This is a genomic window from Mesorhizobium sp. M1409 (genome assembly GCF_040317535.1).
GTDB lineage: Bacteria > Pseudomonadota > Alphaproteobacteria > Rhizobiales > Rhizobiaceae > Mesorhizobium.
This window is the reverse complement of the sequence record NZ_JAMYKV010000039.1, coordinates 1-57,671: the sequence shown is the minus strand read 5'-3', so window position 1 is coordinate 57,671 and position 57,671 is coordinate 1. Positions and strand designations below refer to the sequence as shown.

The following is a 57,671-nucleotide window of genomic DNA, read 5'->3' as shown; positions in this document are numbered from 1 at the left end:
GCTCGGCGACAGGCATTCCGAAGGGCGGCAAGGCCTCTTTGGAGCAGTTCCTCGGCGAACTGGAAAAGAACGCAAGGCCCGACCAGCGCGCGGCGATCGAGCAGTTCCGGACGGAATTCGGCCCATCGATCGTCGATGGCGGCTTCATGCGCCAGAACGTTGCCGATGGCGTGCTGACCTTCCTCTCCTCGCAAGTGGGCAGCCGCCGAAACGGCCCGATTCAGATAAGGGACGAGCACGGTCAATCCGTGACCGCCACCCGATATGGACCGCTGCCAAAGAGCGCGGAGAATGTCTATGTGCCGCCAGCCGACGGACAACCAGCGCGCGGCGACGAAACGGAACTGATGCACAAATCGCATATTCTGTTCCGCGATCCGGAGACCGGAGAGGCATACGTCCTGCCATGGGTGCGCGGCGCCTCCGAGGACCATGTGCCGGGCAGTCAGGGAAGGCCGGAAGGCGAGACCGTGCCGCCGGCGGCAACGCCAGCCAGGAAGGCAATCGAGGCGGCGCCTCCAACGACCTATTCGCTGCAACAGGTCCGCAACATGCGCCAGCCCGAGAAATGGCAGGCCGGCGAGATCTATACGCGCGAACTCAATGGGTCGCCTGGAGAAGTGCATTTCCCGGTCGATGCCAACCCGGGCGGGGCGCACCCCGTCTCAGGCGTGGGTGGGCGGTATGTGGATTCGCCCGTCTTCAAGAGCGACGACGTGATCGAAGCGATCGAGGTCAAGACCTATCATCGCTGGACGACGATCAACGGTGTCGCGCAGATGCGCGAAGTACCACTCACGCCGAAACTGCAGGAGCAGATCAACAAGGATGTGGCGCTGCGGAACGAGAACCCGGGTTATCAGCCGCGCTGGGTTTTCCTCGATGCGCCGCCTTCCGCGGACTTGCAGCGGGCGCTCGACGATGCGGGAATTGTCGGCAACATCTTCGGACACAACAAGCCCGCCACGGCAGCACCGCAACCCCAATCCGCAACGGCCGGAACCGGTTCGGGCCGAACCATGCAGCTCAAGGACGAGAGCGGCAAGGTGATCACCGCGACAATGTTGGGCACCGAGCCGAGGGGCCCGCAACAGGTTTATGTGCCGCCTTCCGACCGGCCTCGCGCGCCGGCCGATGCACCGGAGTTGGCGGACAAGACGCACATACTGGTGTACGACCCCGACACCGGCGAAGCCGTCGTGCTGCCATGGATACGCGGTGCTTCCGGCGGCCACGCGCTCACCCGAGATGGCGTCAGGGCGACGCCGCTTGACCAGGTGCCGGATCTCGTCATGGGCAATTTCCAGCCGAACCAGATTCCCTGGCTCAAGCGTGAGCAGGTGGCCGAACTGACGGAACAGCAGTTCCGCGACTTGGATCAGGCCGGCTTGCTGCCTTCTCTGACCAGGAGCCAACTGCGGGGTATCCCGAAGGCAAAGATAGGCCAGGTCAACATCGCGGGCCTCGACGGGAAACAGATTCCTTGGCTGACCGAGGGCCACATCCGGAACATGACCGGCCAGCAGTTCCAAGATCTCGGCAAAGCCGGTTTGACGCCTCAACTGACGAAGCCACAGTTGCAGGCGATCAAAGGAGACTTGGTCGAGTTCGTCGACGTGTCGAAGTTGGAAGCGCGCCAGGTTCCTTGGTTCAAGCCCGGCCAGGTCGCGAAGTTCACGTCACAGCAATTCAAGGACGTGGGCGAGGCCGGATTGCTGAAGAACCTAACCGAGCGCCAGGTTCAGGCGATCCCCGAAACCATGGTCGGTTCCGTGGACGTGGCGAAGCTCGATCCCAAGCAGGTGCCGTGGCTGACCGAGAAGCAGATCCCGGTGTTGACCCGCGATCAATGGGGCGCCTTCACGATCCACCACACCGAAGCGCTGACCCAGCCGCAAATCGAAGCGGTGACACCAAAACAGTTCGAGGAAATGAGCCCCGGCCAGTTCCGCAAGTTCACGCTTGAGCAGTTCGAGTGGATGAGCGGGGATCACATGAACGGCCTCTCCGTGCTGCAACTGACGACCTATCGGGCAACCCATAAAAAGGCGATGACGCCGGAGCAAGCGAGCAGCGTCGATCTGGCGCTGAGCCATGCCAGGATACGGGAAAACGCTCAGGCGCTCGCCACCTTTGGCGGCATGTCGACCACCTCCTACATGCTGTGGACTTCGTTGCCGCCAACTTGGACCGCCACCGCAAGTGGGGTGGCATTTGGCGTGCGAGGCTTCGTTTTCGGCGCGCAGGCGCTCTTCCCCAACGCAACCGCGGGTCACAAGCCGTTCGGGCGATTCCTCAACGCGCTCGGCGGAGCCACATTCATAGCCGCGGCGCCAGGTGCCGCGACCGGGATGATCCAGGGTAAGGATCTTGTCGTCAACAGCACGTTTACGCTCGGCAACATCGTCTATGGCACGAAGTCGATGCTGCAGTCGTTCACAGGCAGACCGGTGATCCGAAACCTGGCCGAACATCTGGCTGGACCAGGATATGTGCTTGGCTGCGCCGTCTATACGCTGCATTCCTGGCCGGCGCCGATCGCAACAGTCGCCGGCACCATGTTCACGTTCGGCTGCGCGGAATTCTGGGCGTCGGCCATAAGGACGGACCGAATGAATAGCCGTTCGGTACCGCGGACCGATGCCGATATCGCGGCGGCGGAAAAGTCCGACAAAAGATGGACCGCATGGGATCGGTGGACCCTGGGCATCACCTTCGGCGTTGGAATGCTTCTCTTCTCGCTGGACTCCCTGCTCGCGGAGCCTTGGGAGGGCGCGAAGACGGCCCCTCCACCCGATCCGAAAAAACCGGATGGCGATGCCTCGTCCCAGCGACCCGATGATCCTTCGGATGTTCCAGGTGGGACGCAAACCCTGCCAGAGACCTTTCCGCAACTTGTCGTGCAAGCGGATGACGGCCTGAATTTGCGGACCCAGCCCGACGGGCATTCGGCCGTGGCGACGGTTCTGCAACCCGGCACATTCGTCGAACAGACCGCGAAGCCTTCGACCGATCCTTCGGGAGAAGCCTGGATACCCGTCGAAGGTTTCGGACCGGACGGCGAAATGCATAGCGGCTGGGTCTCCGGCGACTATGTCGAGGTTCACCCCAAGGGCAGCAGCAATTCCGAGGGCCGCACGAATCCAACACTGGAGAAGAATGGCTATCAGTGGGTCGACGTCAAGAACGGCGACTCTATCCGCCTGATCGCCAGGACCCATTCAGCGGATGTGGCGGAGACGGTGGTGCTCAACATGGATCATATCCTGAGTCCGGACATGATTTTCTCAGGCGACCGCATCTACCTGCCGGTCACGTCGGTCGGCTGAGGAACTGCCGGCCCAATCTAGCGCCCGTCAGCAGGCTGCGCCTTGCCGCTTCTCGCGGCATAGGCGTGCGCGACGCAGGCAGCCAGCTTCGCCGCCCGCTCCGCTATCGCATTGGATGGTTCGGAAGAATAGGAGGCGGTAAACTGCAGGTCGGACGGGTGCCATTCGCAGTCGACAATGCGCAGTGTGCCGCTTGCGGTATAGTCCCGGACGACTTCCTCGGGGAGCGAGGCTATCCCGATACCGTTGAGAGTCATCTTGATGGAGGCCGCCAGCGAATTGGCCGGAAAGATACGCGGCGTCTCTTCCAGTTCACTGGTGAGCTTGCGGTAAAGTTCGCTGTAGGGTCTGGTGGTGCGCGCGTAGCTGATGATCGGAAACTGCATCAGATCATTCAGCGTCAGCTTGCTTCGGTTGGCCAATTTCAATCGCGGCGAACAGACCCAGACGAGCGGAAAGGATGGCAGCTCGATGTTCTCGATGCTGTACTCTAGAATCGGGCCCATCAGCACTGCAAGATCGAGCCTGTGGGACATGAGTTCGTTGCGAAGGGTCGTCGTCGCATCAACGACGATATCCGTATCGACGAGCGGGTAGTTTGCTTGCAATTCCTTCAGGAAATCCGGAAGCCAGGTGTGCACGATGGATTCGGCAACCCCGAGCCGAAGCACCCCTGCCGTCTCTGAGAGAGAGTTGGCCGCGAGTTGCAGCCGTTCCGCTACGCGCAGGACCCGTTGAGCAGGTGGCAGCAGCCTTTGTCCCTCGGCGGTCAGCCTGACGGTGCTGCTATGCCGTTCGAACAGCTTGGCGCCCAGCGCTTCTTCCAGGCCGGCAATTCGGGTGGATACCGCCGGCTGCGTCGTGTTCAGGCGTTCCGCTGCCTTTCGAAAGCTTCCGAAAGTGGCGACCAGGAGAAAGGTTTCGAGCTGCTTGATGTTGAAAGGGATCACGATTCAATGCCGGACAATAATCTGAGCTCCAATCTTTACGCGGTCATATAGATCGATAACGTCTTCATTGGTCATGCGGATGCATCCGGAGGAGTTGGCCTGTCCGACGGTCCATGGCTGGTTGGTGCCGTGGACGCGATAAAGCGTATTTCCGATATACAGGGCGCGGGCGCCAGGCAGCATTCCTTCGTCTGACGTCTGGTCAGGAGCAGAAGGGGAGACCAGCACATTTCTCGCCTGATCGTAAGTCCAGCTTCTAGGGTCATAAGCGCTGTTTGATTGGGGCCTGCGCCGCCATGGCGGCAACCAGCGTGGCAGCAACAAAGGCTGCCGCAGCCAGTCTCCGGCTGAGACGTGGGCCGGACAGCATACTGCCTCCCGCTATGCTGGCGGAAACGAACACGTTCGCGAGCAGGGCCCTGTTTGCCACCACCGACACCTCTCTGCATCCAGGCGTTGAACAGTGGATCACACATGGGTCCCGCCTGATTCCAGCGCGCACCATATCGCTTTGTTTGTGGTTCGCAACATTTGGCACAGAAAGTTAATGCGTAGTCCAAATGGACTTCCAATTTTCCAGTGTGCGCGATAGAGTGAGACCGGCGGGCAAACCATGAAGCGAGCGACGCGGGCAACACTCGTGGGTCGCTTGCAATAGGACCAAAATTGACGGGACGCGGTATCTGCCATGCGGATCGGTTGTCGGGAGCCAGGGCTGCCTTTGTCGCCTGCGGCCTGGCGATGGTTCTGGCGTTCGGCCTTGCCTCGCAGCGCGCGTATGCCGCCGAACCGCGCTGGCCTCCTGGCCCCTACAAATACATCACGGTCGACCAGTCAGTGGCAGACGCGCTGGTCGAGCTTGGCCGCAACATGCGGGTGCCGATGCGTGTAAGCAAGCTTGTAAAGGGGCGCCTGAGTGCCGGCATGCCTGTTGGAACGGCCCACGAGTTTCTGGAAGAGATTTGCAATCGGTATGGGCTGGTCTGGCATTTCGACGGCATTGTCATGAACGTGGCAACCGAAGCCGAAATCCAGACGGAAATGATCCGGCTTGATGCCAACACGGCTGCCGGCGCCGAAGATCGGCTTTCGCGGCTGGGCGTCATCGATCCGAGGTTTCCGGTAAAGGTTTCGAAACAAGACGATGTCGTCTCGGTATCGGGGCCGCCCTCCTACATCGAACTGGTCAGGAAAACGCTCGGGGTTCCCGCGGCAACGGGCACGAAGCCGGAGCCGGGCAAGGTTGTTTCGGTCCGCGTTTTCCGCGGCAGGCAGGTGGAGGCGTATGATGTCCCCTCCGCCAACAAGAACTAGGAAAACAGGAGAGCAGGTTCATGCAAATCGCGCCGATTGGAGCCCTGGAAGCTACACTTGCAAACTTGACCACCAGCATAAGCGCGCAACAGCAGATCACCGCCGGCGCTGCGGCGCAGCCTGGCAACCGAATGGTCGGTGCCAAGCAGGAAAAGCACGACGCCGCGAAGCTCAACACGCCTGAGCGCAGCGATGTCGCCACACGGTCTGGTCAGCAGGTGGCACAGGCATCGTCCGGCGCCAATCCAGCAATGGCCGGCCAATCCTCCAAACCGGAAAGGACCGAGCCCATCGTCGAGCGCCAACTCTTCGACTATCTGGCCGAGGCCGAGAAGGCAGGAGGCGGGGCGTTCACGGATCCGTCGGCGCTGTTCGGTTCGGCCGTTCGGTCGCTGGACGGAATCATGCAACAGGTCCAGAAAGCACTCGGCCAGGCGAACGCTCCCGCGAACGCCGAGACAGCCGCCACGCAGGATGCTGCCGGCAAGCCAGCGCCGTCCGGCAAGGAAGCCGAGAATTCCCCGGCAAAGAATGCCGAGCAACTTCTCGAACGGTCCATTTCGGTGATGTGGGCAGCCGCCAATCTCGAGGTCGTGACGAGCAGCGTGACGGCCGTCACGTCGTCCACCAGCACGCTGATCAAACAACAGTAAATGCCGCGGAGTGTTTCGTGCCGACGCTAACCTTGCCGTGGCGGTCAACGCTATTGAATCGATACGGCGCCCGTTGGCGCGTCGCGCTCGTTGTCATGGGTATGCTCGTACTGCAAGCGTGCTCTGTGGAGCTCTATTCCAACCTCAGCCAGCGGCAGGCCAATGAGATCGTGGCTACGCTGGTGCGCCACGGGATTCCGGCGCAACGCGAGACCGGCAAGGACGGCAAGATGACGGTTTCCGTAGAGAAGGGCCGCTTCGCCGAGGCCATGGCGATTCTCGACGAAAGCGGCTTGCCCAAACAGGAATTCCAAACGCTCGGCGAGGTGTTCAAGAGAGGTGGGATTGTATCCTCGCCGGCGGAAGAGCGGGCGACGATGATCTATGGCCTGAGCCAGGAACTGTCGCAGACCATCTCGGATATCGACGGCGTGCTTTCCGCGCGTGTTCATCTCGTCTTGCCCGAAAACGATCCGCTGAGACAGCAGCTGGTGCCGTCGTCCGCCTCCGTCTTCATCCGCCATCGCGCATCGGTTCCGATGAATGAGCTGATTCCGCAGGTCAAGATGCTGGTGGCCAAGGGTGTCGCCGGACTGACCTATGACAATGTCTCCGTCACCCTCATTCCGGTGACCGCGACGGCCCCCGAACAGGGAACCGGCGAGGCGGGCCTCACGAGCTTCCTCGGCCTCTGGATGCATCCGGACAGCGTTGCCGCCGCGATGGGGCTGTTTTACGGCATGGCGGCGGCCATATTCGCGCTGGCTGCCCGCCTGGCCTATCTGCAGTGGTGCCGACAGCCAGGCGTCTATGCGCTCGATGCTTCGACAATGCCCGTGAAGAAGACATGACCGAGACCCGCTCGACGCAAACCGCCAGCCCGGAGTGGCAGGCATTCGTGTCCAACCCCGCATCCTATGTCGATGCGGCAAGGCTCGCGGAATGCCTTGACGGTACGATCGGCGAGGCTGCGTGCGAGCGCATGCTGCAATCGCAACGCCTGCATGAACGATTGTCGGAGCTTCTGGTCGAGCGTCATAGGCTGTCTTCAGCAGTCGAAGAGCTTGCCGACGAGGTCGATCGAGCGATCGCTCTGTCCTCTGGCGAGGAGTTGGAGGAACTTGCGCTTCGCGCCGGCGCGATCTACTGGGCCGGCAGTCTAGCCGCTGTCATTGTTGGACGCGAAGCGGCCGCGTGGCAGGCAGCGCTTGGCGCGGATCTCTGCGCTTTCGCGGTCGCCAACCGCGATCTGGCTGGTCCGATGCAGCGGTTGGAGCCCCTGGAAGACATCTACTGTCGCGTCTATGCCGACGGCCTGCGTTGCCTTGGCGCCTGGTGTCAGGCGATGCCTGGCGACACGAGCATGCGGGTGCGCCTCAAGTTGGTGCCGCACGAGCTTGTCGACCAGGCGGTAGCCGGACCCTTTGCCGAGACCGGTCCCGCGATTGTTCGACGAGCGATGAGCTAGACGCGATGGTCGAACTAGGCAAAGCGACCGATGCCGTGCCGAGGCGCCCTTACGCCCGGATCCTGCGTGCCGCCGAGGTGCGCGCGCTGCAGGATGGGCATGCCGTTCTCGACGAAGCAAGGCGCGATGCGCAGCAGTTGCGTGACGCCGCGCGGCGAGCCTATGCGGCTGAATATGCACAGGGCTATGAAGACGGCAAGGCGCAAGGCGATGCGGACGCCACGCGGTTGATGAGCGAGACAGCGGTCAAGGTGGATCGCTATTTTGGCGGGCTGGAAGCCGAAGTCATCAGCCTGGCCCTCGATGTCGTCAGGCGAATGCTTGGAGAATTCGACGTCAGCACGCTTGTCGCGAAGGCCGCAAGTCAGGCTGTGACTGAAATTCGCCGCGCCAAATATCTGAAAGTCCGCGTTCATCCCGCTTCCGTGGACAGGGTTCGCGATGAGCTGGACGCGGTCTTGCGCGAGGGTGATCTGGGCATGACGGTCGAGATTGACGCGGATGACGCATTGGCAACCGGCGCCTGCGTCGTTTCGACTGACTTTGCCGTCGTCGATGCGAGCATCGACGCGCAGCTCCAAGCCATGGCTGCCGCGATTGCGTCAAAGGCGGAGGTTCCATGACACAGCCCGCTGTCGATATCGAAAGCCGTCTGGCGTCTATCATTCCGAACCTGCGTTCCGCCCTCCGCGACGATGCAAGCCGGCCGAGGAAGGGGCGTGTTAAGCGGGTCACCGGCACGGTTATCCATGCAACCATGGAGGAGGCCCGGATCGGCGAGATATGCGAACTGGTCGATCCCAGGACCGGCAAGACGACCAGGGCGGAAGTCGTCGGCCTCATGGACGAAATGGCGATCCTTGTTCCGCTTGGCGATCTGACCGGTCTTTCAAGCCTGACCGAGGTGGTTGCGACCGGAAAGGACCAGCGCGTGCCCGTCGGACCCGGCCTGCTTGGTCGGGTCATCAGCGCGCTCGGCGAGCCACTGGATGGCAAACCGCTTTCGCCGGACGGCATTACCGGCAGCTATCCGGTCAACGCCTATCCGCCATCCCCGCTCGAGCGCAGCTTGATTTCCGAGCCGATCCAGCTTGGAATCCGCGCCCTCGACGGGCTGCTCACCTGCGCGCGTGGGCAGCGCGTCGGCATCTTCGGTGAACCTGGCGTCGGCAAGTCGATCCTGCTTTCCGACATTGTCAGCGGCACCGATGCCGATGTTGCCGTGGTCGCCCTTGTCGGCGAGCGCGGACGTGAAGTGCGCGAGTTCCTCGAACATCAACTTGGACCGGAAGGGCGGCAGCGGGCAATCGTCGTCGTTGCGACATCCGACCGGCCTGCCATCGAGCGCGTCAAGGCCGCCTATGTGGCGACCAGCATTGCCGAATATTTTCGGGACCAGGGCAAGCATGTGCTGCTTGCGATGGACAACATCACGCGGTTTGCCCGAGCGCAGCGCGAGATTGGCCTGGCCTCGGGCGAGACACCGACGCGTCGCGGTTTTCCGTCTTCGCTGTTCGCGGTCTTGCCGCGCCTGCTCGAGCGCTCGGGCCCCGGCCGCGTCGGTTCCATCACGAGCCTCTACAGCGTTCTCCTGGAAGGCGACGGCACACTGGATCCTGTCGCCGAGGAAATTCAGGCGCTGCTCGATGGCCACGTCTTCCTGTCGAACGAACTCGCGCAGCGGAACCACTTCCCGGCCATCGACGTCTTGCGCAGCCGAAGCCGTCTCATGGACGCGGTTGTACCGCCGGCACATCGGTCCGACGCCAGCCACCTGCGTGAGCTGCTTGCCCGCTACGCCGACATCGAACTTCTCCTGCGGGTCGGTGAATACGAAAAGGGCAGCGATGCCGTGGCGGACGAGGCAGTGGCGAAGATCGATGTCATCAAAGCCTTTCTGCGTCAGGCGTCCGCCACACACGAGAGCATCGAGAAGACACGCCAACTCATGCGGGAAATCGTCGATGAAAGACCGTGACATGATCGCTCGATTGCGCGACCTCAGACGCCGCCGGGAAGAACGCGCGAAGGAAGGCGTGATCAGAAGGCACGCCGCCGCGCACCGGGCCACCAGGGAAGCTCAGGAGGCGGCCGCCGCCGTCACGCAGCACCTCCAGCGCACGGTTGACGCCGAAGATGCGGCGTTCGGTTCGCTTGTCGGACAACCGGTAAAGGCCGCCAGCCTGCATCGGCTCCAGGGACGGTTCGAAATCGCCGCCAGAAAAACCGCGCAGCTGCGTGAAAACGAGAAGATGGCCGGCGTCGCCGAGGAGCGTCGGAAAGTGGAATTGTCGGCAGCGCGCAACGATCATCGTGCGAGCGTGAAGGCGGTGGCGAAGCTGGATGGACTGCTGGAGCATCTGACCAAACGCAGCGCGCGTCGTCGCCTGGCTCTTTCCGAGCTTGTCGAGGAGGAGGAACGCGGTCCGCGGCACTTGCCCGCGGAACGATAGCCCAATCCGTGATCGTGGATATGGATGTGGACATGGAAGTGTGATGCCTCAAGCCTTGGCGTCGGCAAAAACGAAAGCGCTGGGAAAACCGAAGAAACGCACTGCCGGACTGCCGGTCGTGGGCGAACGGCTGACGCTCGAATCCGTCCCGGCCGTGGACGTCGGGGCATTGAACGCCTTTTACCGCCGTCGCGCTCCCGCGCAGATCACCATCGCGGGGAAGGCAATGACGATCGCTGCGGTCTGGCCGGCGGCGAACCCCGCGGATCAGCGGCTGTGCACGATTGCGTTCACCGTCGCAGGCAAGGTCGCCAAATTGCGCCTGCCGCTTTCTGTGGTCGAACGAGCCTTCGCCAAGGCGGACGAGTTGGTCGACATGAAACGACTGGCGCCCATGCACGCCGCACTGCTGCTGGAATCCGCATTCGAAGAAGACCTCGAAAGGATCGAGGGCAAGCTGGGTGAGAGGATCGCGCTCACCTCGGTCGAACGAAGAGATACGGTCTCGGAGCAAATCTCGCTCGCTTTTGTCATGGCCGGCAACGACGGGACGATAGACTGCGTGCTGAACACGACGGACGCCGGCCTGGCGGTGCGGATCGGCCGCCTTCTCGACGAGATCGGCAAAACGAGGCCGCCGATTCCGGCCGAATTCCCGCTGTCGGTCTGCCTTCGGCGTGGCGCGCTGACGATCACCCTTGGCGAGCTTCAAAGCCTGCAGCCTGGCGATGTGGTGCTTTTCAGGGATGCGGAGGAAGAACGCATGGCGGCACTCATCATTGCCGAGCGCCTTTATGCGCCGGTGACCTTGACTGCCGATGGGCCGCAATTGCTTGCCGCGCCGACTGCAATCGCCGGATCGAATTGGGAGTGGACCATGAACCAGAACACGCCGCCGCCAGCCGGCCAGACATTGGAAGAGTCGACTCTGGACGAGTTGCCGGTCGCGCTTGCCTTCGAGATCGGCCGCATGGCGATGCCTCTTGGGGACGTAAGACAGCTTGCGCCCGGCGCTGTCGTTGCACTCACCGATGTAACCGAGGAGGCCGTCGACATCATCGCCAACGGCAAGCGTGTCGGTCGTGGCGAGATCGTGCGGATTGGGGAAAACCTGGGCGTGCGGATCGTCCGTATGTTCGACAATGCTTGAGAATTCGCCCAACCTGCTTGGGATTCTGATCGCTGTCGGCTTCGTCGGATTGCTGCCGCTGGCAGTCGTCACGATGACGGGCTTCCTGAAAATTTCGGTGGTGCTGTTTCTCGTCCGCAATGCGCTTGGCGTCCAGCAGATGCCGCCCAATCTGGTGCTTTACGGCATAGCGCTCGTGCTCACGGTCTACGTCACCACGCCGATGCTGAGCGAGATGTCGGGCCGGCTTCAGGACGGGCAGGTTCAGTTCCAGACGACGGACGACCTCGCCAGGGCGGCGCAACTGGTCAGAGAACCATTGCAGCGGCATCTCATGAAATTCACCCAGCCGCAAGAGCGGCAGTTCTTTCTTGACGGCACCACTCGCCTGTGGCCGGAACAAGCGCGGCAGAACCTCAAGGACGACGATCTCTCGATCCTTGTTCCAGCCTTTGTCGCATCCGAGCTTACCCGTGCCTTCGAGATCGGCTTCCTGCTTTATCTCCCTTTCCTCATCATCGATATCGTTGTCGCGAATGTCCTGATGACGCTCGGCATGATCATGGTCTCGCCGGTTCTCATCTCGATCCCGCTGAAACTGTTCCTTTTCGTCGCGATTGATGGCTGGTCGCGGCTGATGCATGGCCTCATCCTGAGTTATGTCTGACGCCGCTGGGGGATTTGCATGAACAATGACTTCATCCTGGCGAAGGTCCAGAGCGCGCTTCTGACGGTGCTGCTCGCGTCCAGTCCGGCGATTATCGCGGCGCTTGCCGTCGGCATCCTTGTCGGCCTTGCCCAGGCCCTGACGCAGATTCAGGACCAGTCGCTGCCGCAGACGATCAAGCTCGTCGTGATCCTGCTGGTCATCATCGTCTTCGGTCCGCTGCTTGGCCAGCAGATCGCGGAGCAGGCCTCGACGGCGCTGGACGAATTCCCCGTCGTCACGCGCTGAGGCGGTCGGATGCCGGTCGAACCAATCTTCGCATCTGTCAAGGAGCTGCAGTTCTATCTTCTGGCCGGCGCTTTCGCGCTCGCACGCCTGACCGGTTTCATGCTTCTGATGCCGCTCTTTTCGCGTGTGCCGCTATCCGGGCTTCTGCGCAACGGCGTGGCTCTCGCGCTGGCGGTTCCGGTCTTCCCGATGATCGTGACCAAGCTGACGACCACCGATATCGCGACAACGATGATCGTCCTGTACATTCTCAAGGAGGTCGTTGTCGGGGTGACGCTCGGGCTGGCAATGGGCATACCGTTCTGGGCGGCGGAAGCCGCTGGCGATATCCTGGACCTGCAGCGCGGTTCCACGATGGGGACCCTGATCGACCCGATGATGACCCATGAGACGAGTGCCACCGGCACTTTGCTGGCCATCATCATGATTACGATCTATCTGGCGGCCGGGGGCTTGCAGCTTTCCCTGACCAGCCTCTACGACAGCTACGGCCTCTGGCCTATCGACCAACTCCTGCCTGTGTTCAGCAAGGATGCCGCTGGGATATTTCTCAGTCTGCTCACCCGCATCCTGGTGATGGCACTGACCCTTGTGTTCCCGGTCGTCATCAGCATGCTCTTGTCCGACATTGTTCTGGCTTTTCTGGCGCGCGCCTCGCCGCACCTGAATGTTTTTGCCCTGTCGCTGGTCGTCAAGACGCTGGTGTTCAGCCTTGTCCTAGTCCTCTACGCGGCTTTCCTGCTCTTCTATATGAACCGGGACCTCGGCTTCCTACACGAAGCAGGCCGACAGATGGAAGCAATCGGCTGCCGCAGCTGTCAATGAGTACAAAAACTCCATGAGCAGATCCTAATAATAACAGCAGCCTCCATTGGTCGACCAATAAATACAATTTATCGACGAGGGAAGATTCTGATAATTTGACAAGCGGGCAACGCGTCGATGATCTTACGCGCTCTCGACGTGTCTCTGAACATACATATGCCCGGAAGCCATGGCTCGCCAGACCACTTCATTGTTCTATGACAATTTGCGACTGGTCGATGCAGATAGGCTGCGCAAACTGGTTAGAATGGGCGCTTATGAAGGATATACGGGAGGGCTTGCGCGCGGTAAGCTGCAGGCCAATATTGTGATTGTGCCCCGCAGTTTTGCCGGGGATTTCCATCGGTTTTGCGTCCGCAATCCGAAACCCTGTCCTTTGGTGGGCGTCACCCGTGCCGGCAGCCCTTTGCTCCCAGCCTTGGGCGATATCGATATTCGCACCGATGCACCCCAGTATAACATCTATTGCTTCGGGGAGATGATCCGTCGGAAAACCGACATCATCGACCTGTGGCGGGATGATTTCGCCGCTTTTGCGCTCGGCAGTTCGCTTACCGTCGAGGCGGCACTTGCCAAAAAGGGAGTGAAGCTCCGTCGCATCGGCTTCGGAAGGACTTCCCCCAAGTTTAGAACCAGGATCGAGACGTTCCAGGTCGGACCGTTTGGTGGCGAAATGGTCGTCTCCATGCGCCCGATAAGACATTGCGACGTCGATAAGATTCGCGCCCTGACGGCAGGTTTTCCGCATGCGCACGGCTCCCCTATCCATGTCGGGGAGCCGGCGACCATCGGGATACGAGATTTGATGGCTCCCGACTGGGGCGATGCGGTCGAAATCCGGGACGGGGAGGTCCCTGTATTCTGGGCCAGCAGCCTGACCGCTCAAGACGCTCTTGCGCGTGCCGAACTCGCGATCTCGATCACGGTGTCGCCGGGCCATATGCTGATCACCGACGTGGATGCACAAGCCGGTGCGCGTCTCGGAGCCAGCTTGGCGCATACGGGCGTGCAAATGGGCGGGTTTTGGACTCGCGACGATGCTCTAGACCCACAATGACTAAATATTTGCAACGAAGAGCGGCCGCAATTGGAGCGGTGACGGTACTTTTCGAGACGGTTTGGACGCGCTATCGAACGCCACAAGGTGGAAAAATCGCTGATTGGTCTCGATAGTCGGTAGGCGTTAGCGTAGTCCGGAGCGCTACGGCGTATTTTTCCGCACAAAAGACAACGATTTTCGGCATCTCGTTCACTACCGATTCTGCATCATCAACTGAAGTCTTCGATTGCGTAAGTCCGATACGTTCGGCAGTCTGCTCGTCTGGGCAGGATTTCAAAGCAATCTGAAGTTGTTGGCTCAATCTGTGGGCGATCGGCCAATTGATCTCGAACCAAATGGCGCCTGTCGTCTCAGGGCGCGGTGGCGTCCGAAACCAGAGCGGCGTGCCGAGGGACTGGAACGGCGGCCGGATTCCGCTCTGTCCTGGGCAGGGACCAGCCGCCTGTCGGCGGTGCGCGTCGCGAAATCTTCCATTCGACCCTGGCTAGGCGTGGGGTGGGAGTTGGGACCCGCTAGCCTTTGCCCGCAGCCAGTCCGAGACGCGATAGTACCGTAACATCGCGGCGGGAGCGAACGACATGAAGAAGGGTGCCCGCCGGAGTGGTTCGAGCTTCAGCGACAGGTCTTTTTCAGGGACGCCCTTCGCCCATTCGCCGAGTATGCCGCCGAGCATGCTTCCGGTCGGCACGCCGCGACCGGACAGTCCTGTCAGTGCGACGACGCCCGGCGCGAGCTCATAGAATCGTGGGATGGTGCGCTGCTGCATATCCAGTTCGCCGAACCAGAAATATTCCCATCTCAACTCGCTGCTGAGCTGCGGATGGAGCCAGCGCAGCCGATCAGACATGAGGCGGTGTGTGAACGCCATGTCCCTTCCGCGACGGCCCATCGGGAACATCGAGGCGACGATGCGTCCCTCGGCATTGTACTTGTAGACAAAGATGTCGCCGCGGCCGTCATGCATCGTCGTGTTGCGCGGCAGGATGGTTTGGCGTTCGCTGGCCGTCAGCGGCTGGCTAGCGGCGACGAACACACTCTGGATCTTGTAAGTCTGGTCGAGGCCGGGCCATCCGTCGACGGTGTAGGCGCCAGTCGCAAAGATGACCTTATCGGCGACAACGGTTCCTTCGCCGGCGTGCACTGCCCAGGCACCATCCTGCCGCACGACGTCGCGGACCGGCGATCCCGTGTGGATTGCGCCACCTTCCTGCATGACGGCACCGGCCAGGCCTCTTGCGTATCTCAATGGATTGAGGTGACCAGCCTCGGAATGAAACCAGCCGCCATGATATCGCGGGCCGCCGGTGATTTCCTCGGTCGCCTGTCTGTCGAGCACCCGCGTCTTGGCGCCGACGGCATTATACTGCTGCGCCTTTACCTCGAGCTTGGCGATGGCGCCTGGCGTCAGCGCGCCCATGACGTAGCCATTCTGCTGCCATTCGCAATCGATGCCGTAACGCTCGATCATCCCTGCGACTTGTCCGTTGGCTCCTGTCTGCCGGGCGATCAGCCTTTCCGCCCACGGCTCGCCCAGCATGGCACGCAGTTCGGGCAGGCTGTAATGGGTGAAGGTTGGCGTACAGTGGCCGGCATTGCGCCCCGAGCCGCCGAACTCGATCTCCTGGGCTTCGAGCAGAACGACGTCAATGCCGTCACGGGCGAGATCGAGTGCGGTGGTCAACCCGGTGTATCCGCCGCCGATGATGCAGACGTCCGCCCGCCTGCGTCCTTGCAGTGGGCTGGTCTCTGGCAGCGGCGGCGCGGTCGCATACCAGAGCGAGACTTCAAACGGTGAAAACCTTGCCATTCCGGGCGGCTTCACAGCATGTCGCTTCGTGCGTCGAGCGCATCGCGCAACCCGTCGCCGATGAAGTTGAAACTGGTGACTGCCAGGGTGATGGCGGCACCGGGAACGATTGCCAACCACGGCGCGCTGTCGAGATACTGCTGGGCGCCGTTCAGCATGTTGCCCCAACTCGGCAGCGGAGGCTGGATGCCGTAGCCGAGGAAGCTGACATAGGCTTCCAGAAGGATGGCGCGGGCAACGGTAAGCGTGGCCGCGACGATGATCGGGCCGATCGCATTGGGCAGCAGTTCGCGAAACATGATGTGGCTGTTGCTGAGCCCGAGCATGCGGGCGGCGACCACGAAGTCGCGTTCGCGCAGCGATCGCACTTCCGCCTCGACGATGCGCGCGATTTCCATCCAGCTCGTTGCCGCGATGATCAGAGTGATCATGATCGGGCTCGGCTTGATGAAGGCCGCCATCGCCAGCAGTAGGAAGATGTTGGGAAAGGACAGCATCGCGTCGACGAAACGCATCAGCACCGTGCCGATGCGGCCGCCGAAGAAGCCGGCAGCGATCCCGAGCACGGTTCCAAAGACCGTGCTGATGACCATCGCAGCGAAGCCGACCAGGAGCGAAATGCGTCCGGCCATGAAGAGGCGCGCCGCGATGTCGCGGCCGAGCGGATCGGTGCCGAAGAAATGATAGCCCGTGAACGGCGGCGAGAACCGGCCACGCAGATCGATGTAGAGATCGTCAAAGGGCAGCAGCAAGGGGCCGAGGACGCAGGCCAGCACCAGAACGACGATCATCACCAGGCCGAACATCGCCAGTCGGTGACGGGCAAATCGGCGCACGGAGCGGCTTTGCCACCAGCGGTGCCTGGCGTGGGTGGGGATGAGGAAATCCGACTGGGTCATCTCTTCGTCCTCAGCTCAATCGAATGCGCGGATCGACGAATGCGACGGTGAGGTCCGCGGCCAGATTGCCGACCAGGACAAGAACCGCGGACATCATCAGCAGACCCATCACGACGGGGTAGTCGCTGTAACCGAGGCTATCGAGGAACAGCCGTCCCATGCCGGGCCAGGTAAAGACTGTTTCCGTCACCAGCGCCCCACCCAGTATTGTTGGCAGTTGCAGCCCCAGCAGGGTGATCATCGGCAGCAGGGCGTTTCCGAGGATGTGGCGGATCAATACGCGCCGGGAACTCAGCCCCTTGGCCCGGGCCGTTCGGACAAAATCCTGACTGATGACGTCGAGCGTGGCGGTGCGCATGTAGCGGCTCCACACGGCGACATTGACCAGCGCAAGAACGATGCTCGGCATGATGAGATGGATCGCGTAGTCGCCGAGCGAGCCATTGCCGATCGTGTACATGTTGCCGGCCGGCAGCCATCTGAGCCGCAGCGAGAATATGTAGATCGCGATCAACCCAAACCAGAAGGTCGGGATCGACAATGCCACCATCGCGCCGACCGTCGCTGCGTAGTCGAAGATCGAGTATCGTCTAAGCGCGCCCAGGACACCTATCCACGTGCCCACAAAGATGGCGATCGCGGTCGATACGCCCATCAGCAGCAATGTCGCGACAAGGTGCTCCCAGATGATATCAAGCACGGGCCTGCCGTCCCGGTAGGAATGACCCCAGTCACCGCGAAGCAGGTGGCTCAGCCAGTCGAGGTACTGGATGGGAAGAGGGCGATTGAGTCCCATTTGCGTGGCGATCCGGTCAAGATCGGCCTGCGTCATTCCTGGCGTGAGAGTGAATTGCGAGAGCGGTCCGCCCGGAGCCAGGTTCAGGACGGCAAAGCCGATCACCGAGACCAGCAGGAGCAGGACGAGACTTTGCCAGAAGCGTCCCAGCAGATAGCGAAGCATGCCGGTTGTCTCCGTTTTGGTGTCCGTCGGATACAGTCGCGCCAGAGGCGCCTTGTCGGCTATGCAGGCCGAGCCGGTCATCACCGGCCCGGCCTCGTTTGCGCGGGCTATGCCCATTGCCAGGTGGCCACGTCCCAGGAGTCGATGCGTACATTGATGTTCGGCTCGACGCCTTCGACACCGGACTTGTGTCCGCGCACCGTCGCGTATTGGAACATCGGCAGGAATGGCAGGTCGTTGCGTACGGTCTCCTGGATCTTCAGGTAGGCTTGCTTGCGTTTCTCCGGCACGAATTCGACACCGCCAGATCCGAGCAGCTTGTCTACCTCCGGGCTGGCATACTGCCAGGTGTTCTGGCCGGCGCCACCCTTGGCCGGAATCGACTTCGAGCTGAGATAGTCCGACGTGTCGGGATCGGAGCCCGTCAGGAAGTTAATGCCGACGACGACGGAATCGAATTCCGACTTCATCCAGTAGTCGCCCCACATCACGGCTGGCGGCAGGTTGGAGATCATCACCTCGACGCCGATGTCGCGATACGATTGCTGGATGAACTGCTGCGCCTGTTCGCGGATGTGATTGCCCGCCGTGGTCGAGTTCTTGAACGAGAGGCGGACACCGTCCTTGACGCGGATGCCGTCCGCTCCGGGGACCCACCCCGCGTCGTCCAGCAGTTTCTTTGCCTTGTCCACGTCGTATTCCTGCTTCGGCAAATCCGGATTGTAGTAGAAGGACTGCTGCGGCATGTAGGTTTCGGTCGGGGCCGGCAGCCCGTAGTAGAGGGCGTCGATGATCGTTTTCTTGTCCAGCGCATGATACAGCGCCTGGCGAACGGCGAGTTCCTTGAACTGCGGGCGCTCCATGTTGAAGCTGAGCGACTCGACCGTGGCGGCGGGAATGACGGCGACCGACGTTCCGCCCAATGCCTTGGCTTCCTCATAGTGGTCGGCTGTGATCCACTGTAGTCCGATGACGTCGATATCACCGGTCTTGAACTGGGTGTAGAGAACGGTCAGATCCGGAATGTACTTGTAGATCAGGCTCTTCAGGTAGGGGCCGTCGGCGAAGTAGTCGGTGTTGGCGGCCAGTTCGATATGGTCGCCGGCCATGCGTTCCACCCATTTGAACGGGCCAGTGCCGATCGGGGCATTGTTGAACGGCGCGGTGTTCTTGTCCTCCGCCGCACCGAGCACATGTTTGGGAACGATGAAGGTCGCGGCCAGGATCGACGGGTAGGGCGCGTAAGGCTCCTTCATCTTCCACTTGATCTCGGTTGGCGAGACGACAGTCAGGTCCTGGACAAGTTCGTGGCCGGCGCGTCGCCAGCTGCGAAACTTCGGGTCGACCAGCAGTTCGAGCGTGAACTTAACGTCCTCGGCGGTGAACGGCTGTCCGTCATGCCACTTCACGTCGTCGCGCAGCTTGACGTGCCACTCGAGCCCGTCGGCCGAGATGCCGCCGTTTTCGACGGTAGGCACCTCCTTGGCGAGCGCGGGGAAGAAATTGCCCTTGGGATCGACACCAAACAGCGGATCGAAGACGCTGAAGTGAATGCCCTCGTCGACCTCGATATGGGGCAAATGCGGGTTGAAGACGGTGGGCTCCTGGGAAAACCCGACGATCACCTGTCCCTTGGGTTCGCTCGGCGGGGTTGCCGCAAAGGCCCTGCCTGCTCCCGTCAGGTTGGGCATGGTGAGGCCGGCGGCACCGGCGATTGCCATTCCAAGCGCCTGACGACGCGTCGGTCGAAAGATTATGCTGCTGCTCTTGTCTGACATTGGAGGCTCCTTTTCATAGTGTTCCACTTTCGCTGCGTCACGCTCTCTTGTCGGAGCGCTTATAATCCAGTGATCGGCGCGACCTTCGATCCGTCCGAGAACCGCGACCACCGGAAGTCCTTGGGATCGACGATCGGCGGCCGTCCGGTGACGATATCGGCCATCAGCCTGCCTGCCGCGGGGCCGATGCCGAAACCATGGCCCGAGAAACCGGTCGCCACATGGAAGCCGGGAACGCTGTCGACGGCCGAAATGACGGGAATGGCGTCGGGCGTGACGTCGATATAGCCGGCCCAGCGCTGCGCCACCTGTGCCTTTTCCAGAACCGGAAATGCTATGCGGGCATTTGCAAGGACGCGCTCCGAGCTTTTCTTGGAAGGCTTTGGATCGAGCACGCGGCAGTATTCGAAGGGGCTCGCCTCATCCATCGCCCAGCGGGTCGGCATCCTTGCCTCGTCTAGGAAACGACCGCCCAGGCGGAATTGCAGCGATCGCCACTCTGTCTTCCAGGCCGGAAGAAAATCGCGCGCATAGCGAAAGGAGTTCGGCACGATGTCGACGACATTGCTCATGCTGGAGGCGACGGTGTAGCCACCGTCCTGGCGCTTGCGTATGGCGAAGTTGTTTGCCCACACGGCCTGGTCCGGCCCGTTCTCGACCGGCGTCGTGCGAAGAACCGTGTTCATGACCTTCAACTGCGGCAGGTTGAGACCAAGCGTTCCGCAAAACAGGTTCGACCAGACCCCTCCGGCAAGGACGACCGCCTTGCAGGCAATGAAGCCGCGTTCGGTCACGACGCCCGAGACGGCGCCGTTCGTCGTCTCCACGCCGCGCACGGCGCATTCCGTCAGTATGGCGGCGCCGCGGTCGCGTGCGGCTTCGGCAATTGCAGGCGCGGCCTTCTGGGGCTCGGCGCGACCGTCGGCGGGCGTGTAGAGCGCCCCTTTGACGTCGAGATTGGAGCCGGGGAGGAGGTCACGCAGTTCACCCGCGCCGATCATTCGCGACTCGAACTGATAGCCTTCGAGATGGCGTCCCCAGCGCTCGTGCTGTTCGTATTCCTTGTCGTCCGCGCATGTGAACACAATTCCGGCCCGGGCATAGCCAGTGTCTCGTCCGGTCCGTTCGGAGAGCCTCGCCCATATGCGCAAGGCCTCCGCCATCAGCGGAACCTCGCGTGGATCCCGCCGGGAAATGCGAACCCAGCCCCAGTTGCGGCTGGACTGTTCCTGTCCGATCTCGCCCTTCTCGCACAGGGCGACCCGCAAGCCTGTCTCGGCCAGTTCAAGTGCCGTCGCGGTGCCGATGATGCCGCCGCCGACGACGACACAGTCGACCTCCTTTGGCAGCTCGGTATCTCCATGGACGGGGACGACGAACGGTCCGGGCATGCTCAGTAGGACTCCTCGAGCTGGCAATTGATGGAAAATTCCGCGACGCTCGCATGATCGGGCAGATCGAGAAGCAAGCCGATGATCCGTGCGAGGTCGTCCGGATCGGTCATCAGCGCATCGGAGCGATCGGTGACGCCGCGGGCCATGTCGGTGGCGACGAAACCGGGACAGACGGCCGTGGCCCGAATTCCGAGGTCCCACCCCGCCTGCCGGATGCCGTGGGACAGCGCGACTGCGGCAAATTTGGAGATCGAGTAGGAGCCCGCGGTCACGGACTTGACCCGCTTGCCAGACAATGAGGCCAGTATGATCACCCGGCCCGCGGGGCTCGCCGCAAGCGACGCCCATGACGCGCGCACCAGACGGCGCGGAGCCTTGACGTTGATCTCGAACATCAGATCGAGATCCGCGTCGTCGATGTCGATGACCGACTTCGGAATCATGATGCCGGCGCTGGCGACAACCGCGTCGATCCGGTTGAAGGCATCAATGGTGCCGTCGACCCACGTCTGTTCACTGCCGGCTTCCGCGGCATCGTACGGGAACAGGCGGACGCGTTCGCTATCGGCCCAGTCGGGCTGCACCGATTCGCGCATGCCCAGCGACAATGTCCAGCCCGTCTCGAACAGGTGCCGGGCGCAAGCCGCACCGATGCCGCGGCTGGCACCGGACACGAGTGCCACACGCTGGCCGGTTCGGATTCCTGCGGGTTTCCTCATTGGTCGAGTCCCGCGGTGCGGCGGTAGACACGCCGCAATATGTCCAGCAGACGCTTCTGGTCTTTCTCGGGCACATCGGCGAAGAAATCGCTGGATTGCTTGGTGGCGATCTTGCGCACCTTGCGGGCGAGGTCTGCCCCCTTTTGGGTGATGTGGAGCTCCTGTGCGCGTCCATCGTCCGGTGCAGCCTGACGCGTGATCAGTTCGTGATCGATCATCTGGTCGACCAGCCTGCCCATGGCGGAGCGATCGCGCATGATGAGCTGCGCGATGACCGAGGGCCGTATTCCTGGATGGCTGTCGACAAGGAGCAGTGTGGTGATCTTGCCCGTTCCCCGGGCAACATCGAGACCTTCCAGCCGGTCATCAAGATCGCGTGAAAGCGCTATGTTGATGCTGCGGATATAGAAGCTCAACGTGTCTTCGAGGACATCCAGCCCGACCGTCTCGACAGGATAAGGCGGACCTTTGTTCTTCTTCACCGGCATCGAACACTCTCCAGAGGCTGTCGTGGACAGCCTTCATCGAGATCGCCGCAGCCCCATCCGGGGTTGTCGAGGGCTTCCAGGGTATGATTGAGCGAGTAGTGGATAAATGCAACTACTTTTAGTGGACAAACGCAACTATTCTACTCAGCAGGAGACCGGCGCGGCACGCATCGGCAGCCTGATCAAGGAGCAGACATGCGGCCGCGCCTTTGTCGGCATGGTCATTTATTGTTCAGGGGAGGAGAGCTTCAGGGTGGCCGCGGCTCAAGCAGCCGGGATCCATTCCTTGCCGGGAATGGCGGAGATCAGTTGCCTCGTATAGGGGTGATGTGGCGACCGGAATATCTGCGACGGCGGGCCACACTCCACGACTTCGCCGCGGTTCATCACCAGAATTTCGTCGCAGATCCGGCTTGCCACCCGCAGGTCGTGAGTGATGAAGATCATGGCGATCTTCATTTCTTCCTGGATGCTCGCCAGCAGATCGAGGATCTGCGCCTGGATGGAGACATCAAGAGCCGAGACCGCTTCGTCGGCGACCAGGACCTTGGGGTCCATCATCAGGGCTCGTGCGATGCCGATCCGCTGACGCTGGCCGCCAGAGAATTCGTGCGGAAAGCGGTCGTAGGCACCCTCGTCGAGGCCGACCAGACGCAGCAGCCGCAGCGCCTTCGCGCGCGCTTCCGGAGCGGACAGGCCGTGCGCCATCGGGCCGACGGTGAGGATCTTGGCGATCGTCTGGCGCGGATTGAGCGAGGCGAACGGATCCTGGAAGATCATCTGGATGTGCGGCCGCATCGGTCGGAACTCGGAGTCCGAAAGCGCCGCGATATCCTTGCCGTCGAACAGGATGCTGCCTCCGTCGCTGTTCAGGAGTTTCAGCAGGACGCGGCCCAGCGACGATTTCCCCGAGCCGGACTCGCCGACGATGCCGAGCGTTCTGCCCTGCCGAACCTCGAAGCTGACCTGCTTGACGGCATGCACGATGCGGGACCTCGAGAAGAAGCCGATGCCCGGGCTATATGTCTTGTCGAGTTTCTGCACCGCCAGCGCGATCGGAGTATCCTCGCGCGCCTTCGTTTCGCTCTCGATCATATGCGGGACGGCGGCGATCAGCCGCCTGGTGTAGGGATGGCTTGGATTGCCCAGCACGTCGGCGGCGGCGCCTTGTTCGACCATCGCGCCTTTCTCCATGACGATGACGCGATCGGCGATTTCCGCGACGACGCCAAAATCGTGCGTGATGAACATGACGCTCATGTTCTTTTCGCGCTGCAGCCGCCGGATCAGGGCAAGTATCTGCGCCTGGGTGGTGACGTCGAGAGCGGTGGTCGGCTCGTCGGCGATCAAAAGATCAGGCTTGAGCGCCAGCGCCATGGCGATCATGACGCGCTGGCGTTGCCCGCCAGAGAGCTGGAACGGATACTGGTGGCGCAAGACCGCCGGTTCCGGCAGGCCGACTTCGCCAAGCAGGTCGACAACCGCCTTGGCGCGGGTCGCCGAGGTGCCGGACCGGTGTGCTTCCATGACCTCCGCCACCTGTTGGCCGACAGTCATCAGCGGATTGAGCGCGGAAAGCGGATCCTGGAAGATGATGGAGACCGAACGGCCACGCAGACTGCGCATCACGTCTTCCCCGGCGCTGGCGAGATCGTGACCCTTGAAGCGGATGCTTCCCTGCGCGATCCGCACCGAAGACGGCAGCAGGCCCATGATCGCGTTTGCGGTGACGGACTTGCCGGAGCCGGATTCGCCGACGATGCAGAGCATCTCACCCTTCCGCATGTCGAAGGAAATGTTTTCGACGGCGTTCTCCCGCTCCATGTTGTTTGGCAGGCGGACGGTCAGATTTCGAACAGAGAGAACAGTTTGCTCGCTCGGCTCGTGGGTGGTCATTTCGCTCGGCGGCATTGCTTGGCCCTTCAAAGTCCAATGATCTGACAGCATACTAGCCGCACGTCCTGCCATCAGCGCAAGCCCCGACGACTATTTCATTCGTCGACTAGCCGACGAACCATTGGCGCCTGAAGTCGCGTGGTAAGCGGTCCCTAACTGGACCATGCCAACCACCAGTGCGCGAAATCAGTATCGTCGGCCTATGATTTTATCAAGAAGGGCGATCCTGGATGCGGTTCCAGGCATGCATGCGGTTGGCGACCTGCACTGCGATCGGATGGAACGGAACTGGCTTCATGTTCGTAACCGGCAGCGGCATCTGCTCGTCCGTGCGCCGACCGCTGACCAGCGACCGATTTCCTGGCCAAGTGACAGCGATATAGCGACGCCGCGGCCGGAATAGATGCCCCTAAAGACGAGACCGGCGCCAAGGGGTACAGGCGCGGCCGGCGGTCGGGCACCACGGCGAAAGTCCCGTGCACCTGCGGCTGGAGTAAACGCTTTACAGCCCGGTTTGGTACCGCTACCGTTTCCACGTCGCGTGAGCAGGGGAGGGGAGCCTGGGGCTGTCGCGGACCAGACACGAAGCGGTTTCCTTCGACGACGTCGCAGGAAGCATTCGGGAGGAAATCGATGGCGTCTGTCGCAATTGGCGAAGTCTACAAATCATTCGGGTCCGTCGAGATTCTACACGGCGTCAGCGTCGATATAAAAGACGGCGAATTCGTCACGCTGGTCGGGCCCTCGGGCTGCGGAAAATCGACTCTTCTCAGAATGATTGCCGGCCTGGAAAAGATTTCACGCGGCCAGATCGCGATTGGCGAACGTGTCGTCAACAACGTTGCGCCCAAGGAACGCGACGTCGCTATGGTCTTCCAGAATTATGCGCTCTACCCGCACATGACAGTCGCCGAGAACATGGCGTTCTCGCTGATGCTCAAAGGTGTCTCCAAGACAGAAAGCGATGCCGGCGTTCGCCGGGCGGCCGAAATCCTCGGGCTTATGCCGCTGCTGTCGCGCTATCCTCGCCAGCTTTCCGGTGGCCAGCGCCAGCGCGTCGCCATGGGCCGGGCGATCGTGCGCGATCCGCAGGTTTTCCTCTTCGACGAGCCGCTGTCCAATCTCGACGCCAAACTCAGGGTGCAGATGCGCGCCGAGATCAAGGAACTGCATCAGCGCCTGAAGACCACGACGGTTTATGTCACGCACGACCAGATCGAGGCCATGACCATGGCCGACAAGATTGTCGTCATGCATGACGGCGTCGTCGAGCAGATCGGACCGCCGCTGGAACTCTACGACAGGCCGAACAACCTCTTCGTCGCTAGCTTTATCGGCTCGCCCGCAATGAACCTGCTCAAGGGCGAAATCGCAACCGACGGCCCGCCGTCCTTTCGCGGCGCCGGCGGCATTTCGGTGCCGCTCGCCGCGCCACTTCCCATCGGCAGCAGCGGGCCAGTGGTTCTGGGAATACGGCCCGAGCATTTGCGGCTGTCGGACCAAGGCATTCCCGTCACCGTCGTGGTGGTTGAACCGACCGGGTCGGAGGTGCAGCTCATCGGCCGCACTTCCGGGGGTGACGAGATCGTCGCCAATTTTCGAGAGCGCCATTCTTTCACGCCTGGCGAAACCATCCAGCTCGCCGCCGAGCCGGGACTCATTCACCTTTTCAGCGGCGAGACCGGGCAACGATTGGAAACGCGCAGCAGGCAATAAGGACCACTACGAGGAATCGACAGGAGGAGACAAGCATGAGGTTCACCAGACGCGACGTAATCCGCACCACCGCCGCCGCGGCGGCGGGCGCCTTGGGAAGCCGGTTCATCAGCTCGCCCGCCTATGCCCAGGAGGGACCGAAATACAAACCCGAGGACGGCGCCAAGCTTAGGCTGCTGCGCTGGTCACCCTTCGTCCAGGGCGACGAAGATCAATGGCTGGCCAACACCAAGCGATTCACCGAAGCGACCGGTGTCCAGGTCCGCGTCGACAAGGAAAGCTGGGAGGACATTCGCCCCAAGGCAGCAGTCGCCGCCAATGTCGGGTCCGGCCCCGACCTGATGTTCGTCTGGTTCGACGATCCACACCAATATCCCGACAAGCTGCACGACGTGACCGAGCTGGGCGAATATCTCGGGTCGAAGTACGGCGGCTGGCATGACGGGCCAAAGCAGTACGCGACCCGGGAAGGAAAATTCATCGGCCTGCCGCTGGCCACCATCGGCAATGCAATCGTCTATCGCGAGAGCTGGGTCAAGGAAGCTGGCTTCTCGGAATTCCCGAAAGACACGAAAGGCTTCCTCGAGCTTTGCAAAGCGCTGCAAGCGAAGGGACATCCGGCCGGTTTCACGCACGGCCATGGCGTCGGCGACGGCAACAACTACGCGCACTGGCTGCTTTGGAGCCACGGCGGCCAGATGGTCGACGAGAGCGGCAAGGTGACGATCAACAGCCCCGAGACCCTGAAGGCGATCGAATACGCCCAGCAGCTCTACAAGACTTTCATTCCCGGCACCGAGAGCTGGCTCGACGTCAACAACAACCGAGCCTACTTGGCCGGCGAATTGAGCGTGATCGCCAATGGCATTTCCGCCTACAACACGGCCAAGATCAACAAGGACAAGGATCCGAAACTGACCGAAATCGCCAAGGACACGCGCACGACCAACTTACCGATCGGACCCATCGGGAAATCCGTCGAGCTGTTCCAGGTGACCACCGCCGTCATCTTTGACTACACGCCTTACCCGAATGCGGCTAAAGCCTATCTGCAGTTCATGTTCGAGGACCCGCAAATGTCGGACTGGATCACTTCCTCGGCGGGCTATTGCTGCCAGACGCTCAAAGCGTTCGATAACAATCCTGTATGGACGGCCGACCCCAACAACGCTGCCTACGCGAAAGCCTCGGCGACGCTTCGACCTAACGGCTATGCCGGGCCGCTAGGCTATGCCTCGGCGGCAACCATGGCCGACTATGTGCTAGTCGATATGTTCGCCAAGGCCGTGACCGGCCAGGCGACGCCGCAAGAGGCGATGGAAGAGGCCGAGAAGCGCGCAAACCGCTACTATCGCGTTTGAGCCGGGCTCAGCCGGGCGGCAGGGCTGTCCGGCTGGCTTCGGACTGCGTCAAGGCTGTTCCGGCCGATCAATAAGACCTCAACAGGAGCCGACCCCATGGCCGTGCCGTCAGCTGCCATTCAGCCGCGTTCTTCGAACCTGTCGCGGATTCTATCGCGCTGGGCCGAAAGCCGGAACGCGCTGGGCTTCGGCTTCATGCTGCCGGCGGCGGCACTACTGCTTGTCTTCCTGACCTATCCGCTCGGCCTCGGCGTCTGGCTTGGCTTCACCGATGCCCGCATCGGCCGCCCCGGCATCTTCATTGGCCTCGAGAACTACGAGTATCTTTGGAGCGACGCCGTCTTCTGGCTCTCCGTCTTCAACACCTTGCTCTACACGATCAGCGCCTCGATCCTGAAATTCGCGCTTGGCCTCTGGTTGGCGCTCATTCTCAATCAAAACCTGCCCTTCAAATCGTTCTTCCGCGCGATCGTCCTGCTGCCGTGGGTAGTGCCGACGGTGCTGTCGGCCATCGCCTTCTGGTGGATCTACGATGCGCAGTTCTCGATCCTATCATGGGCCCTGCAGCAGATGGGCCTTATCGACCATCGCATCAATTTCCTCGGCGATCCGACGAACGCGCGGGCGTCGGTCATCGCCGCCAATGTTTGGCGCGGCATTCCGTTCGTGGCGATCACTCTGCTTGCAGGCCTGCAGACGATTCCGCAGTCGCTCTACGAGGCCGCGACGCTTGACGGTGCCAACCGTTGGCAATTGTTCCGCCACGTGACGTTGCCGTTGCTTACACCCATCATCGCCATCACCATGACGTTTTCGGTGCTCTTCACCTTCACCGATTTCCAGCTGATTTATGTGCTGACCCGCGGCGGGCCGGTTAACGCCACCCATTTGATGGCGACGCTGTCGTTCCAGCGAGGCATCTCCGGAGGCCAGCTTGGCGAGGGCGCCGCGATCGCGGTGGCCATGATCCCATTCCTGCTTGCGGCAATCCTGTTCAGCTATTTCGGCCTGCAGCGCCGCAAATGGCAGCAGGGCGGCGGAGACTGACATGGCCGCGATCGAAAGCAACCGTCCGGACACAGACGAGGGCGGCATGGGTTATCTTCAGAGCCTGCCCCGGCGCGTAGTGACCGTCTATCTGCCGCTGCTGGTATTCGTCATCGTGCTGTTGTTCCCGTTCTACTGGATGACGATCACGGCGGTGAAACCCAATCTCGAGATGACGGATTATGCGAATTTCAACCCGTTCTGGGTCGTGCATCCGACATTGGAGCATATACGCTATCTTCTCTTCGAGACGTCCTACCCCGGCTGGCTGCTCAACACGATCCTCATCTCAACTGCCGCCACGTTCCTGTCGCTGCTTGCTTCGGTGTTTGCGGCCTATGCGATCGAACGCTTGAGGTTTTCCGGGGCGCGCCAGGTTGGTCTGGCGGTCTTCCTGGCCTATCTCGTGCCGCCCTCAATCCTGTTCATTCCATTGTCGGTAATGGTGTTCAACCTCGGCCTTTACGACACGCCGTTCGCTCTGATCCTTACCTACCCGACCTTCCTCATCCCGTTCTGCACATGGCTGTTGATGGGTTACTTCCGCTCGATCCCGTTCGAACTGGAAGAATGCGCGCTGATCGACGGAGCGAGCCGCTGGCAGATCCTCACCAAGATCGTGCTGCCGCTGTCGGTGCCGGGCCTGATTTCCGCGGGCATCTTCGCATTCACCCTGTCGTGGAACGAGTTCATCTACGCCTTGACCTTCATCCAGTCGTCCGAAAACAAAACCGTCCCGGTCGGCGTGCTTACCGAACTCGTGCGCTCGGACGTCTATGAATGGGGAGCGCTGATGGCAGGCGCACTGATCGGCTCTCTGCCGGTGGTGGTGCTTTATTCATTCTTTGTCGAACACTACGTCTCCTCGATGACAGGGGCAGTGAAGGAGTGAGGCTTTGCTACGGTCGCCTTCCGAAGCCGCCCCGTAGAAACACCGCAGGCTTGGTATCCTTTTCAACGAACCTACCTCGGCCTCGTGCTAAGTCCTGTCGAGATTTAGGAATCGGCTTTTGGCTTGTTTGTGATTCAGGCTGATTGGGACGATTTGTCCTGACTGACGCCAAATGGGTAAGATGGAACCGCCTTGCGTGACCTTCCAGCCTTTTTTGAAAATTGGACACCGTCTTCAAGCGATGCCGGGATTGAATCCCATTACTGCGGGTTTTCGAAGCCAATCGGGACCAGCCAGACGGGGAGTCCGGTCGAGGTCACCGCCACGGAATGACCAGGGACGGCATGACCGAGCAAGATTTGCGCGCCCACGCGGCCCCAAACGCGAACGGCGATAGGCGATATATTCAGGGGCACCGCCGATACCGAAGGAATGACCGGCGCTATCGTCGCTGTCATCGAAAAGGAGCCTGGGAATGTCCTCGCATATGATCGCTGTCATCGGTGGTGACGGTATTGGACCGGAGGTCGTCGAGGCTGGGGTGAAGGTGCTAGAAGCCTTGACTGTTGCCGAACCAGGTCTTGCCTTCGATTTCAAGCGCTTCGACTGGGGTTCTGATTACTATCGCGGCAACGGCCGCATGATGCCGCGCGATGGCCTTGACCAGATTAAGGCCTTCGATGCGATCTATTTCGGCTCGGTCGGCGACCCTAATCTCCCCGACGATATCACGCTTTGGGGTCTGCGCCTGGCCATCTGCCAGGGGTTAGACCAGTACGCCAATGTGCGGCCGACGCGCCTCCTTCCTGGACTGACCGGTCCGCTGCGGTCCGAACTCGGCAAGCAGATAGACTGGGTGATCGTCCGCGAAAACAGCGAGGGCGAATATGCTGGCGTCGGCGGTCGCGTCCATCGCGGCCTGCCGATCGAGGTTGGCATGGATGTCGCTGTCTTTACCCGCACCGGCATCGAACGAATCGCCCGGTTTGCCTGCGACCTTGCCTCGTCACGGACCCGAAAGCTGCTGACAGTGGTGACAAAGTCGAATGCACAGCGCCATGGCATGGTGCTCTGGGACGAAGTCGTTCGCGAGGTGGTTCGCGACTACCCCAGTCTGACTGTCGATTGGATGCTAGTCGACGCCATGACCCAGCGAATGGTCAACAAGCCCGACAGTATCGACACGGTTTTAGCGACCAACCTCCATGCCGACATCCTTTCCGATCTGGCTGCTGCGCTTGGCGGTTCTCTTGGCGTTGGCGCGACGTCGAACATCGATCCGTCTCGCAGGCATCCGTCCATGTTCGAGCCCATCCACGGTTCGGCCTTCGATATCGCCGGCAGGGGCATTGCAAATCCTATTGGATCGTTCTGGACGGCAAGCCTGATGCTCGACCATCTCGGGGAGGTGGCTGCAGCACGTCGCCTTATGGTGGCGATCGAGATCGTCACCGACCGTGGAGAGTTTCTTAGCCCGGATCTTGGTGGTGCTGCGAGCACGGCAGCGGTCACGGCCGCCGTGATCGAGGCACTTCGCTCCAACTAGCACTACTTTGGCAGATTTTTAACAATGGGGCGGGCCGGATGATGCGTTGGCAACAGGAATTACACAGAACAGAAAAATCTAGCATCGGTCAGGTCTGAAGCTCATTCGCGCAAGCGACAACGCAATTCGCTGAGCATCCAAAGTTTGTTGCCGGGCCTGCGAAAGCCATAGCATGCGATGCTCCCACGACACCCCTCTCATTGCGGACCTCGCGGCGACAGTGATTTCGTATCCCCCGCAGCGAGGCGACGCGATCGAACTGGCATCATGGCCGTCGCTGGGGGTGAAGCTGTCGGCAACAAGCCGCCCACCTTCACCATGCTGACGACCGATCCCGGGCGGGATGTCGCGCCATATCACAACCGACAGGTGGTCGTCCTTCAGCCGGAGAATTGGGCTGCCTGGATCAATTTAACAAAGCCTGACGCCGAGCTCTTGCGCCCGCTTCCATCCGGATCGCTTTCGGTGGAGAAAGTTCGCCCCGAAAGTTCGTGATTTAGCTGCGTAATCTCCGGCACGCTGAGGGGACCGAGATCGAGAACCGGCGTGTATTCGCCGGTGCGGCGCCAGACGCCCCGAACCTTTCCATTCTCTCGATCCCGTTTCGGATAGAATATCTGCCCCTCGAAGTGATCAAGGAACGCCTTTGCAGACGCGGCATCACTGAAACAATGGAGCCGAAAGGTATTCTCCGTTCGGCCATATCGCCTGCACCTGCCGCGTTTGGTGCTTAAGTCCTCGTTCCTGGCAGAACTTCGCAATTAAGCGGCGCGCTTTTACCCGATTGGGACTCGGAGCGACCGGAAGCCTTCATGCATCTGGTGCTCTGCATCGCATGAGCGGCGTCCCACATCCCACTCCTTGCGTCCATTGGGAGGGTCGTTGTGGACCAAGCCCTACTTGTGACAAAGCCGATCCAGCGCGTCTCGAAGTGCAGTGGCGGCATCGTCACGCTCGTCAGGGGACATAAGCTCCGGTTCAAGTTCCAGCCTGAAGTGCGGCAGCTCGGTTCGAACGGCACGACGAGCGGCCGCCAGATTGGCCTTCAGATCGATGACGCGGTAGGTGGCCACGGGATAGGCAATCCCCTTGACCTGGACGTGCCCCAGTTCCTCACAGTCGATTGAGTCCTTCACTTGCGCAAACGTCTCGTAGGAAATGAGGATGGCCCCCGGCGGCGCCTCCTGCTCCAGGCGCGAGGCGAGATTCACGGCGCCGCCGATTATCGTGTAGTCCATCCGGTCCTCGCTGCCGAAGTTACCGACGGTGCAGTAGTCGGTATGGATGCCGATGCGACAGCGCAGCGGTGTTTCGATCCCCATGTCCCGCCAGACTTCGGCAAGCTCGCTAATCCGCTTTTGCATTGCAAGTGCCATCTGCGCACAAGCCAGCGCGTCCTCCTTGACGCCGCGAGTCTCGGGATCGCCGAAAAACATCAGGATCGCGTCGCCGACATATTTGTCGATCGTCGCGCCGTGATCCGAAGCTATTTTCGACATTTCCGTCAGATAGTGATTGAGGAGTTGGGTGAGATCCTCGGATTCCATTTTGTCAGTGGTCTCCGTAAAGCCGGCGATATCGGAGAAGCATATTGTCAGTTTCTTCCGCTGGCTGGCGATCCTGACCTCCTGGCGGCCGGTGAATATCGAGCGATACACTTGGGGCGCCAGATACTTCGCCAGCTTGCTGGAAAGCGCCTCCAGAACCACGGATTTCTCGGCTAGGTTCTCCTCCCTTTGCTTCAGCTCAGTGATGTCCGAATAGACGGCGACCGTGCCGCCGGCGCTGATCCGCCGCTCGCTGATCATGACCCATCGCCCGTCGCCTCGCCGCTGCACCCAAGGTTCGCCAGGGTTGCGGTGCCGCGAGAGGCGCTCGGCGACCCACTCCTCGACCCGCCCCTCGGCGTCCTTGATGTAGCCGCGCTCAGCGGATCGGCGAATGATTTGCTCGAATGTCGTGCCGAGCGTCAGTTCGGTCTCCAGACCGGTGTAGAGCAATTCGCGGTAGCGGCTGTTGCTGAGGGCGAGCCGGTCCTCCCGGTCGTACAGAGCGAATCCTTCGGAGATGCTTTCGATGGCATCGATGAGCCGCTGGCGAGCTTCCGCTATTTCGCGCAGGTTCTTTTCCTCGACCTCGACAGCAGTATCCCGGAAGAGTCTCAGCGCTTCGGCCATGCGCCCGATTTCGTCGCTGCCCGCGGCTGGCAGCGGCGCACGAAGGTTGCCCCCCGCAATCGCGAGCATGCCCTGGCTCACGGCCCCCAGTCGGGCGAGGAGGCTGCGGTCGACATAGAGCCAGACAACCAGAACCGAACTCAGGAGGCTGAGGAAGGCGGAGCCGAGCACAACCGCGGTGCCGTAGCGCTGGACGAGCGCGGCTTCGCGACCGGACGCAGCGATCTCCTGGTCTGCGGTGGCGACCAGGCGATCGACGCCAGCGGTGAGATTGCGCGACAGTCGATTGTTCTCGACCAGAAGCCTTTCGCCCTGTGCCAGGACAGCGAACTCGTCCTCCCGCGCCTTGGGGATGCTGTCCTCGCCGTCGGTCAAACCCTTGAATTCGTCGACACGCTGCCGGAAGCGGGTCCGCAGCTTTTCGTCGATCTCCGTGGAAACCTTTTCAAGAGCAGTGAGCGAACGGCGTAGCGGAAAAAGGATCAACGCCAGGTCGCCCGGCGTCGGCGCGTTCGCGACCTTCACCAGCGCGTCGTTGACCGCCGAGATCTCCAACTGCGCCTTCTGCTGGGGGATGTAGGCCGCAATCGCCTGGACCAGGTCGGTCATCGCCGCTGCGCGTCGATCGGGCGACAGCGACGTGTCGGCCGCGACCGCCCGCCATTGCGGAAGCCTGGAATCCATCACTAGGATGCTGGTGGCGACAAGGCGCTGGCTTCCGGTCGTCGTCGCGGCGAGGCGATTCAGGAGCTCCTCCTTGCGGGCGACCACGTCGAGCCGGGCGACAACAAGAGAGTCGAGCTCCTTCAGGTTGCGCCTCAGAACAATCACGGCTTCCTCGATCTCGGCCAAAGGCACTGTGCCCAACGTGGCATCACGGAGGTCCGTGCGCAGGGCCTCGAGGCGGGACATCTCGAGCGCCACGGCAGCCGAGACCTCGCTGTGCTGAGCCCTGCTTGTCGCTGCCAGCACCGATGGCGCGGCAGCAGCGACCCGTTCGGCTTGGCGCGAAAGCTGGAGGGAGGCGAGCGCCGACGGCACTCGATCCGTGGTAATTCGGTCGACGACGTCGCCAACCTGGAGGAAGGCATAAAGCGCCGCAGCGGTTGCCAGCACCGCAAGGGCGCTGATCCCGAAAAAGGCGAGCAACAGCCGGCCGCGTATGCCGAGGCGTTCAAGCATCTCGGTGAGTCGCGACAGTTCGGCCACTCTGGTCTGCATCGACTAGACATCTCAGCCGGCACGCCGGCGATCAGCGAATCCTATTCAACCGGCACGTACTCTCCGCCGCGCCAGACGTACCAAACCCAGCTCTGCTTCGTGAGGTCGCCCTTGTCGTCGAAATCAACCCGGCCGATGACGGTGTCGAATTCCTGTTCGTGCAGTGCCGCAATGACGGCCTTGTGCTCCAGCGAACCTGCCTTCGAGACTGCCTGGGCCCAAACCTGGACCGCGCAGTAGCTCAACAGCGTGTAGCCCGCGGGTTCGAAATTCTCCGCACGGAACTGCTCAACGACCGCGGCCGCTTCGGGGCTTCGCCTCGGGTCCGCCGGGAACGTGAAGAGGGTCCCCTCCGCCGCGGGGCCGGCGATCAGGGCAAATTCCTCGGTCGCCAAAGCATCTCCGGATATGAGCTGAACCGTGTAGCCATTGTCGTGTGCAGCGCGAGCAATCAGCGCAACCTCGGCATGATACCCACCCACATATAAGGCGGAGACGCCGGCGGTCTGCAACGCAGCGACCTCGGCCGAATAGTCGTCCTTCCCGGGAATGTATGCGTCGTAAACGGCCTCAGTCACGCCCCGCTTGTTTAGCTGCTTCCTGGTCTCGTCGGCGAGACCCTTCCCATAGGTCGAGTTGTCGTGGAGAATCGCAATCTTCTTGTTGCCCCAGCGATCGGCAAGGTAGTTGCCGGCGACGATACCTTGCGCGTCGTCGCGGCCAATGGTGCGAAAGACATTGGCGCGGCCCTGTTCGGTCAGCTGCGGATTGGTCGAGCCTGGAGATATCTCAACGACGCCCGCCTCCTCGTACACTTTTGATGCGGGGATCGAGGCCCCGGAGCAATAATGCCCGACGACGAGCACGACCCCGTCAGCCACCAGCTTCTTGGCGGCCGCCACAGCTTGCTCGGGATCGCAGAAGTCGTCGACGGAAATGAGCCTCACCTTCTGGCCGAGCACGCCGCCCGCCGTGTTGACGTCGGCCACTGCCATCTCCGCGCCGCGCTGTCCCTGCTCGCCGATCCAGGCGAGCCGTCCCGTCATCGCAGCCGAGACGCCGATCAGCACCTCCGCTCGCGCGGAGCTGAACGCGGCCGCGAGCGCGACGATCGCTATGGCGATGATGCGGTGCATGTGTGCACCCCCTTAACTATAGCTTACGCCAATCCCGTCAGAGCCGACAGCCCCTTCGGCAAGCGCGACTATCTCGGCTGCTATTGCAGCGCACACCCAATTTTTGGCGGAGCGATCATAAACTGGAATGGCTTGTCATAACTTCGTTCGCTGAGGTCGGAATCGCGCGCCAAATCCGGACGTTGCCGCTGACCGGAGGGAGCGTCGTGATTGGGTCAAATTCCGAATCTTCATCCGCTGCAACATAGCTCCGACCTTCTCGCGCGCCGAGCGCCCGAAATGCCACCGAACCTGCCGACATCATAGCCACGCCTCGAGTAGAGGCTTCGTCTCGAGCACCTCGGCACGGTTCCGTTCGCGCGATAGAAGCAGCGGTTGGCGATTGAGCAGCATGGAATCGCCGAATTCATGCGCGCGGTATCGATACGCGGTGAAGGCTGCGGAGGCCTTGGCGAGCAGAGCATCATCGGCAAAGGCGCGCAGGAGTTCGAAATGGCTTTCGCCGGGCTGGTGGACGCCTGTGAGAATCGCATCGACCACGCGAAGCCGCGTGCCCCGCGCGATGCGCCCTGTCGCAATGCCATTTCCGGCACGCACATTGCCGCCGGGATTGGCGGCTGCCTCAAGTGCGCGCACTACGCTCGTGCCGATCGCAATGATGCGGCTGCCGCGCAGCTTCGCCCGCGCGACCTGCGCCGCGGTGCGCCCAGGGATGCGGTATGGCTCGTCGAAGGGAAGGCGCGAGTCGAGCGCGGGATCGCCGGTGGAAGAGACGCCCGCAGCATGCGTGAGTGTTGCAAAGCCAACGTCGTGCCGACGCCAGGCTTGGAGCGTGCGCCAGTCGAGCGCGAAGCCTGCCGACGGCGCCTCGAACGCGACCGGCCCGGCGGCAATCTTCGTCCAAACATCCCACAGTGCCAACGGCTCGGGAACATGCGCGTATTGGATCGGCTGGCCGTGCTGCGCCAGTCCTGCAAGCACCGCTGCGCGGTTGCCTGGGAAGTGCAACTCGAGAAGGCGTGGATGGTCGAGAAGGCGCTCGACGACAGCGTCAAGCGAGCCGAGCCGGAGGCGATCGCCTGGTGACAGCGGAGGTGGAGGCAGCCGGTCTTCCGTGCGCGTGCGGTGATCGCCCGAACCGAAGGCAATCGCCACGAAACGGGTTGGGTCGGGAAGTGACAGCCAGCCCGCCAGGCGGATCTCGATCGCCTCACCGCTTGGAACATGCGTGCCGTGCAAGCTGGCAGGCAAGGTCGCGGCGTCATTGGCGACGACCAGATCGCCGGGGTTGAACAGCGTCGCGAGTCCAGCGCGCCGTAGGTCGCGCATCATGCCGTCCGCCTCGACGACGAACAGCCTGGCGGAGCGCCGATCGGGACGATCGGCGGCAATCATCCATGTGCTCCGGCGAGAAGCATAGAGCGGACCGGCAACGCGTCGAGCATCTTTTCGATGATCTCGGCAGCTGCCTGCTCGGGGCGCTTCAAGGTCGCCGGATCAGCATCAGGGATCGCGAGCGCGTGCAGTGGGGTGTCCATGTCGCCGGGGTCAAGCGCGAGGAGCCGGATGCCGTCTGCTTTCGCCTCCTCGTCCCAAATCGCCGTCAGATGGGCAAGAGCGGCCTTGCTCGCGCCGTATGCTCCCCAGCCGGGATAGGCGTTCACCGCGGCGTCGCTGGAAATGTTGATGACCAGCGCGCCGCGGCCCTCGCGCGCGGACGCGGCAAGCGCACCGAACAGAGCTTTCGTCAGCCGGAACGCGCCGACGAGATTGACCGCGAGCGCCGTTTCCAGCTCCTCGCACTCGGTATCGGCAAGGAGCGCCAGAGGGACAGGGCCGAGGCTTGAGGCATTGTTGATCAGGACATCGAGCCCGCCGAGCCCGGCAGTGACCTGCAACGCGATCAGGTAGATGTCCTCCTTCTTGCCGACGTCGCCGACAATGCCGTGCGCGCCCGTCTCGTCAGCGATGCGTGCGACATTCGCGGCGGCGCGAGCGACGAAGGCCACGCACGCACCCTGCGCGGCCAGCTGCCGCACAAGCGCCACTCCGAGCCCGGAGGTGCCGCCCGTGACCGCCACGCGAAGTCCCTGAAGTTCGATATTCGTCTGCATTGCCAATGCTCCTTTAATCCGTATGCCCTTGCTACAAGTTCAAGTTAACTTGAAGTCATGCGGGAATTGTGCTTTCGTTCATGCATGGATTCCATGCTGACCATCACCGACGTGGCGCGGCGCAGCGGCGTCGCATCATCGGCCCTGCGCTTCTACGAGGAGCGCGGGCTGATCGCGTCCGAGCGGGCCGGCTCGGGACACAGGCGCTACCCGCGATCCGTGCTGCGCCGGATCGCCTTCATCGTCTTCGCGCAGCGAATTGGGCTGACGCTTGAGGAGATCGGCGCCGAGCTGGCCAAGTTGCCAGCCGATCGCGTGCCGTCGCGTCGGGATTGGTCGCGGTTATCGGGCCAGTGGACCAAGCACATCGACCAGCGCATCGCCGAGTTGCAGCGCCTGAGGTCGGGGCTTACCGAGTGCATCGGTTGCGGCTGCCTGTCGATCGACCGGTGTAGCCTTGCGAACCCTGCCGATATGGCAGGACGCAAGGGGCCGGGGCCGAGGTATTGGCTGGGGTGAGTTGGCAGCGTGCCTGTCACTATTGCAGAACTCGGCAGCGCAAGACTTCGCCAAGTGCGAGACGCTGCGGCCCCGGTAAGGTTCAGCGGCGGTATTGTTCGTCGCTGACTTTCTCCACCGCTCGACGGCCTTGCAATCGAGTGAATAGCAATATGCGCCGTTGAACGCGCCGACGCGTCGCCAGGCAAGCCTGGAAAATTTGGCGCTCCTATCATTCGAGTGCCAAAGGGGCTATGTTAAGCGTTGCAGTCGCTCAGTGTGCGGCGGCAGAAAGAACCCCAATGAAATTCCGACCACTCCACGACCGCGTCGTCATTCGGCGGGCGGAAGGCGACAAAAAATCCAAGGGCGGAATCATCATTCCCGACACCGCCAAGGAAAAGCCGCAGGAAGGCGAAGTGATCGCCGTCGGGCCGGGCGCGCGCGACGAAAGCGGCAAGCTGATCCCGCTCGACGTCAAGGCCGGCGACTTCATCTTGTTCGGCAAGTGGTCCGGCACCGAGGTCAAGATTGACGGCGAGGACCTTCTGATCATGAAGGAGAGCGACATTATGGGCATCGTCGAGAAAACCAAAGCGGCCAAGAAAGCCGCCTGACCGGGCGATTTGCGCTCTGCTAATTTCTAGACTGAACTGGACGTAAAATCATGTCTGCCAAGGAAATCAAATTCGCTACCGATGCGCGCGACCGCATGCTGCGCGGTGTCGAGATCCTCAACAATGCGGTGAAGGTCACGCTCGGTCCCAAGGGGCGCAACGTCGTCATCGACAAGGCCTATGGCGCGCCGCGCATCACCAAGGACGGGGTCGCCGTCGCCAAGGAAATCGAGCTTGCCGACAAGTTCGAGAACATGGGCGCGCAGATGGTCCGTGAAGTGGCCTCGAAGACCAACGACCTGGCCGGTGACGGCACCACCACCGCCACGGTGCTGGCCGCTTCGATCCTGCGCGAGGGCGCCAAATTCGTTGCCGCCGGCATGAACCCGATGGATCTCAAGCGCGGCATCGATCTTGCTGTGGCTGCCGTGGTGAAGGACATTCAAGCCTGGGCCAGGAAAGTCAAATCTTCGGACGAGATCGCCCAGGTTGGTACGATCGCCGCCAATGGCGACGCGTCGGTCGGCGCCATGATCGCCAAGGCGATGAACAAGGTCGGCAATGAGGGCGTGATCACCGTCGAGGAAGCCAAGACCGCCGAGACCGAACTCGATGTCGTCGAAGGCATGCAATTCGACCGTGGCTATCTCTCGCCCTATTTCGTCACCAATGCCGAAAAGATGCGCGCCGAACTGGAGGACCCTTACGTCCTCATCCATGAAAAGAAGCTCGGCAATCTGCAGGCGATGCTGCCGATCCTCGAAGCGGTGGTGCAGAGCGGCAAGCCACTGCTGATCATCTCCGAGGACGTCGAAGGCGAAGCGCTGGCGACCCTGGTGGTCAACAAATTGCGCGGCGGCCTGAAGGTCGCGGCCGTCAAAGCGCCGGGATTCGGCGACCGCCGCAAGGCCATGCTGGAAGATATCGCGGTGCTCACCGCCGGCCAGATGATTTCCGAAGACCTCGGCATCAAGCTCGAAAACGTCACCATTGACATGCTCGGCCGCGCCAAGCGCGTCCTCATCGAGAAGGACACCACCACGATCATCGACGGTGCCGGCGAGAAGGCCACCATCCAGGCGCGCATCTCCCAGATCAAGGGGCAGATCGAGGAAACCACCTCCGACTACGACAAGGAAAAGCTGCAGGAGCGGCTGGCGAAACTCGCCGGCGGCGTTGCCGTCATTCGCGTCGGCGGCGCCACCGAGACGGAAGTCAAGGAAAAGAAGGACCGCATCGATGATGCGCTGAACGCCACGCGCGCCGCAGTGGAAGAAGGCATCGTTCCCGGCGGCGGTGTAGCACTCCTGCGCGCTAGGTCGGCCCTCAACGGGCTGACCGGCGCCAATGCCGATGTGAATGCCGGCATTTCGATCGTGCTGCGGGCGCTCGAGGCGCCGATCCGCCAGATCGCCGAGAATTCCGGCGTCGAAGGCTCGATCGTCGTTGGGAAACTCATGGACAGCAAGGATCACAATCAAGGTTTCGATGCTCAGACCGAACTCTACGTCGACATGATCAAGGCCGGTATCGTCGACCCCGCCAAGGTCGTTCGGACGGCCCTGCAGGATGCCGGCTCGATTGCCGCGCTCCTGATCACCGCTGAAGCAATGATCGCGGACATTCCGCAGAAGGATGCGCCCGCTGTGGGTGGGGCAGGAGGTATGGGCGGAATGGGTGGAATGGACTACTGAGCGGCGCCTGAAACTATAGCCAGGACGACGGAAGGCCAGCGACACGGGCACATGCAAGCCGATATCTCGACGATCATCGGTTCGCTCGACATCGTGTTCGGGGAGATCGATCGATAGGCGCTCGTCGCTGTCGTTTCTGCTGCTAAAAAATGGTCTTGGAGACAAGAACATGACCGACACTCTTGCCGAGAAAACATGTACGCCTTGTCGCGGCGGCGTCCCGCCGCTCACGCGTGATGAAGCCCAACGTTTCCAGGCACAGGCTCCAGATTGGGAGCTGGGTGACGATGCCCACCGCATCCAGCGGAGCTTTCGATGCCGCAATTTCCGGGACGCGCTCGCCCTTGTTCAGGAGATCGGTGAGCTCGCCGAAACCGAAGGCCATCACCCCGACATCAGCTTCGGCTGGGGTTATGTGACGGTTTCCCTGAGCACCAAGAAGATAAAAGGACTGCACGAGAACGATTTCATCATGGCGAGCAAGATCGATTGGGTGCTCGATCGCTCGGGCCCCTCGACCGCCGGCGGTGACACGGCAAATCCATTGCCAATCAAGTGAGGTCGTTTATGCCACACATCCGAACCGACAATCAGCGCGTCACCCAAATCACCATTGTCGATTCTGAACCGGACAAGCAGGCCGAGGCATTGTCCGTCATGACCGAGCGAGCGCGCTTTATGGCGCGCCAGCCTGGCTTCATCTCAATCAGCCTGCATCGCAGCCTCGACGGGCGGCGCATCGTCAACTACGTCCAATGGCAGAATCGCGATCTGCTGCGATCGGCTCATCAGTAGCCGGAATTCCGCAAGGAGTGGGGTCATTTCGATCAGTTGACGGACGAGATCGATCCCAATCTGTACGAGGTAGCCCAAGTGATAGATAGTGGTCAGTAGGCGTGCCGCCCACATGACCTGAATCGCCGGGTCGAGACGGCCGACATGAGCTGACAGAGTCTAAGCCATGGCTGCCATGAACCATCGCGTCGTCACCGTGTTCGGTGGAACCGGGTTTCTCGGCCGCCGCGTTGTTCGGCATCTCCGCGATGGTGAGTTTTTCGTTCGGATTGCATCAAGACATCCGGAACGGGCCAAGAAGCTGTTTGGTTCTGACGATCCGCAACTTCAAGCGGTCGAAGCCGATATCCACGATGAGCGGGCGATCGCCGATGCACTTGCCGGTTCCTACGGTGTTGTAAATGCGGTCAGTCTTTATGTCGAACAGGGACAGGAGACCTTTCATTCCGTGCATGTCGAGTCAGCCCGGCGGGTTGCAGCTCAAGCACAACGAGCTGGCGTCGAACGGCTCGCTCACGTTTCAGGAATCGGCTCCGATGTTGCCTCGCCGTCGCTCTACATCCGCAAGCGCGGCGAAGGCGAACTGGTGGTGCGTGCAGCGTTTGCTGACGCCACTATCATCCGCCCGGCGGTGATGTTCGGACCGGATGACGCGTTTCTCACCATTATCCTCAAACTTCTCCGCCGGCTTCCAATCTATCCAATGTTCGGTCGCGGCCTGACGAGATTGCAGCCGGCCTATGTGGGCGATGTGGCAGAGGCGACCGCAAGAGTGCTGCAGGGGACGGAAACGCATGCGATCACGTATGAGTGCGGCGGTCCTCGCGTCTACTCATACAAGGAATTTCTCAGAGCCGTTGCGCACGAAGTCGGTCTTAGGCCCAAACTGATTCCAATCCCATTTGCCGCTTGGCACGCGCTGGCTTGGTTCGCCGAAATGCTCCCGAGCCCGCCCGTCACTCGGAATCAAGTGGAACTGATGCAGGTCGACACCGTGTCATCGCCGGAGATACCGGGATTTGGAGAACTTGGAATTTCGCCGTACTCGGTCGAGGAAATGCTCCAGGAGATATTATGGGATCACTGATCAAAGAGCTTCTTCGGCTAGTGCGCTCCCGCCAAGGGGAACGACAAGGGCAAGGTCGAGGGCATGGTGAAGTATTCCCGCTCGAACTTCATGACGCCGATACCGGCGGCGGCGAGCGTCGATGAGGCTTCGGTTTATCGTCTGCTCAAGGCGCACGACCTCGTCTAGGGTAGGACACCACACTTGGTAAACGCCGCTCCCTTCCGGTCGAGCGGCGTTTTCGTATCTTCTGTAAAAAGGCAACAAACGGCCCGCATTGTGGAAAGGCTAGCCTTGTAGCGCTGGCTGGTGAGCGTTGCGAACTGGCCCGGCAATACCGTCTGAGCGGCAAACGATCCGAGATTCCTCTGCTTTATAAGCGCTGACTAACAGGTTGTTTGCAATCTTTGGGGGGATGCAGAAGCCTTTGAGGCCTGCGAAGTAGGAGCCTGTCAGTGATGCACGGTGCCCGACCTCGGCAATTCTGAAGTGTCCGCATCAAGCATTTGTTGTCAGCAGGCCGTGCGCGCGGTCTGAAACAAGGGAAATTGAACGCTGCACCACTGCCGCCCGCAGCACTTGAAACCATGCCCGGGTCTTCCATGTAATACGCAATAGCGCACAACTTTCCGAATGAGGAAGCGCCGGCAGATGAGTCTGCTCCCCACCAGCAATTCAACAGAGCATCGCGATGCTGACCATCGTTGGCCGGCAGCGCTAACAACAGAGCGTTTTCCTCTTCGTTGTCAGACGAAGGGAGATACACAATGGCAAAGGTCGTTTGCGTCCTCTATGACGATCCGGTCGACGGTTATCCGACAAAATATGCGCGGGACGGCCTGCCAGAGCTCGACAGCTATCCCGGCGGCCAGACACTTCCCACGCCGAAGGCCATCGACTTTGAACCAGGGGTCTTGCTCGGTAGCGTGTCGGGCGAACTCAGCCTGAGGAAATTTCTCGAAAGCACGGGCCACAGCCTGGTAGTGACCTCGGACAAAGACGGTCCCGACAGCATTTTTGAACGCGAGCTCGCTGACGCCGAAATCGTGATCTCGCAGCCGTTCTGGCCGGCATATCTGACTGAAGAACGAATAGCCAAGGCAAGCAGACTGAAGCTTGCGATCACCGCCGGCATCGGATCCGATCATGTCGATCTTCAGGCCGCCATGGACCGCGGCATCACGGTCGCCGAGGTGACCTACTGCAATTCGATCAGCGTGTCCGAGCATGTGGTCATGATGATCCTGGGGCTCGTGCGCAACTACATCCCGTCCTACCAGTGGGTCGTGAAAGGCGGCTGGAATATCGCCGACTGCGTCGCACGCTCCTACGATATCGAGGGAATGCAGATCGGAACCGTCGGTGCCGGCCGGATCGGCAGCGCGGTGTTGCGCCGGCTGAAGCCGTTCGACGTCAAGTTGCACTACACCGATCGCCACCGCCTGCCTGAGGCGGTCGAGAAAGAGCTTGGCGTCACCTTCCACAAGGACCCCGCATCCATGGTCGGCGTCTGCGACGTGGTGACGATCAATGCGCCTCTCCATCCGGAGACGGAAAACCTCTTTGACGAGACGATGATCGCCAGGATGAAACGCGGCGCCTATCTGGTAAACACGGCGCGCGGCAAGATCTGCAATCGTGACGCCATCGCCCGCGCGCTGGAGAGTGGCCAACTCGCTGGCTATGCCGGCGACGTCTGGTTCCCGCAGCCGGCTCCCAAGGATCATCCGTGGCGATCGATGCCGCATCACGGCATGACGCCGCACATTTCAGGATCGTCGCTCTCCGCCCAGGCGCGCTACGCCGCGGGCACCCGCGAAATTCTCGAATGCTGGTTCGAAGGCCGGCCGATCCGTGAGGAATATCTGATCGTCGATGGCGGCAAGCTCGCCGGCGCTGGCGCGCATTCCTACAGCGCCGGCGACGCCACCCGCGGTTCGGAAGAGGCAGCACGCTTCAAGGCCAGGAGTGATCCGAGCTAGATCGACTTCCGCTACGCTCGACTCGGACGGGAAGAAGACAAGGGTGACGTGGGGGGCAGATCAACAGGCAGATCAACATTGGTCCTGCTGCCAAGGTTGACGAAAAGACCAAGGCCGAACTCAAGAAAAATTGGACGATGATGCTGGCCGGTTCGACAACATCATCAAGCTGGCCACTGACACGTCGCTGCGCCTTTCGAAGTTGAGGACGACCAAAGGCAAAGGCCGAGCCGCCTGAGTGTTGGAACCAGGATGCCGGCAGCCTGTTGCGAGGTTGGGCCCGCGCGTTGCCACTGGCGCAGCCATTTGACTGCGTCGCGGTCGCTGGTCTCGGGGTGGAGGGTAATGCGCTCCAGCACACTGAGACGGAGCTGCAGCGCCTCCTCGCGCTCGGCCGTGAGCCAGGCCTGATAGGCGTCAAGCTGCGGCAGATCGAGACCGTCGAGCAAAGGCAGCGCCAGGAGCTTTGCCATTTCGTGCAGTTCATTGAGCGTGACAGGCGGCGAGGAAGCCTGCCGTCGCCGGACGATCTCTAAAACTATCTCATTGTGCCGTGGCATGATCCTGACGAGGAGCAGGCAGGGCCTCGGCTGTGATCGACAGGAGATCTTTCCTGGGACGCCGATAGCTGCAAGGATCTCGCGGAACATTGGCAAACTGTCGAAGCATTGCGCCGACTACCGGGGGCGGCCCGACCCCATGTGTTTCAGATCCGATGTCGGCTGCGTCAGGATCGCGGTGCCTCGGATCAACAGCCCCCGCCTGCTAGCGGGGAGAAATATGACGTCGAATGTTGCAGCCGCCCATGGCGTCATAGGCGCACGGCATTTAGCTCAGGCCCTTGAGAGAGGCCACTGAGGTCGATGCCTAGGGAAGGGTCACCGCGTGCCTCCGGGATGGCACTTCCGCTTGCGGCGGTTGCAAATCGCTGGGGCCTCGGGACGTTACGGAGGGAAGGCATGTGGGTCGATCCACGTCTCGCCGACGGCCCGAAAGACGTCTCCGCGGCGCTATGCAGCCAACTTTGTTGACCGTCGTAGCTATGGCTGAATCGACTTCTCGACGGTATGGAAACGGTATAAAGGCATAGGAGACAATGATAGTAAAGGCGGATTAACTAGCTCGGCAACGTATAATCAATTGAATTTATTAAGAAATATTTGGTGCCCAGAGGCGGATTCGAACCACCGACACGCGGATTTTCAGTCCGCTGCTCTACCAACTGAGCTATCTGGGCCTGTTCCGGCGAACGACAACTCGTTGACCGGATCTCATCAAGGCGCCAGGAGCGCCCCTTGAAAGCGCGTGGGTTATAGCACGGGAATTCGGCCTGTCCAGCGCCTAGATGGCGATTTCAGACAGGAAAAGCGATGCCATGCAGGGCCCCGGTTTCCGTGCCGCTTCCATGGCCGGAATGGCGCACAGCATCGCACGATCCGGCCTTCGTCACCCTTGTCCGCGTCGCTATTGCGGGCTGAAATGCCATGACACGTCTTTTAGCCGGCGATCGTGGCGCCAATGCTTTCGCGGCACCAGGTGCGCCACAGGTCGTCGTTGCCTATCTGGCGCCCGTCACGCCTCTGCGAAAATCCGACGGCGACATGCCGGCCAGCTTGCGAAACGACTTGTTGAAGGCGCTGAGCGAGCCGAAGCCAGAGTCCATGGCGACGCGCAGCACATTGGCGTCCTGATGCATCAAAAGCGCTTGCGCATAGCTCAGCCGCAAAAGGTTGACATATTCATTGAGCGTCATGCCGGTCGACTTCTTGAACAGGTTCATGGCGTATTTGGGATGGATGTCGGCGGCGGCGGCGATATTCACGCAATCGATCTCGTAGAGGAAGTTCTCGGCGATGAAATCGCACATGCGCCCGACATTGCGCGACGATTGCTGGTCGAAGGGGCTGCCCGTTTCCTGCCCGGGCGCGGTTCCGGGCACCAGCCGATAAGGCTCGAACCGCACCCGCTCCAGCCGCAGCAGCAACTCGTTCACGGCATGCTCGATCATGGCCGGATCGCCCGAGCGGAAGTAGCGGTTCCAGCGCTCGAAATTGTGGTGGTCCGCCGGATCGGTCGCGCCCGTCACCAGCGTGGCGCCCGTCATCAGCCGATGGCGGACATCCGTCGGCAAATGCAAGCGAAAGAAATGCACCAGCGGCAGATGCGCGCCGGCATAGATAGCGTCGTCCGAGAGATCGTCCATCTGGTGCGGCAGGCCGCCCCAGAACAGGCACATGTCGCCCGCCGACAGTGCGATCTCATGTTCGTTCATGCGGTAATGCACGCTGCCGCGCACGATGAAATTGACCTCGACCTGGGCGTGCCAATGCGGCTTGAGCATCACCAGCGGATGGTTGTGAAACATCTGCAAGGCCAGCGGCAGGCCTTCCACGCTGCTGGCGCCAGGCTGATAAAACGGCCGTTCCGGCATCTTACTTTCCGCCAATTTCATATTCCCTTTGACGGCGACAGGCCCTGCCCAGTGCATAGTCTAGCCGTGCTCACAGTGAGAGAGCAAATGGAATGGGAGGATTTCTATGCGCATCACAATGACCTGCGCCGCGCTCGTGCTTGCCCTGGGCTCTGCCCCGGCCTATGCGCAGTCCGGCGAAATCACCATCTGGAGCTGGAATGTCGCGGCTTCATCGCTGAAGGCGACGATTGCCGGCTTCAACAAGCAATTTCCCGACGTCAAGGTCACGGTCCAGGATCTCGGCAACCAGCCGACCTACGACAAGTCGATCGCCGGCTGTGCCGCCGGAGGCGTAGGCTTGCCCGACATCGTCTCGATCGAGAATGGCGAGGCCGAAAATTACTGGAGCCAGTTCCCCGACTGCTTCGTCGACCTGCATACGCTGGGCTACACAGCCGAGGATCAGGCGAAATTCCCCGACTTCAAGCGCACCGAACTCGAAGTCGGCGAGAAGGCCTATGCGATGCCGTGGGATTCAGGCCCGGTCGCCGCCTTCTATCGCCGCGACTTCTACGAAAAGGCCGGGGTCGATCCGGCGTCGATCAAGACCTGGGATGATTTCATCGCCGCCGGCAAGAAGATCCAGGCCGCCAATCCGGGCGTCACCATGACCAACGCCGATTTCAACGGCGATAGCGAATTCTTCCGCATGATCTCCAACGAACAGGGCTGCGCCTATTTCTCCGCCGACGGGCAGTCGATCACGGTCAACCAGCCCAAATGCGTCGATGCCATGACCAAGATCAAGGAGATGAAGGACGCCGGCATCATCTCGTCGGCCGACTGGGGCACCAAGATCACCAACAACACGGCCGGCACCGTCGCCACCCAGATTTATGGCGGCTGGTACGAGGGCACCATTCGCACCGAATCGGCCGGTGAAAACGGCAAATGGGGCGTCTATCTGATGCCGAGCCTCACCGCCGACGGGCCGCGCGCCGCCAATCTCGGCGGGTCGTCGTTGGCCATCACTTCGGCGTCGAAAAACAAGGAAGCCGCCTACGCCTATCTGAAATACACGCTGGAGACGAACGAAGGCCAAATCACCATGCTCAAGGAGTTTGGCCTGGTGCCTTCGCTGGTGTCGGCGCTCAACGACCCCTATGTCTCGGAAGGCCTGCCCTACTGGGGTGGCCAGGCCGTGTGGAAGGACATTCTCGGCACCTTGCCCAAGGTCGTTCCGAGCCGCGGCACCCCGTTCCAGAGCGACGCCGAAATCATCGTCCGTGCCGTGCAGACCAAATATCTGGCCGGAGGCTACCCCGACGCCAAGGCAGCGCTCGACGACGCCGCAAGCCAGATCGCCGCGGCGACCGGATTGCCCGTCAAATCTTGATCTGGACGTGATGGTCGCGGGGCGGCATGACGCTGCCCGCGACCATTGCCGAACGCGCCCCGCGCTTCAGCAGGGCGCGCCACCCTTGAACGCGGAAAGGAGGCAACAAATGCGCTACCAGAATGCAACGGCGTATCGCTTCCTCGCGCCCTATCTGCTGATCTTTGCGGTCTTCTGGGTGTGGCCGATCATCAGCTCCTTCATGATCTCCTTCCAGGCGACGCGCACCGTGCCGTGGCGGTTCGCGCCAGGCTTCAACTGGGGGCGATTGATCGGCGATCCGGCGTTCTTCAACGCGCTGAAGAACACGCTGCTCATCCTGGTCATCCAGGTGCCGGTGATGATTTCGCTGGCGCTCGTCATGGCGGTGCTGTTGAACTCGCCGCTCCTGAAGGCGCGCGGCCTTTACCGCTTTGCCTTCTTCGCCCCGGTGGTGGTCGGCGAGGTCGCCTATTCGGCGGTGTTCCGGCTGATGTTCAACCTCGATTTCGGCATCATCAACAAGCTCCTGAACAGCGTCGGCTTGCCCAAGATCGACTGGTTTTCCAACGTCACCCCGGCGATGGCGCTGATCATGATCGCGGTGACCTGGCGCTGGGCCGGTTACAACGCCATCATCCTGCTCGCCGGCATGCAGTCCATTCCCGAAGATGTTTACGAGGCGGCGACGCTCGACCGCGTCAGCAAGCTCAAGCAGTTCTTCTACATCACTCTGCCGCTACTCAAGCCGGTCATCGTGTTCTGCCTCGTGCTGTCGATCATCGGCACCATGCAGCTGTTCACTGAGCCGTTCCTGATCACCGAGCGCGGCGGACCGGGCGGCGGCACGGAGACGCTTGGCCTGCTGCTCTATCGCCAGGGTTTCCGGTCGCTCAATTTCGGCTACGCATCGGCCGTTGCCTACACCATGGCCGGCCTGGCGATCGCCATCACGCTGGCGCAGCTGTGGCTGACGAGGGAACCGAAATGAGTTCGCGTTCCTCCGCCAGGCTGGGACGCAGCATCGCGCTGCATCTGTTCCTGACGCCGCTGGCACTGATCTGGCTGTTTCCGCTGTGGATGATGGTTGTCTTCTCGACCATGCCGGACAACGGCATCTTCAGCCCCGGCATCGAGCTTTTGCCGCACGGCAATTTCATCGACAATTTCAACAATCTGCAGCGCGACACCAACTTCGTCGGCGCCATCGGCATTTCGGTGTCGGTGGCGGTGACCTACACATCCCTGTCGGTGCTGCTGACGTCGATGGCCGGCTGGGCGCTGGCCCGCTACCAGTTCTTCGGCAAGGGCGCGGTCGTCGCCATCATCCTCGGCACCATCACGCTTCCCTATGCGGTGGTGCTGATCCCGCAATTCATCATGGTGGCGCGCGACTTCAAGCTTGCCAACACCTGGGTGGCGCTGATCGTGCCGCCGCTGTTCAATTCGCTCGGCGTGCTGTTCATGCGGCAGAGTTTTTCGATGATGCCGGACGACCTCTTCGACGCGGCGCGCGTCGAAGGCGTGAAGGAATGGCGCATCTTCCTTTTCGTCGCGCTGCCCCTGGCACGGCCGATGCTGGCGGCGCTCGCCATCATCTTGTTCCTCGCCTCCTGGAACAATTATCTGTGGCCGCTTTTGATCAACAGCCAGCCCGGTTCGATGACGGCGCCGGTGGCGCTCGGCACGCTGATCGGCCTCACCAAGGTGTCGTGGGGCGGCATCATGGCGGGCGCGGTCATGCTGACGGTGCCGATGCTCGTCGTCTTCGTGCTGCTGCAGCGCCATTTCATCGCCGGCATCGCCGCCGGCGCGGTCAAATAAGGGGCAGAATGGCAACGGTCACGCTCAACAATGTCGTCAAGCGCTTCGGCGTCTTCGAGGTCGTCCATGGCGCCAGCATCGACATCAAGGACGGCGAATTCGTCGTCTTCGTCGGCCCCTCCGGCTGCGGCAAGTCCACGCTGCTCAGGATGATCGCCGGGCTCGAGGACATCAGCGGCGGCGAGATCGCCATCGGCGGCAAGGTGGTGAACGATGTCGAGCCGGCCGACCGCGGCATCGCCATGGTGTTCCAGTCCTATGCGCTCTATCCGCATATGAGCGTCGAACAGAACCTCTCTTTCGGGCTGCGCATGACCGGCAACCCGAAGGCCGACACCGACCGGCGGGTGAAGCGGGCGGCCGAGATCCTGCGCATCAGCGAATTGATGGACAGGCGGCCGAAGAAACTTTCCGGCGGCCAGCGCCAGCGCGTCGCCATAGGTCGCGCCATCGTGCGCGAGCCGCAGGTCTTCCTGTTCGATGAGCCGCTCTCCAATCTCGACGCCGAACTGCGCGTCCAGATGCGGGTCGAGATCTCTCGGCTGCACAAGGAACTCGGCGCCACCATGATCTATGTCACGCACGACCAGACCGAGGCGATGACGCTCGCCGACAGGATCGTCGTGATGCGCGCCGGCCATATCGAGCAGATCGGCCGGCCGCTCGATCTCTACGACAATCCCGACAACCAGTTCGTGGCGGGCTTTGTCGGCTCGCCGAAGATGAACTTCATCAAGGCCCATATTGTCGGGCACGATGCGCGTGGCGTGATCGTCGAACTGGCGGGTCAGGAGAAGACCCGTTTCATCCAGCCGCTGACAGGCGCTACGCCCGAAGTGGGGAGCAAGGTCATCGTCGGCGTGCGGCCCGAACATTTCGGCAGTGCGGGAGAAGGTGGCGCCGACCTCGTCGTCGGCATCGACGTGATTGAGCATCTCGGCGGCACGAGCTTTCTCTACACCAGAACGGCCAATGGTGAAGACGTGGTGATCCAGCGCGACGCGGCAAAGGTCCCCGATACGCCCGAGATCACCGTTTCCATCCGCAAATCCTACCTGTTCGATGAAAAAGGACTGCGGCTGCGCTGACCGGCCGCCCTTTCCAGCCTTCAAGGAGAATGACAATGACCGCAACCACGCCCATTCGCTGGGGCATCCTCGGGCCGGGCAGCATCGCCCAGTCCTTTGCCGGTGGCGTGGCCGATTCGCGCACCGGAAAGCTGGTCGCCATCGGTGCCCGCAATCCCGCCAAGCCTGGCCTTGCCGAGAGTTTCCCCGGCGCCCGCATCCTCGACGGCTACGACGCACTGCTCGCCGATCCCGACGTCGACGCGGTCTACATTTCCATCCCGCATCCCGGCCATGCGCAATGGGCGATCAAGGCGGCCGAGGCCGGAAAGCATGTGCTGTGCGAAAAGCCGCTGGCGCTGACCGCCTTCGAGGCCGACGCCATGATGCATGCCGCGCGCAAGGCCGGCACGTTTCTCGGCGAGGCCTTCATGTACCGGCTGCATCCGCAGACGCTGAAGCTGGTGGAACTGATCAGATCGGGCGTCATCGGCGACGTCAGGATGATCAAGTCGAGCTTCGGTTTCGCCATGCCGCGCTTCATGCCGGAGCACCGGCTCTATGCCAACGATCTCGCCGGCGGCGGCATTCTTGACGTCGGCGGCTATCCCGTCTCGATGGTGCGGCTGATTGCCGGCGCCGCAGCCGGAAAGCCCTTCGCCGAGCCGGATAAAGTGGTCGGCACCGCCCATCTTGGCCAGTCCGGCGTCGACGAATGGGCCTCGGCGCTGCTGCATTTCTCGGGTGGCATTGTCGCCGAAGTCTCCTGCAGCATCTCGCTCAACCAGGACAATGTTCTGCGCATCCTCGGCACCAAAGGCCGCATCGAAGTGCCGGACTTCTGGTTCGCCGGCGGCAACCGCGACGTCGGCCTTGGCCAGATCGACGTCATTGCATCCGATGGCACGCGCGAGACCATCAGCGTCAACGAGAAGCGCCATGTCTATTCCTTCGAGGTCGACGCAGCCGGTGAGGCCATCCGCGCCGGACGGCAGGAATTCGCCTGGCCGGGCATGGCATGGGCGGAAAGCCTCGGCACGTTGCGTGTGCTGGACAGATGGCGGGCGGCGGCCGGCCTCGAATACGGGATCGAGAAGGCCCAACAACGTATCAACACCATCTCCGGCCGGCCTTTGCGGTCCGGCGGAACGGCGATCGCCAAGCGCACGATCCCCGGCCTGTCGAAGCCGGCATCGGTGGTGGCGCTCGGCTTCGAGGATTTCCGCACGTTTTCCTCGGGCTCGATCCTGCTCGACGCGTTTTTCGAGGCTGGCGGCAATCTATTCGATACGGGCTATGTCTACGGCGCCGGCTATACGGAGAAGCTGCTTGGCGAGTGGTTGAAAAACCGCGGCGTGCGCGCGCAATCGGTGGTCATCGCAAAGGGCGCGCATTCACCGCTCTGCTATCCCGATGTGATCGGCAAGCAGCTCGACCAGTCGCTCGACCGGCTGCAGACCGATCATGTCGATGTCTACTTCATGCACCGCGACAATCCGGATGTGCCGGTCGGCGAATTCGTCGATGCGATGGATCGCGAGGTGAAGGCAGGTCGCATCCGCGGCCCGTTCGGCGGCTCGAACTGGACGATGGAACGCATGGATGAGGCCATTGCCTATGCCGAGCACACCGGCAAGCAGAAGCCGGGCGCGCTGTCCAACAATTTCTCGCTGGCCGAAATGTTGGAGCCGATCTGGGCTGGCTGCGTCACGTCCTCCACGGATGCGTGGAAGGCCTGGCTGACATCTAGGCAGATGCCGAATTTCGCCTGGTCGAGCCAAGGGCGCGGCTTCTTCACCGATCGCGCCGGGCGCGACAAGCAAGACAACGAGGAACTGGTGCGGGTGTGGTACTCGGAGCGGAATTTCGGCCGCCGCGACCGCGCGATCGAACTCGCCGAGAGACTTGGCAAGAGCCCGATCCATGTTGCGCTCGCCTATGTGCTCGCTCAGCCTTTCCCATCCATTCCGCTGATCGGGCCGCGCACGCTGGACGAGTTGGACGACAGCCTGCGCGCCCTCGACATCACGCTTTCGCGGGCCGATCTCGAGTGGCTGGATGGCGGCGGTCTGCGCGCTGCCTAGTTTGCTGCCTGTCTAACGGCGGCGGTGTCAGGTCCCGTCATCGGAGGCCCTGACGCCGCGCCTGGCCGGGGTTCTCATGCTCGCGTACATGCCGGTGGTGCGGAATTGGCTTGGCGTAATGCCGTAGCAGCGACGGAAAACCTTCGAAAAATAGTTCGCGTCCTCGAAGCCGCACAGGATGGCGACTTCCTTCACCGGCAGGAAGTCCGCCTTTGTCAGCAGCTTCGCCGCCCGTTGCAGGCGCTGCTGCAGCACGAACTCGGCGGGCGGCAGGCCTTCGCTCTCGGCGAAACAGCGTGAGAAATGGGCCCGGCTGAGGCCGCTGATCTGGACCAGATCCGCCACCGGCAGCGGCCTGTCGAGATTGGCATTGATGTGATCGATGACGGGCTGCATGACGCTCTGTTTTTCGGCAAAGGCGTGGGAGCCGAAGACATCGTCATAGAGTGCCATCGCAGCCTCGTAGGCTATCGCCGAAGCAGCACCCGGCGAAGCAGCCCCTTTGATCAGGCGCAGGCTGCAATCGGCAAGATGATCGATCGTCGCCGGCTGCAGCCGAAATACAGGACCAGAGACGCTAAGGATCGACTTGTGGATGCGCAGCGCTTCCTCGCCGTTCATCGAAATCCAGAAATACTCCCAGCGCTCGTCCTCAGCCAGCCAGTAGCGGTGGTTGTGCGGCACCAGCACCAGCAATGTGTCGTTCTTCTGCAGCCGGTAGTTGCGGTTCTCATAGCGCAGCCGGCCAGCTCCGCTGATCGTGTGCTGGAGCACGGTGAACGGTGTCTGGCCGCGCTTGCGGCCGTCCCAATCGTAGATCTCGTCCTCGCGCACCTCATAGCCCGTGCTCGTCGGCATGGCATGCAGGCGCTGGCGACCGCGCGGCAGCGAGATCGTGCGCATGGATTGTCCGTTGGCTATCAAATCGTGCAGCACAAAATTACCCTCGAAAGCATAATCCTTCTCTGGTCGCGCTCGCGAATAAGCGCATAATCCCCGTCGAAAAGCGAGAGAGATCCGCGGTCGAGGAGCGGACAGGGAGGTTGGTGAGCCGGATTCCGGCTTGTCGCGCATACATGTCACGGCATGTGGCTACAACTTCCCATTGTCATTCCTTGCCTGCAATTCGAATGGAATGAGGTGCGGCTGATGAGTTTCAAAATCGCTATCATCGGTGCGGGCAGCGTCGGCTTCACCAAGAAATTGTTCACAGACATCCTGTGCGTGCCCGAATTCAAGGACATCGAATTCGCGCTGACCGACGTCAGCGAGCACAATCTTCAGATGATCAAGGCGATCCTGGACAGGATCGTCGAGGCAAACAAATTGCCGACCAAGGTGACGGCGACCACCGACCGCCGCGAGGCGCTCGATGGCGCACGCTACGTCATCAACTGCGTGCGGGTCGGAGGCCTCGAAGCCTACGCCGACGATATCCGCATTCCCCTGAAATACGGCATCGACCAGTGCGTCGGCGACACGATCTGCGCCGGCGGCATTCTCTATGGCCAGCGCAACATCCCGGTGATCCTGGATTTCTGCAAGGACATCCGCGAGGTCGCCGAGACGAACGTCAAATTCCTGAACTACGCCAACCCGATGGCGATGAACACCTGGGCGGCGATCGAATACGGCAAGGTCGACACCGTCGGGCTCTGCCACGGCGTTCAGCACGGCGCCGAGCAGATCGCCGAGGTCCTGGGCGCGAAGTCCACGCAGGAGCTCGACTATGTCTGTTCCGGCATCAACCACCAGACCTGGTTCATCGACCTGCGCCTGAACGGCCGTCCCATCGGCAAGCACGAACTGGTGGCCGCCTTCGAGGCGCATCCGGTCTATTCGCGGCAGGAGAAGCTGCGCATCGACGTCCTGAAGCGCTTCGGCGTCTATTCGACCGAAAGCAACGGCCATCTTTCCGAATATCTGCCCTGGTACCGCAAACGTCCCGACGAGATCACGCGCTGGATTGACATGTCCGACTGGATCCACGGCGAGACAGGCGGTTATCTCCGCTATTCGACGGAAACCCGCAACTGGTTCGAAACGGAATATCCGCGGTTCCTCGAAGCGGCGTCGAAGCCGATCGACCAGGAGAAGCGCTCTAACGAGCATGCCAGCCACATACTGGAGGCGCTGGAGACCAACCGCGTCTATCGCGGCCACTTCAACGTCAAAAATAATGGCGTGATCACCAACCTGCCGCAGGATGCCATCGTCGAGTCGCCCGGTTTCGTCGACCGTTTCGGCATCAACATGGCCGCTGGCATCACGTTGCCGGAAGCCTGCGCCGCCACCTGTATCGCCTCGATCAATGTCCAGCGCATGTCGGTGCATGCGGCGATAGCAGGCGACATCGATCTGTTGAAGCTCGCCGTGCTGCACGACCCGCTGGTCGGCGCGGTTTCGACGCCGGAGGAGGTCTGGCAAATGGTCGACGAAATGGTCGTCGCCCAGGCGGCCTGGCTGCCGCAATACGCCCATGCGGTCCCGGCCGCCAGGGAGCGGCTGTCGACTTCGGCGGTGAAGACCCGCGAGTGGGCGGGCGCCGCACGGCGCAGCGTTCGCTCGATCGAGGAATTGCGCGCCGAAAAAGCCGCGCTGGCGCAAGCCGGCTGAAACCACATGCGGTGATGGTGGATCCAAGGGAGGCGGATCCACTGCCATGAAGCCGTTTGAGTTCGAGGAGAAGCGGAGCAGGTAAAACTGCTCCGAATAAACAAGAGGGAGAGAGACAGTGAGGAATTTACGCAATATCGGCCTTGCTGCCGGACTGGCGCTGAGCGTCTCGGTCTCGGCACTCAACGCATACGCTAGCGAACCGACGGTTCCGCCGGCGCCGACACCGTTCCCCGCCGAGGGCAAGATCAACTATGTGGCGCGTGACTCCATTCTGGAGTTCAAGGCACTCCCCGAATATCACGAGCCCGATTGGGTCACCGAGAAATACGTCAAGGCCGGCAAGCTGCCGCCGGTGAAAGACAGGCTTCCGAAAGAGCCGCTGGTCTTCAAGACGGGCAACATGCAGGATGGCATCGGCGTCTATGGCGATACGATGCGCCATGTCATCGGCGGACGGCCGGAAGGCTGGAACTACGGTGCGGGCCAGACGCAAGGGTGGGGCGGCATCGATATCGGCCTTTCCGAATGCCTGACGCGCACCGCGCCCCTGTTCCAGGTCGAGGCGAAGGACACCGAGCCGCTGCCGAACCTGGCCAGGAGCTGGGACTGGTCGAAGGACGGCCACAAGCTGACGATGCACCTGGTCGAGGGTGCAAAATGGTCTGATGGCGTTGCCTTCAACGCCGACGATGTCATGTTTTACTGGGACGACGAGGTCGTTGACCCGAACGTCTCGCCGCTGAACGGTGCGACGCCGGAAACCTTCGGCGTCGGCACGACGCTGAAGAAGATCGACGACTATACCGTCGAGTGGACCTTCAAGGATGCGTTCCCGAAACAATATCTCTATGCGATGGCCTATGGCACCTTCTGTCCCGGGCCCGCGCATATCCTGAAGCCGCGGCATCCGAAATATTCGAAGAACACCTACGACCAGTTCAAGAACGCTTTCCCGCCGGAATATATGAACCTGCCGGTGATGGGCGCCTGGGTGCCGGTCGAATACCGGCCTGACGACATCATCGTCATGCGCCGCAACCCCTACTATTGGAAGGTTGACGAGAAGGGCAACCAGCTGCCTTACCTCAACGAGCTGCAGTACAAGCTGTCGACCTGGGCCGATCGCGACGTCCAGGCGGTCGCCGGCTCGGCCGACTTCTCCAATCTGGAGCAGCCGGAAAACTTCGTCGCGTCGCTGAAGCGTGCGGCGGAGGCGAACGCGCCGGCCCGTCTCGCTTTCGGCCCCCGGCTCATCGGCTACAATCTACGCATGAATTTTTCCGCCAATGGCTGGGGCAACCCGGACGAGCGCGGCCAGGCGATCCGCGAGCTGAATCGCAACGATGATTTCCGTAAGGCCGTCACCATGGCGCTCGACCGCAAGGCGCTCGGCGACTCGCTGGTCAAGGGGCCGTTCACCGCCATCTATCCGGGCGGCCTGTCGTCGGGCACCAGCTTCTATGACCGCGATTCGACCGTCTACTACCCCTTCGACCTCGAGGGCGCCAAGGCCGAATTCGCCAAGGCCGGCCTCAAGGATACGGATGGCGACGGTTTCGTGAACTTCCCTTCCGGCACCGCCGGCGGCAAGAATGTCGAGATCGTGATGCTGGTCAACAACGACTACACGACAGACAAGAGCCTTGCCGAAGGCGTCGTCGCCCAAATGGAAAAGCTTGGGCTGCGGATCGTGCTCAACGGCCTCAACGGCACCCAGCGCGACGCTTCCCAATATTCCGGCCGCTTCGACTGGCTGGTCCGACGCAACGAACAGGAACTGACGTCGGTGGTGCAGAACACCGTGCAGCTTGTCCCGATTGGTCCACGCACCAGCTGGGACCATCGCGCGCCGGAGAACGGCGAGGTCGATCTGATGCCCTTCGAAAAGGACCTCGTCGACATCGTCAACAAGTTCATCTCTACGCAGGACAATGACCAACGCGCCAGCCTGATGAAACAGTTTCAGAAGATCTCGACAGAACACGTCTACAATGTCGGTCTGACGGAATATCCCGGCGCGCTGATCGTCAACAAGCGTTTCTCGAACATACCGCAGGGTACGCCGATCTTCATGTTCAACTGGGCCGAGGATTCGATCATCCGCGAACGGGTCTTTGTCGCGGCCGACAAGCAGGCGAAATACGAGTTGTTCCCCGAGGAGCTGCCTGGCAAGCCCGGAGAAAAAGGTCCGATGAATTAGGTTTACCTCCCCTGACCGAGAGAATTCGGGCCGCGCCCCGGGGGGGGGCCCCCCAAAAAAAAACACCCCCCCCCCCCCAACCGCGGGGGGGGGGGCCAAAAAACCGCCCGCCCAGTTTTGGTGTAAGAGGAACCCCCCAAAGGGGGGGA

Annotated in this window: 48 protein-coding genes, 1 tRNA gene and 3 pseudogenes (1 of these 52 running past the window's edge); 34 read left to right on the top strand and 18 right to left on the bottom strand. The window is 61.6% G+C overall.

All coding sequences use genetic code 11. The annotated features are described in order from the left end of the window. Positions 1–3,329: the 3' end of a LysM peptidoglycan-binding domain-containing protein gene (locus NKG99_RS25410; protein WP_352871588.1), read on the top strand. Its footprint begins 6,511 nt before the window's first position; the window shows 3,329 of its 9,840 coding nt (coding positions 6,512–9,840); the start codon falls outside the window, past its left edge; it ends in the stop codon at positions 3,327–3,329. 17 nt (positions 3,330–3,346) lie between these two features. On the opposite strand, the gene NKG99_RS25405 is transcribed toward NKG99_RS25410, so the two are convergent. Together NKG99_RS25405 and NKG99_RS25400 are read right to left on the bottom strand one after the other, a co-directional pair. After that, positions 3,347–4,279, bottom strand: a complete 933-nt coding sequence (locus NKG99_RS25405; protein ID WP_352871586.1) for a LysR family transcriptional regulator — start codon at positions 4,277–4,279, stop codon at positions 3,347–3,349. Between the two features lie 3 nt (positions 4,280–4,282). Beyond that, a pseudogene (locus tag NKG99_RS25400) lies at positions 4,283–4,594 on the bottom strand (L,D-transpeptidase); the annotation flags it as partial. Positions 4,595–4,945: 351 nt separating this feature from the next. On the opposite strand from NKG99_RS25400, the gene NKG99_RS25395 reads away from it, so the two are divergent. The 12 genes from NKG99_RS25395 to NKG99_RS25340 all read left to right on the top strand — a co-directional run bounded on the left by NKG99_RS25395 (position 4,946) and on the right by NKG99_RS25340 (position 14,133). Beyond that, positions 4,946–5,593: a type III secretion protein gene (locus tag NKG99_RS25395; protein ID WP_352871585.1), complete on the top strand. Its 648-nt coding sequence runs from the start codon at positions 4,946–4,948 to the stop codon at positions 5,591–5,593. A 20-nt stretch (positions 5,594–5,613) separates the two neighbouring features. Beyond that, positions 5,614–6,246 (top strand): hypothetical protein, encoded by a 633-nt coding sequence (locus tag NKG99_RS25390; protein ID WP_352871584.1) that lies wholly within the window; start codon positions 5,614–5,616, stop codon positions 6,244–6,246. Continuing rightward, entirely contained in the window at positions 6,162–7,097 is a 936-nt protein-coding gene (gene sctJ, locus NKG99_RS25385) for a type III secretion system inner membrane ring lipoprotein SctJ (RefSeq protein WP_352871582.1), read from the top strand. Before NKG99_RS25390 ends, sctJ begins: the two co-directional genes overlap by 85 nt. Further along, positions 7,094–7,714 (top strand): SctK family type III secretion system sorting platform protein, encoded by a 621-nt coding sequence (locus NKG99_RS25380; protein WP_352871581.1) that lies wholly within the window; start codon positions 7,094–7,096, stop codon positions 7,712–7,714. The genes sctJ and NKG99_RS25380 overlap by 4 nt, the downstream gene beginning before the upstream one ends. A gap of 5 nt (positions 7,715–7,719) precedes the next feature. Continuing rightward, positions 7,720–8,337 carry a type III secretion system stator protein SctL gene (sctL, locus tag NKG99_RS25375; protein WP_352871580.1) on the top strand — a complete coding sequence of 206 codons (618 nt, stop codon included), beginning with the start codon at positions 7,720–7,722 and terminating at the stop codon, positions 8,335–8,337. Next, positions 8,334–9,692, top strand: a complete 1,359-nt coding sequence (locus NKG99_RS25370; protein WP_352871578.1) for a FliI/YscN family ATPase — start codon at positions 8,334–8,336, stop codon at positions 9,690–9,692. Before sctL ends, NKG99_RS25370 begins: the two co-directional genes overlap by 4 nt. After that, on the top strand, positions 9,679–10,167 hold the full coding sequence (locus NKG99_RS25365) for a hypothetical protein (protein WP_352871577.1): 489 nt from the start codon (positions 9,679–9,681) through the stop codon (positions 10,165–10,167). Before NKG99_RS25370 ends, NKG99_RS25365 begins: the two co-directional genes overlap by 14 nt. A 43-nt stretch (positions 10,168–10,210) precedes the next feature. Beyond that, a complete protein-coding gene (gene sctQ, locus NKG99_RS25360; RefSeq protein WP_352871576.1) occupies positions 10,211–11,317 on the top strand; it encodes a type III secretion system cytoplasmic ring protein SctQ in 1,107 nt (368 codons plus the stop codon). Further along, on the top strand, positions 11,310–11,963 hold the full coding sequence (gene sctR / locus NKG99_RS25355) for a type III secretion system export apparatus subunit SctR (protein ID WP_352871574.1): 654 nt from the start codon (positions 11,310–11,312) through the stop codon (positions 11,961–11,963). The genes sctQ and sctR overlap by 8 nt, the downstream gene beginning before the upstream one ends. Positions 11,964–11,981: 18 nt before the next feature. Next, positions 11,982–12,251 (top strand): EscS/YscS/HrcS family type III secretion system export apparatus protein, encoded by a 270-nt coding sequence (locus NKG99_RS25350; RefSeq protein ID WP_352871573.1) that lies wholly within the window; start codon positions 11,982–11,984, stop codon positions 12,249–12,251. A 9-nt stretch (positions 12,252–12,260) separates the two neighbouring features. Next, the gene (gene sctT, locus NKG99_RS25345; protein ID WP_352871572.1) at positions 12,261–13,076 is read left to right on the top strand and encodes a type III secretion system export apparatus subunit SctT; all 816 of its coding nucleotides are present in this window, start codon (positions 12,261–12,263) and stop codon (positions 13,074–13,076) included. Positions 13,077–13,245: 169 nt separating this feature from the next. Further along, positions 13,246–14,133: a D-glutamate cyclase family protein gene (locus NKG99_RS25340; protein WP_352871570.1), complete on the top strand. Its 888-nt coding sequence runs from the start codon at positions 13,246–13,248 to the stop codon at positions 14,131–14,133. 487 nt (positions 14,134–14,620) lie between these two features. Here NKG99_RS25340 and NKG99_RS25335 read toward each other — a convergent pair whose 3' ends face one another. The 8 genes from NKG99_RS25335 to NKG99_RS25300 all read right to left on the bottom strand — a co-directional run bounded on the left by NKG99_RS25335 (position 14,621) and on the right by NKG99_RS25300 (position 24,078). Then, a complete protein-coding gene (locus tag NKG99_RS25335; protein WP_352871568.1) occupies positions 14,621–15,943 on the bottom strand; it encodes an NAD(P)/FAD-dependent oxidoreductase in 1,323 nt (440 codons plus the stop codon). An 11-nt stretch (positions 15,944–15,954) separates the two neighbouring features. Continuing rightward, positions 15,955–16,842 carry an ABC transporter permease gene (locus NKG99_RS25330; RefSeq protein ID WP_352871567.1) on the bottom strand — a complete coding sequence of 296 codons (888 nt, stop codon included), beginning with the start codon at positions 16,840–16,842 and terminating at the stop codon, positions 15,955–15,957. A 10-nt stretch (positions 16,843–16,852) separates the two neighbouring features. Further along, positions 16,853–17,803: an ABC transporter permease gene (locus NKG99_RS25325; protein WP_352871566.1), complete on the bottom strand. Its 951-nt coding sequence runs from the start codon at positions 17,801–17,803 to the stop codon at positions 16,853–16,855. Positions 17,804–17,910: 107 nt separating this feature from the next. Further along, the gene (locus NKG99_RS25320) at positions 17,911–19,581 is read right to left on the bottom strand and encodes a peptide ABC transporter substrate-binding protein (RefSeq protein WP_352871564.1); all 1,671 of its coding nucleotides are present in this window, start codon (positions 19,579–19,581) and stop codon (positions 17,911–17,913) included. Positions 19,582–19,640: 59 nt separating this feature from the next. After that, positions 19,641–20,972: an NAD(P)/FAD-dependent oxidoreductase gene (locus tag NKG99_RS25315; RefSeq protein ID WP_352871562.1), complete on the bottom strand. Its 1,332-nt coding sequence runs from the start codon at positions 20,970–20,972 to the stop codon at positions 19,641–19,643. Between the two features lie 2 nt (positions 20,973–20,974). Continuing rightward, a complete protein-coding gene (locus NKG99_RS25310; protein WP_352871560.1) occupies positions 20,975–21,694 on the bottom strand; it encodes an SDR family NAD(P)-dependent oxidoreductase in 720 nt (239 codons plus the stop codon). Next, complete coding sequence (locus NKG99_RS25305) at positions 21,691–22,182, bottom strand: MarR family winged helix-turn-helix transcriptional regulator (protein WP_023758780.1); 492 nt, start codon at positions 22,180–22,182, stop codon at positions 21,691–21,693. The genes NKG99_RS25310 and NKG99_RS25305 overlap by 4 nt, the downstream gene beginning before the upstream one ends. A gap of 264 nt (positions 22,183–22,446) precedes the next feature. Further along, positions 22,447–24,078 (bottom strand): ABC transporter ATP-binding protein, encoded by a 1,632-nt coding sequence (locus NKG99_RS25300; protein WP_502910922.1) that lies wholly within the window; start codon positions 24,076–24,078, stop codon positions 22,447–22,449. A gap of 633 nt (positions 24,079–24,711) precedes the next feature. On the opposite strand from NKG99_RS25300, the gene NKG99_RS25295 reads away from it, so the two are divergent. The 6 genes and pseudogenes from NKG99_RS25295 to NKG99_RS25270 form a co-directional block, all read left to right on the top strand. Further along, entirely contained in the window at positions 24,712–25,794 is a 1,083-nt protein-coding gene (locus NKG99_RS25295) for an ABC transporter ATP-binding protein (RefSeq protein WP_352871556.1), read from the top strand. Positions 25,795–25,829: 35 nt separating this feature from the next. Next, entirely contained in the window at positions 25,830–27,155 is a 1,326-nt protein-coding gene (locus NKG99_RS25290; protein ID WP_352871554.1) for an ABC transporter substrate-binding protein, read from the top strand. 195 nt (positions 27,156–27,350) lie between these two features. Further along, on the top strand, positions 27,351–28,202 hold the full coding sequence (locus NKG99_RS25285) for a carbohydrate ABC transporter permease (RefSeq protein WP_352871604.1): 852 nt from the start codon (positions 27,351–27,353) through the stop codon (positions 28,200–28,202). 1 nt (position 28,203) lies between these two features. After that, positions 28,204–29,094 (top strand): carbohydrate ABC transporter permease, encoded by an 891-nt coding sequence (locus tag NKG99_RS25280; protein ID WP_352871553.1) that lies wholly within the window; start codon positions 28,204–28,206, stop codon positions 29,092–29,094. Between the two features lie 475 nt (positions 29,095–29,569). Then, a complete protein-coding gene (locus NKG99_RS25275; RefSeq protein ID WP_352871551.1) occupies positions 29,570–30,640 on the top strand; it encodes a tartrate dehydrogenase in 1,071 nt (356 codons plus the stop codon). 267 nt (positions 30,641–30,907) lie between these two features. Beyond that, positions 30,908–31,135, top strand: a pseudogene (locus NKG99_RS25270) (SOS response-associated peptidase family protein); the annotation flags it as partial. Positions 31,136–31,536: 401 nt separating this feature from the next. Here the strand turns inward: NKG99_RS25270 and NKG99_RS25265 are convergent. The 4 genes from NKG99_RS25265 to NKG99_RS25250 all read right to left on the bottom strand — a co-directional run bounded on the left by NKG99_RS25265 (position 31,537) and on the right by NKG99_RS25250 (position 37,288). Further along, positions 31,537–33,999 (bottom strand): adenylate/guanylate cyclase domain-containing protein, encoded by a 2,463-nt coding sequence (locus NKG99_RS25265; protein ID WP_352871602.1) that lies wholly within the window; start codon positions 33,997–33,999, stop codon positions 31,537–31,539. A gap of 80 nt (positions 34,000–34,079) precedes the next feature. Next, entirely contained in the window at positions 34,080–35,174 is a 1,095-nt protein-coding gene (locus NKG99_RS25260; RefSeq protein WP_352871549.1) for a branched-chain amino acid ABC transporter substrate-binding protein, read from the bottom strand. A 300-nt stretch (positions 35,175–35,474) separates the two neighbouring features. Beyond that, positions 35,475–36,569 carry an S-adenosylmethionine:tRNA ribosyltransferase-isomerase gene (locus tag NKG99_RS25255; protein ID WP_352871547.1) on the bottom strand — a complete coding sequence of 365 codons (1,095 nt, stop codon included), beginning with the start codon at positions 36,567–36,569 and terminating at the stop codon, positions 35,475–35,477. Next, the gene (locus NKG99_RS25250) at positions 36,566–37,288 is read right to left on the bottom strand and encodes an SDR family NAD(P)-dependent oxidoreductase (RefSeq protein WP_352871545.1); all 723 of its coding nucleotides are present in this window, start codon (positions 37,286–37,288) and stop codon (positions 36,566–36,568) included. The genes NKG99_RS25255 and NKG99_RS25250 overlap by 4 nt, the downstream gene beginning before the upstream one ends. An 84-nt stretch (positions 37,289–37,372) precedes the next feature. Here NKG99_RS25250 and soxR point away from each other — a divergent pair, with 84 nt between their 5' ends. The 8 genes and pseudogenes from soxR (at position 37,373) to NKG99_RS25210 (ending at position 43,940) form a co-directional block, all read left to right on the top strand. Beyond that, the gene (soxR, locus tag NKG99_RS25245) at positions 37,373–37,807 is read left to right on the top strand and encodes a redox-sensitive transcriptional activator SoxR (RefSeq protein ID WP_352871544.1); all 435 of its coding nucleotides are present in this window, start codon (positions 37,373–37,375) and stop codon (positions 37,805–37,807) included. A gap of 281 nt (positions 37,808–38,088) precedes the next feature. After that, the gene (locus tag NKG99_RS25240; RefSeq protein WP_352871542.1) at positions 38,089–38,403 is read left to right on the top strand and encodes a co-chaperone GroES; all 315 of its coding nucleotides are present in this window, start codon (positions 38,089–38,091) and stop codon (positions 38,401–38,403) included. A gap of 50 nt (positions 38,404–38,453) precedes the next feature. Further along, the gene (gene groL, locus NKG99_RS25235; RefSeq protein ID WP_352871541.1) at positions 38,454–40,097 is read left to right on the top strand and encodes a chaperonin GroEL; all 1,644 of its coding nucleotides are present in this window, start codon (positions 38,454–38,456) and stop codon (positions 40,095–40,097) included. Positions 40,098–40,142: 45 nt separating this feature from the next. Beyond that, positions 40,143–40,214 (top strand): annotated as a pseudogene (locus NKG99_RS25230) (hypothetical protein); the annotation flags it as partial. Between the two features lie 52 nt (positions 40,215–40,266). Beyond that, entirely contained in the window at positions 40,267–40,656 is a 390-nt protein-coding gene (locus NKG99_RS25225; protein ID WP_352871539.1) for a 4a-hydroxytetrahydrobiopterin dehydratase, read from the top strand. Positions 40,657–40,664: 8 nt separating this feature from the next. Continuing rightward, a complete protein-coding gene (locus NKG99_RS25220; protein ID WP_352871537.1) occupies positions 40,665–40,892 on the top strand; it encodes an antibiotic biosynthesis monooxygenase family protein in 228 nt (75 codons plus the stop codon). A gap of 166 nt (positions 40,893–41,058) precedes the next feature. Then, positions 41,059–41,979 carry a complex I NDUFA9 subunit family protein gene (locus NKG99_RS25215; RefSeq protein WP_352871535.1) on the top strand — a complete coding sequence of 307 codons (921 nt, stop codon included), beginning with the start codon at positions 41,059–41,061 and terminating at the stop codon, positions 41,977–41,979. A 746-nt stretch (positions 41,980–42,725) separates the two neighbouring features. Continuing rightward, positions 42,726–43,940, top strand: coding sequence for an NAD-dependent formate dehydrogenase (locus NKG99_RS25210; protein WP_352871533.1), 1,215 nt, complete (start codon positions 42,726–42,728; stop codon positions 43,938–43,940). A 164-nt stretch (positions 43,941–44,104) separates the two neighbouring features. On the opposite strand, the gene NKG99_RS25205 is transcribed toward NKG99_RS25210, so the two are convergent. The 3 genes from NKG99_RS25205 to NKG99_RS25195 form a co-directional block, all read right to left on the bottom strand. After that, positions 44,105–44,590: a hypothetical protein gene (locus NKG99_RS25205; protein ID WP_352871532.1), complete on the bottom strand. Its 486-nt coding sequence runs from the start codon at positions 44,588–44,590 to the stop codon at positions 44,105–44,107. A gap of 511 nt (positions 44,591–45,101) precedes the next feature. Beyond that, a tRNA-Phe gene (locus NKG99_RS25200) sits at positions 45,102–45,177 on the bottom strand. A gap of 321 nt (positions 45,178–45,498) precedes the next feature. Beyond that, positions 45,499–46,371: a helix-turn-helix domain-containing protein gene (locus NKG99_RS25195; RefSeq protein WP_352871530.1), complete on the bottom strand. Its 873-nt coding sequence runs from the start codon at positions 46,369–46,371 to the stop codon at positions 45,499–45,501. A 106-nt stretch (positions 46,372–46,477) separates the two neighbouring features. On the opposite strand from NKG99_RS25195, the gene NKG99_RS25190 reads away from it, so the two are divergent. The 5 genes from NKG99_RS25190 (at position 46,478) to NKG99_RS25170 (ending at position 52,703) form a co-directional block, all read left to right on the top strand. Next, positions 46,478–47,749: an ABC transporter substrate-binding protein gene (locus tag NKG99_RS25190; RefSeq protein WP_352871529.1), complete on the top strand. Its 1,272-nt coding sequence runs from the start codon at positions 46,478–46,480 to the stop codon at positions 47,747–47,749. Between the two features lie 109 nt (positions 47,750–47,858). Beyond that, positions 47,859–48,719 carry a carbohydrate ABC transporter permease gene (locus NKG99_RS25185; protein WP_352871527.1) on the top strand — a complete coding sequence of 287 codons (861 nt, stop codon included), beginning with the start codon at positions 47,859–47,861 and terminating at the stop codon, positions 48,717–48,719. Beyond that, on the top strand, positions 48,716–49,552 hold the full coding sequence (locus NKG99_RS25180; protein WP_352871525.1) for a carbohydrate ABC transporter permease: 837 nt from the start codon (positions 48,716–48,718) through the stop codon (positions 49,550–49,552). The genes NKG99_RS25185 and NKG99_RS25180 overlap by 4 nt, the downstream gene beginning before the upstream one ends. Positions 49,553–49,560: 8 nt before the next feature. After that, positions 49,561–50,640 carry an ABC transporter ATP-binding protein gene (locus NKG99_RS25175; RefSeq protein ID WP_352871524.1) on the top strand — a complete coding sequence of 360 codons (1,080 nt, stop codon included), beginning with the start codon at positions 49,561–49,563 and terminating at the stop codon, positions 50,638–50,640. Positions 50,641–50,675: 35 nt separating this feature from the next. Further along, positions 50,676–52,703 (top strand): aldo/keto reductase, encoded by a 2,028-nt coding sequence (locus tag NKG99_RS25170; protein WP_352871523.1) that lies wholly within the window; start codon positions 50,676–50,678, stop codon positions 52,701–52,703. Positions 52,704–52,730: 27 nt separating this feature from the next. Here the strand turns inward: NKG99_RS25170 and NKG99_RS25165 are convergent, their stop codons facing one another. After that, positions 52,731–53,777 (bottom strand): AraC family transcriptional regulator, encoded by a 1,047-nt coding sequence (locus tag NKG99_RS25165; RefSeq protein WP_352871521.1) that lies wholly within the window; start codon positions 53,775–53,777, stop codon positions 52,731–52,733. Between the two features lie 75 nt (positions 53,778–53,852). On the opposite strand from NKG99_RS25165, the gene NKG99_RS25160 reads away from it, so the two are divergent. Together NKG99_RS25160 and NKG99_RS25155 are read left to right on the top strand one after the other, a co-directional pair. Continuing rightward, complete coding sequence (locus NKG99_RS25160; protein ID WP_352871519.1) at positions 53,853–55,319, top strand: alpha-glucosidase/alpha-galactosidase; 1,467 nt, start codon at positions 53,853–53,855, stop codon at positions 55,317–55,319. Between the two features lie 118 nt (positions 55,320–55,437). Further along, positions 55,438–57,522, top strand: a complete 2,085-nt coding sequence (locus NKG99_RS25155; RefSeq protein WP_352871518.1) for an ABC transporter substrate-binding protein — start codon at positions 55,438–55,440, stop codon at positions 57,520–57,522. Positions 57,523–57,671 lie beyond the last annotated feature (149 nt).

Excerpts from the sequence above, each read along its gene's own strand:
- NKG99_RS25390 (WP_352871584.1), top strand. The coding sequence starts at position 5,614 with ATGCAAATCGCGCCGATTGGAGCCCTGGAAGCTACACTTGCAAACTTG.
- NKG99_RS25380 (WP_352871581.1), top strand. The coding sequence starts at position 7,094 with ATGACCGAGACCCGCTCGACGCAAACCGCCAGCCCGGAGTGGCAGGCA.
- sctL (WP_352871580.1), top strand. The coding sequence starts at position 7,720 with ATGGTCGAACTAGGCAAAGCGACCGATGCCGTGCCGAGGCGCCCTTAC.
- NKG99_RS25370 (WP_352871578.1), top strand. The coding sequence starts at position 8,334 with ATGACACAGCCCGCTGTCGATATCGAAAGCCGTCTGGCGTCTATCATT.
- NKG99_RS25365 (WP_352871577.1), top strand. The coding sequence starts at position 9,679 with ATGAAAGACCGTGACATGATCGCTCGATTGCGCGACCTCAGACGCCGC.
- sctQ (WP_352871576.1), top strand. The coding sequence starts at position 10,211 with ATGCCTCAAGCCTTGGCGTCGGCAAAAACGAAAGCGCTGGGAAAACCG.
- sctR (WP_352871574.1), top strand. The coding sequence starts at position 11,310 with ATGCTTGAGAATTCGCCCAACCTGCTTGGGATTCTGATCGCTGTCGGC.
- NKG99_RS25350 (WP_352871573.1), top strand. The coding sequence starts at position 11,982 with ATGAACAATGACTTCATCCTGGCGAAGGTCCAGAGCGCGCTTCTGACG.
- sctT (WP_352871572.1), top strand. The coding sequence starts at position 12,261 with ATGCCGGTCGAACCAATCTTCGCATCTGTCAAGGAGCTGCAGTTCTAT.
- NKG99_RS25340 (WP_352871570.1), top strand. The coding sequence starts at position 13,246 with ATGGCTCGCCAGACCACTTCATTGTTCTATGACAATTTGCGACTGGTC.
- NKG99_RS25335 (WP_352871568.1), bottom strand. The coding sequence starts at position 15,943 with ATGGCAAGGTTTTCACCGTTTGAAGTCTCGCTCTGGTATGCGACCGCG.
- NKG99_RS25330 (WP_352871567.1), bottom strand. The coding sequence starts at position 16,842 with ATGACCCAGTCGGATTTCCTCATCCCCACCCACGCCAGGCACCGCTGG.
- NKG99_RS25325 (WP_352871566.1), bottom strand. The coding sequence starts at position 17,803 with ATGCTTCGCTATCTGCTGGGACGCTTCTGGCAAAGTCTCGTCCTGCTC.
- NKG99_RS25320 (WP_352871564.1), bottom strand. The coding sequence starts at position 19,581 with ATGTCAGACAAGAGCAGCAGCATAATCTTTCGACCGACGCGTCGTCAG.
- NKG99_RS25315 (WP_352871562.1), bottom strand. The coding sequence starts at position 20,972 with ATGCCCGGACCGTTCGTCGTCCCCGTCCATGGAGATACCGAGCTGCCA.
- NKG99_RS25310 (WP_352871560.1), bottom strand. The coding sequence starts at position 21,694 with ATGAGGAAACCCGCAGGAATCCGAACCGGCCAGCGTGTGGCACTCGTG.
- NKG99_RS25305 (WP_023758780.1), bottom strand. The coding sequence starts at position 22,182 with ATGCCGGTGAAGAAGAACAAAGGTCCGCCTTATCCTGTCGAGACGGTC.
- NKG99_RS25300 (WP_502910922.1), bottom strand. The coding sequence starts at position 24,078 with ATGACCACCCACGAGCCGAGCGAGCAAACTGTTCTCTCTGTTCGAAAT.
- NKG99_RS25295 (WP_352871556.1), top strand. The coding sequence starts at position 24,712 with ATGGCGTCTGTCGCAATTGGCGAAGTCTACAAATCATTCGGGTCCGTC.
- NKG99_RS25290 (WP_352871554.1), top strand. The coding sequence starts at position 25,830 with ATGAGGTTCACCAGACGCGACGTAATCCGCACCACCGCCGCCGCGGCG.
- NKG99_RS25285 (WP_352871604.1), top strand. The coding sequence starts at position 27,351 with ATGCTGCCGGCGGCGGCACTACTGCTTGTCTTCCTGACCTATCCGCTC.
- NKG99_RS25280 (WP_352871553.1), top strand. The coding sequence starts at position 28,204 with ATGGCCGCGATCGAAAGCAACCGTCCGGACACAGACGAGGGCGGCATG.
- NKG99_RS25275 (WP_352871551.1), top strand. The coding sequence starts at position 29,570 with ATGTCCTCGCATATGATCGCTGTCATCGGTGGTGACGGTATTGGACCG.
- NKG99_RS25265 (WP_352871602.1), bottom strand. The coding sequence starts at position 33,999 with ATGCTTGAACGCCTCGGCATACGCGGCCGGCTGTTGCTCGCCTTTTTC.
- NKG99_RS25260 (WP_352871549.1), bottom strand. The coding sequence starts at position 35,174 with ATGCACCGCATCATCGCCATAGCGATCGTCGCGCTCGCGGCCGCGTTC.
- NKG99_RS25255 (WP_352871547.1), bottom strand. The coding sequence starts at position 36,569 with ATGATTGCCGCCGATCGTCCCGATCGGCGCTCCGCCAGGCTGTTCGTC.
- NKG99_RS25250 (WP_352871545.1), bottom strand. The coding sequence starts at position 37,288 with ATGCAGACGAATATCGAACTTCAGGGACTTCGCGTGGCGGTCACGGGC.
- soxR (WP_352871544.1), top strand. The coding sequence starts at position 37,373 with ATGGATTCCATGCTGACCATCACCGACGTGGCGCGGCGCAGCGGCGTC.
- NKG99_RS25240 (WP_352871542.1), top strand. The coding sequence starts at position 38,089 with ATGAAATTCCGACCACTCCACGACCGCGTCGTCATTCGGCGGGCGGAA.
- groL (WP_352871541.1), top strand. The coding sequence starts at position 38,454 with ATGTCTGCCAAGGAAATCAAATTCGCTACCGATGCGCGCGACCGCATG.
- NKG99_RS25225 (WP_352871539.1), top strand. The coding sequence starts at position 40,267 with ATGACCGACACTCTTGCCGAGAAAACATGTACGCCTTGTCGCGGCGGC.
- NKG99_RS25220 (WP_352871537.1), top strand. The coding sequence starts at position 40,665 with ATGCCACACATCCGAACCGACAATCAGCGCGTCACCCAAATCACCATT.
- NKG99_RS25215 (WP_352871535.1), top strand. The coding sequence starts at position 41,059 with ATGGCTGCCATGAACCATCGCGTCGTCACCGTGTTCGGTGGAACCGGG.
- NKG99_RS25210 (WP_352871533.1), top strand. The coding sequence starts at position 42,726 with ATGGCAAAGGTCGTTTGCGTCCTCTATGACGATCCGGTCGACGGTTAT.
- NKG99_RS25205 (WP_352871532.1), bottom strand. The coding sequence starts at position 44,590 with ATGTTCCGCGAGATCCTTGCAGCTATCGGCGTCCCAGGAAAGATCTCC.
- NKG99_RS25195 (WP_352871530.1), bottom strand. The coding sequence starts at position 46,371 with ATGCCGGAACGGCCGTTTTATCAGCCTGGCGCCAGCAGCGTGGAAGGC.
- NKG99_RS25190 (WP_352871529.1), top strand. The coding sequence starts at position 46,478 with ATGCGCATCACAATGACCTGCGCCGCGCTCGTGCTTGCCCTGGGCTCT.
- NKG99_RS25185 (WP_352871527.1), top strand. The coding sequence starts at position 47,859 with ATGCGCTACCAGAATGCAACGGCGTATCGCTTCCTCGCGCCCTATCTG.
- NKG99_RS25180 (WP_352871525.1), top strand. The coding sequence starts at position 48,716 with ATGAGTTCGCGTTCCTCCGCCAGGCTGGGACGCAGCATCGCGCTGCAT.
- NKG99_RS25175 (WP_352871524.1), top strand. The coding sequence starts at position 49,561 with ATGGCAACGGTCACGCTCAACAATGTCGTCAAGCGCTTCGGCGTCTTC.
- NKG99_RS25170 (WP_352871523.1), top strand. The coding sequence starts at position 50,676 with ATGACCGCAACCACGCCCATTCGCTGGGGCATCCTCGGGCCGGGCAGC.
- NKG99_RS25165 (WP_352871521.1), bottom strand. The coding sequence starts at position 53,777 with ATGCGCGACAAGCCGGAATCCGGCTCACCAACCTCCCTGTCCGCTCCT.
- NKG99_RS25160 (WP_352871519.1), top strand. The coding sequence starts at position 53,853 with ATGAGTTTCAAAATCGCTATCATCGGTGCGGGCAGCGTCGGCTTCACC.